The sequence below is a fragment of the Streptomyces sp. NPDC017979 genome (assembly GCF_044328175.1).
GTDB lineage: Bacteria > Actinomycetota > Actinomycetes > Streptomycetales > Streptomycetaceae > Streptomyces.
In genome coordinates, this window is record NZ_JBIRGU010000005.1 from 1 (window position 1) to 56354 (window position 56354).

Consider the following 56354-nt stretch of genomic DNA (forward strand, 5'->3'; position numbering starts at 1 on the left):
TTCGGACCGAGGAGGGCGAACACCGACCCCGCCGGGATGGCCAGATCGATCCCGTCGAGCACGGACTTGTCCCCGTACGACTTGCGCAAACCGGTGGCGGAGATGGCGAGGGGCGCGGGCGAACCGCCTCGCTGGCTGGACGTGGGCATGACAGAAGAAGGCATGGAGCCCTCCGTTCGAAGGCCGAAGTTAAAGGGGTGGGGGCGGTGCTGACTGCTGATGGCGCTCAAGCGCTGATGCGCGAGCGGGGGGGCGGGTCGTGCGGGGCCCGCGGGGCTGCGGGGGCGGTGGGGCGGTCAGGCGCTGGCGCGGAGGATGTCGATGTTGCCGTACCGGGTCCGGGCGCGGACCTCGACGGTCTCCTCGGTCTGCTTCGGGCTCTCGGACGCCGTGAGCGTGTTCCGGACCTGCCCGGAGTCCGAGGTGACGTCGAGCCAGGCGGCCGTTCCCTCGCGGACGCCCACCTCGATGGAGCCGTACGAGGTCTCCAACTGGACGGTGCCGCGGGCCACGTCGGCGACGCGCACGGTGCCGTGCGCGGTGGTCGCGGCCACCGAGCCCTCGGCGCGCGCCACGTCGATGTCGCCGTTGGCGCCGCTCACCCGCAGGTCGCCGGCGACGGTGCCGACGATCGTGGTGCCGTGCGAGTTCTTCAGCACGCCGGTGCCGTCGATGCTGCCGACCCGCAGGCTGCCGGTGCTGGTGGAGACCTCGGCCGGGCCCTCGACGCGGTCCACGGTGATCGAGCCGTGCGACGCGGCCAGGTGCAGCGGGCCGGTCGTGTCGAGCCGGACGTCGCCGGACGAGGTCTTCACCCGGACCTCGCCGAGCCGGCCCTCGCCGAAGACCTGGGTCCAGGCGCCGGTCAGCTCGATGCGCGAACCGGTGGGCAGTTCGACCGTCACGTCGACGGTGCCGGTGCGCCCGATCAGGTAGCGCTGCTTCGGCGTCCGGATCGTCAGGGTGCCGTTCGCGAAGGAGACCTCGGTCTGCTCGGCGGCCCGCGCGTCCAGGTCCTTCTTCGGGTCGCGGGGCGCCACGGCGACGACGGTGTCGGGGCGGTCGCCGGCGGCGAACCGGATGGAGCCGGCCTCGACGTGGGCGACGGCGGAGATCGGTTCGGGGGTGTCGAAAGAAGGCATGGCTGTCCCGTCCTCTTGGCTCTCTGGGGCGTCCCCGCTGGTGGGACGTGGTGTGGATGAAGTGGTGCGGGTACGGCGCGGCGCGTGCCGGATCAGCGCGCGGTCGGTCTCAGCGGACCCAACCCGTGATGCTCTGTCCGAAGCTCTGGGTCCGTCGGGGCGCGCGCGGCTGGGCTTGCGCGGCGCCGCCGTCGACCGCGGCGGACACGGCCCGCACCAGCCACGCGTTGACCGACAGGCCCTCGCGGCTCGCGGCCTCCTCGGCGCGCGCCTTGAGGTGCGCCGGCAGCCGCAGGTTGATCCGGGCGGTGCCGCCCTCGTCGCCGTCGGCCGGGGCCGCGGGCCTGAGCGGTTCGGCGGGCGCGGCGGCGGCCTCCGCCGGGGCGCCGGCGGGCGGCAGCGACACGACGAAGTCGGGGTCGAGTCCGCGCAGCCGTACGTCGACCGAGCCGGGGGCGAGTTCGCGGGTGATCTCGTCCATCGCGGCGGAGAGCACCTGCAGCATGGTCAGTCGGGTCGCGGACTCCAGGGGAGCGGTGAGCCGCTCGGCCAGCTCGCGGGCTTCGCCCCCACCGGCTTCGGCGGCCACCGCGAGTTCGCGGCGGAGGTTGTCGACATACGGGGTGAGGTCCATGGCGTCATCATGGCACCACTCTTGGTGCCACTGCAAGCCCTGTTTGGCCTCACTTGATGAATGTGCAGGTCAGGGGCGATATTTTTGATGGTGCCAACGGTGCCGCTGGGCGGTTTTCGGGGTGTGGTGGCGCCAGATGGCATCGCTTGGCGCCATGTGGCAGCACCGTGCGCCACGACTGGCGCGAGCTGGCACCCGGTGACGCCTGACGCGCCCGCGGTTTCGCCGTGCGGCGGGCCGTGTCGCCGCGTCTGTGTCTTGTCGCCGCAGTTCTGCCCCCGACGCCCAGGGGCATCGGGGGGATCCCCAGCGTCCCTGCCCTCCGCCGTAGCGCTGTCCCTGCGACAAGCCACAGGCGGCTCGCAGACGCTGAACAAGATCTTCTGGCACGGCGCGGGCGCGTGCAGTTGAGGGCGCTGGGGTCACCCGGCCGCACACGCCGATGCGCCCGCAGGGGCATCGGCGGCGCTTCCGGGCAGGGCCTAGTCCTCCAGGGGCGTCAGGTCGATGGTGGACAGGCGGGCGGGGCCGGCGAGGGAGGCCATTTCGACGATCCTTCCGTCCGTGATGGTGAAGGCCATGACCGAGAACGGCGTCCCGTCCTTGGCGTACGAGACGAAGCCCGCCGCCCCGTTGACGAGCACCGGTCGCGTCGAGCCCGCCAGCCGGGTGTACGTGATGGCGTTGCCGGCGACCGTGTCGGCGCCCCGCACCACTTCGCCCGGCCGCAGCGCGCCCCAGTCCGTGCGCACCACCACGTTCGGGTCCAAGATCGCCAGCAGCCCTTCGAAGTCCCCGCCGCGCGCCGCGGTGAGGAAGGCGTCCACGACCGCCCGCTGTCGCGCGAGGTCGGCATCGGGCGCCGGGGTGCCCTGCACCCGCCGCCGCGCCCGGCTGGCGAGCTGACGGGTCGCCGCCGGCGTGCGCCCCACGATCGGCGCGATCTCGTCGAACGGCACCGCGAACAGGTCGTGCAGGACGAAGGCCAGCCGCTCGGCCGGCGCCAGCGCCTCCAGGACGACCAGCAGCGCGAGTCCGACCGAGTCCGCGAGCACCGCCTCGTCCGCGGGGTCCTGCGGCTCCACCGGGCTGATCACGGGGTCCGGGAGGTGGACGCCGAGCGGCTGCTCGGCCCGCTGGCCGCGCGAGCGCAGCATGTTCAGGCAGACCCGCCCCACGATCGTGGTCAGCCAGCCGCCCAGGTTCTCCACGTCGTCGGCGCCGTGCCGGGCGACCCGCAGCCACGCCTCCTGGACGGCGTCGTCGGCCTCGCTGACCGAGCCGAGCATCCGGTAGGCGACCGCGTGCAGGTGCCCGCGGTGCGCCTCGAAGCGGTCGGCCAGGAAGTCCTTCTCGTCCATCGGTCGCACTCCTCCTCGTGTCGTGTCAGTGAGGTGACCCGTCGAGCGCGATCGATGTGACACCCGGTGCAGATCCTGCACGCACGGACGAAGAGCGCGGCACGGTAACCCCTCCGACCCGGTTCCGAGACCCGGAGAGGGCCGAACGGGTGGTGTTCATCGGAAGAACCGCTTAGCAGCTGCGTCGGTCCCCCGCAACCCGAGATGCGTACACATCATGAGAAAGGTATGTAGATCGCTCAACCCGAAAGTGCGTCACCCAACCCGAAAGCGAGGGGTCATGGCCGCCCTGAAGGTCAGAAACCTGTGGACCGCGTTCCTCACCGCGCTGGTCGCACTGTTCGCGTCGCTGGGGCTCACCAGCGCCGCCGCGGCGAGCGGCGCCCGCCCGGCCGCCGCTCCCACCCCGGAAGAGCCCGCCCGCCCGGCGCAGGACACCGCGTCCGCCACCGGTGACGCGGCAACAGGGGACACCGGAGACGCCGGAGGCACAGGGGACGCAGCCGTCCACGCCGAACCGGGCGCCTCCGCCACCGGTTCGTCGCGCCGCGACCGCGAACGGGAGCGCGAACGCGAGCGTGCACAGCAGGCGGAGCGCGCCCGTGCCGTACGGTCCCTGCTGCCGCTGCTGCTGCCCGCACAGCACTCGCCCTGGCACGCCGAGGCGCGCGAGCGGTCCCTGCCGCCCACGATCAAGCAGCGCATCCGCGCCGAGGCGCACGGCTCGTCCCCGTCCGTCCGCAAGCTGTCCGTGTACGACACCGGCGCCGAACCGGTGGCCCCGGAAGCGGCGGCGGTCGCCGACCGGTCCCTGCACGCGGGCGACGCCGTCACCACCGACCGGACGGCGGTTCCCGCAGCCCGGTCCTCCTTCACGACCGCAGCATGAAGCGCCGGGAGCCGCGTTCGCAGCATCCCGGCGCCCCTGAAGACGTACGTCGTACGGCGCGCACCGCGCCCCTAGCCGTCGTACACAGCCACAGCCACAGCCGTAGCCACAACCGTGGTCGCAGTCAGCGGCCCGGACCGCCCTCGTCGCGGTCAGCGGCGTCCGCATCGGCCTGCTTGGCCCGCACATCCGGGTCCAGCGCCTCCGGACTCCCGTCGACGGACGACAGCGGATCGCGGCCCGGCACCTCGGTCGCCGCGGGCGGCTCCACCAGCCAGTCGGGATTGGCCTGCCGGTCCCACCACTTCCACGCGGCGAAGGCGCCGACGGCCACCACCCCCACGATCGCCAGACCCTTGACGGCCCGGCCGGCCCTCGCCCGCCGCTCGTGCTTGCGCACCAGACGCTGAATCTCCTTGGCCGTCACCCCGCCGCGCAGTGCGGCGAGAGCGGCGCTTGACCTCACCGCGGCTTCCTCCCGCACGGGCTGGGCCGCGGACACCACGTGCTCGATGCGCGGCTTGCCGTAGTCCACCGCCTGACGAGCGGCCTTCCGGGCCTGCCCCGCCGCCTTGTGCGCGGCCTCGTCCACCTTGGGCGGCACGTGCGGCGCCACATGGGCGTCGTATTGGACCCGGGCCTGCGCGGCTGCCTGCTGAGCGGCCTTCGAGACCTTGGGCGCGATCCGCACGCGGGCTTCGTGTGCGTAATGAGCGGCCTGGTCCCGGGCCGTACCGGCGTATGGCGCCACCACGTCCGCGGCGTGCAGCACGCTGCCCTTGGCCGTTTCGGTCGCGGCGCGCACGCTCTCCATGCGGGTCACGGAAACCTCCTCATCGGTGGCGTTCTCCTGGGTCCGGCCGCACGATCCGCCCGACCCCAGTTCGGTGCATTTCGCCTTTCCGCCTGCGGGGAAATCATGCCTCCCGGCGCTTGCCTCGGCATGCGGTGCGGGCATCCGGGTCATACGCCCCGCCGACGGACGGTACGTCCGCGTCCGTCCCCGGCCGGTTTTGTCCCCCGCCCCTGCTTCCGTGCGAGGATCGGTGGCGTTCCGAGACGACTGATGACCTACCGGAAGGCAGGACCGTGGCTGAGCAGCTTTACGCCACCCTCAAGACCAACCAAGGCGACATCGAGATCCGGCTGCTGCCGAACCACGCGCCGAAGACGGTGAAGAACTTCGTCGAGCTCGCCCAGGGCGAGCGCCAGTGGACCAACCCGCAGACGGGCCAGCCGTCCACGGACCGGCTGTACGACGGCACGGTCTTCCACCGGGTGATCAGCGGCTTCATGATCCAGGGCGGCGACCCGCTGGGCAACGGCACCGGCGGCCCGGGCTACAAGTTCGGCGACGAGTTCCACCCGGAGCTGGCCTTCAACAAGCCGTACCTGCTGGCCATGGCGAACGCCGGCCCGGGCACCAACGGCTCGCAGTTCTTCATCACGGTGGCCCCCACCGCCTGGCTGACCGGCAAGCACACCATCTTCGGCGAGGTCAGCAACGACGCCAGCAAGAAGGTCGTGGACGTGATCGCGGGCGCCCAGACCAACCCGCGCACCGACCGTCCGGTGCAGGACGTGGTGATCGAGTCCGTGGTGATCGAGACCCGCGAGGGCTGATCCCCGCTCCGGCGCCCCCGCTGGCGTCGCCCGCCGGCGCCCGTCGCCGGCCCTCCCCTCGGCCCGCGGGCGGCACGGGAACGAGCACGGGAACAAATGCGCCCCGCCCATCCGTCTGGTGGATGGGCGGGGCGGTGTGTTCTGCCCCGGCTGCCGGGGCAGACGGTGCGAAGACGGTTGTGGGACGGACTGCGGAGACGGGCGCGCGGATCCGGCCGGCAGCGTGGGAAGCAGCGGGAAGCAGAGACCCAGGATGTCGAGGGAATTCATGGACCAGGCGCCAGACAGTCCGCGCGAGTCAGCGGGCTCGCACGGCCTGCCCAGCTGCTACCGCCACCCCGGCCGTGAGACGGGCATAAGCTGCACGCGCTGCGAGCGCCCCATCTGTCCCGAGTGCATGGTCAGCGCATCCGTGGGCTTCCAGTGTCCCGAGTGCGTGCGCACCGGCTCCGGCACGGGCCACGGCCCCGCGGCCAACCGGCCCCGGACGATCGCCGGCGGCACCGTCGTCGACGACTCCTTCCTGGTGACGAAGGTCCTGATCGGGATCAACCTCGCCGTGTTCGTCGCCGTGCTGGCCCTCGGCGACCGGTTCGTCGACGAGCTGAGCCTGATCGGCTACGCGTACAACCCCCAGCTCGGGGAGGTCGTCGGCCTCGCCGACGGCGAGTGGTACCGCCTGGTGACCTCGATGTTCCTGCACCAGGAGCTGTCCCACATCGCGTTCAACATGCTGGCGCTGTGGTTCCTGGGCCGGATGGTGGAGCCGGCGCTCGGCCGCGGGCGCTTCCTCGCGCTCTATCTGCTGTCGGGGCTCGGCGGCGACGTCTTCGTCTATCTGCTGAACGCCCCGAACCAAGCCACGATCGGCGCCTCCGGGGCCATTTTCGGACTCGTCGGAGCCTTCGCCGTGCTGCTGCGGCGGATGAAGCTCGACATGGGCCCGGTCGTCCTGATCATCCTCTTCAGCGTGGTGCTGACCTTCGTGCGGCCGGGGGAGATCTCCTGGCAGGCGCACCTCGGCGGGCTGCTGACGGGCGGGCTGCTCGCCCTGGGGATGGTGTACGCGCCGCGCGAGCGCCGGACGCTGGTGCAGGCGGTGGTCGTGGCGGCGGTGACGGTCGCGATCGTGGCCGCGTTGATCGCCCGCACCGCGTACCTCACGTAGGGCCGCACCGAGCACGTCCGAGCACGTGGAGGGCCTGTGGACCTGGGGATCCGCAGGCCCTCACCCATGGTTGTCCACAGCGAGTGGCGGATCCTGTGCACGTCGTGGGGAAAAGGTGCGCCCCTCGTCCCCGACACCGGTCGAACAGCTGTCGACCCAGTGGGGACAAGGGGCGTGGATGGTCTTCGCGCAGGTCACCAGGGTGGCGCAGCGGCAGTCATCCAGTCACACCAGCGTCAACATCCTGAAGGTTATCCACAGATCGTCTGACCTTTTCCCCACTGTGGACAACCTTGTGGACAACGCTGTGGACCACTACTTCCACTGGGTGGAGACACCGAAGCCGGCGGCGATGAAACCGAAGCCCACGACGATGTTCCAGTTGCTGAGGCTCTCGATCGGCAGGTCCCCGTCGGTCACGTAGAAGAGGACGATCCAGACCAGCCCGATCAAGAACAGGGCCAGCATGACCGGAGCCACCCAGCTACGGTTCGTCAGCTTGATGCTCGTCGCCTGCTTGCTGTTCGGCGGGGTGTAGTCGGCCTTCTTGCGGATCCGTGACTTCGGCACGAGGGACTCTCCTGTCGATGCGCTGCGTGACCGCGCAGGGAACTTGGCTGGGCTGGCGCCGAGGGCCGGAGCGACGGGGACCACTGCCTCCCTCGGGGCGTCCGTTAGCGTAGTGCTTCCGCGGCGCCTGGTGAGATAAGGGTACGCTGAGCAATTCTGCCGAGGCAGGGGGTGGGGAGCGCGATGACGGCCGGCCGCCGCATCACGGGCAGGGCGCTGACCGCCTCGGTCTTCGCCCTCGCCGGCGTGATCTTCGTGACGAGCTTCAACACGGCGAAGGGCACCGACCTCCGCACGGACGACTCCCTGCTGAAGCTCTCCGACCTGATCCAGCAGCGCAGCGACCGCAACGGCGAGCTGGACGAGTCCACCGGCAAGCTCCGGGACGACGTCGAAGCCCTCGCCCGGCGCGACGACGGATACACCCGCGCGGAGAACGAGAAGTTCGACGCCCTCCAGAAGGCGTCCGGCACCGAGCGGATCAGCGGCGACGCCCTGACCGTCACCCTCAACGACGCCCCGCCCAACGCCCGGGCCGCGCCCGGCTACCCCGAGCCGCAGGCCAACGACCTGGTGATCCACCAGCAGGACCTCCAGGCCGTGGTGAACGCGCTGTGGGCCGGCGGCGCCCGCGGCATCCAGGTCATGGACCAACGGCTGATCTCCACCAGTGCGGTGCGCTGCGTGGGCAACACCCTGATCCTCCAGGGCCGCGTCTACTCGCCGCCGTACAAGATCACCGCCGTGGGGGACCGGAAGCGGCTGCGGGCCGCCCTGGACCGCTCGACCGCGATCCAGAACTACCAGCTGTACGTCCAGGCGTACGGCCTCGGCTGGAAAGTGGACCAGCGCGAGGCAGTGACTCTGCCGGGGTACTCGGGCACAGTGGATCTCCATCACGCGAAGCCCGTTACGTAGCAGGGCGCAGCCGGCACGGCGGAGGCGCCCACACCCTGGGGGCCCGGTGTCGGTGCGTCTGGTCGTCCGCAGCCTCAGCGAGCTGTGCATCACCGTCGGCACGGTGACGGTGCTGTTCGTGGTGTACGTCCTGTACTGGACGGGGGTGAAGGCCGCGGACGCGGCGGACGGAGAGCTCGCCCGGCTCCAGGAGCAGTGGTCGCAAGGTGCGCTCACCCGGCCCACCGCCCCGCCGCCGACCACCGCCCCGCCACCGGTTGCCGACCCGCCCGCCGCCGGACCCGGACCGCAGGCACCGCCGCCCGCCCCCGCGTACCGCCCCGGCAAGCCCTTCGCCGTGATGTACGTCCCCCGGTTCGGCGCGGACTGGGACTGGCCGGTGCTCGAAGGCACCGCGGTCGACACCCTCAAGAAGGGACTCGGCCACTACGCCGGCACCGCCGCCCCCGGCTCGCTCGGCAACTTCTCCGTCGCCGGCCACCGCCGCACCTACGGCGACCCCTTCAAGGACTTCCCGCGGCTGCGCCCCGGCGACCCGGTCGTGGTCACGGACGGCACGACCTGGTTCACGTACCGCATCGTCAGAAAGCCCTTCAAGACGGTCCCGACCGACGTCGGAGTGGTCGATCCCGTTCCGAAGAAGTCACCTTTCGAACAACCCGGGCGCTATCTGACCCTGACGACGTGTGATCCGGAGTGGGGCAGCAGCCACCGGCTGATCGCCTGGGCCCGGCTGGCGGCCACCCAGCCTGTGACGCAGGGCAAACCGGAAGCTCTCCGAGGCTGACCCGGCGGACCCCGCCGCCCCGTAGTCTGGAGCGGTACCGAGAAACGGAAAGGGACGGCAATGTACGGCTGGATCTGGCGGCATCTGCCGGGCAACGCGTGGGTGCGTGCCCTCATCTCGCTCGTCCTGGTCCTCGGGATCGTCTACCTGCTGTTCCAGTACGTCTTTCCGTGGGCGGAGCCGCTGCTTCCGTTCAACGACGTGACGGTCGACGGAGCTGGCGGCGACACCGGAACCGGTGCCGACACCGACACGGGCTCCGGCTCCGGCGCCGACCCCGAGGAAGGGATCCGATGAGCGAGCCGAGCGCCCGCATCCTGGTCGTCGACAACTACGACAGCTTCGTCTTCAACCTGGTCCAGTACCTGTACCAGCTCGGGGCGGAGTGCGAGGTCGTGCGGAACGACGAGGTCGCGCTCTCCCACGCGCAGGACGGCTTCCACGGCGTCCTGCTCTCCCCCGGCCCCGGCACCCCCGAGGAGGCCGGCGTCTGCGTCGACATGGTCCGCCACTGCGCCGCCACCGGCGTGCCCGTCTTCGGCGTCTGCCTGGGGATGCAGTCGATGGCGGTGGCGTACGGCGGAGTGGTCGACCGCGCCCCCGAGCTGCTGCACGGCAAGACGTCGCCGGTCACCCACGAGGGCAAGGGCGTCTTCGCCGGGCTGCCCTCCCCCTTCACCGCCACCCGCTACCACTCGCTGGCCGCGGAGCCCGCCGACCTGCCGGACGTCCTGGAGGTCACCGCGCGCACCGCGGACGGCACCATCATGGGGCTGCGCCACCGCGAGCTGGCCGTGGAGGGCGTGCAGTTCCACCCCGAGTCCGTCCTCACCGAGCACGGTCACCTGATGCTGGCCAACTGGCTGGCGCAGTGCGGTGACACCGGTGCGGTCGAGCGTTCGGCGGGCCTGGCGCCGGTGGTGGGCAAGGCCGTGGCGTGACCGGGCGGGAGCCCGGGCCCGATGCGGGTGCCGAGGCGTCTCCCTGGTTCAGGGAGCACGCCCCCCGCCCGGGCGGCCGCCGCCGCCCCGGACCCGACGGCCACGGACCGACGCCGGAGCCCGGGCCCGTACCGCCGCCGGGACCGGGGCCCGTACCGCCGGCGCCGTACGACTCCGGCCGTACGCAGGACGGGTACGGGGCGCCGATGCGGGCGGGTCGCCACGCCCGCCCGCCCGCCGCGCCGGAGCCCGTACTCGACGGCGTGCCGACCCAGCCGACCCCGCCGCTGCCCGCGGCCGGCGCGGAGACCCACGTCCTGCCGGTCTTCGACGGTTCGACCGGGTCCGTCGGCGCCGGCCCGGACGCGGGTGGCGGTGGGGACACCCACCTCCTGCCCGTCTTCGACGGCACGGACGGCGGGCCCGGGGCCGGTGGCGCTGCCGGGCCGATGGGCCCGGGGCGGGCCGAGCGGCGCAAGGCGGCGGCAGCCGCTGCCGCCTCCTCGCCCGCTGACACCTCCCCGCCGGACGCCTCCGTCCCCCCGCCCGGCCCCGGGCGCGCCGAGCGCCGCAAGGCCGCAGCCGCCGCGGCCAAGGGGCGGAGCGGGCGCAGGAAGCCCCGGCCGGCCGCCGCCGACGCCACGGCCGGCGAAACGGCCGGCGACGCCCCCGCCCGCCCCCTGACCCGCGTCGAGGCCCGGCGCGCCGCCCGCGCGGCCAAGGACAGCCCGGCCGTGATCGCCAGCCGCGCCATGGGCGAACTCTTCATCACCTGCGGCGTGTTGATGCTGCTCTTCGTGACGTACCAGCTCTGGTGGACCAACGTCCGCGCCGGCATGGAGGTCAGCAAGGAGAAGGACCGCATAGCGCAGAGCTTCAAGGACAAGGAGCGGGCCCCGGGCGCCTTCAAGCCGGGCGAGGGCTTCGCCCTCATGTACATCCCCAAGCTGGACGTCGTCGTGCCGGTGGCCGAGTCCATAAACAAGGAGAAGGTCCTCGACCGGGGGATGGTCGGGCACTACGCCGAGGGCAAGTTGAAGACCGCGATGCCCTCGGACGCCACGGGCAACTTCGCCGTCGCGGGCCACCGCAACACCCACGGCGAACCGTTCCGCTACATCAACCGCCTCAAGCCCGGCGACCCGATCGTGATCGAGACCCGCGACGCGTACTACACGTACGAGATGGCCAGCATCCTGCCGCAGACCGCGCCGTCCAACATCGCCGTGCTCGACCCGGTGCCCCGCGGCTCCGGGTTCACCGGCCCCGGCCGGTACCTCACCATGACCACCTGCACCCCCGAGTTCACGAGTACCTATCGGATGATCGTGTGGGGCAAGATGGTGGAAGAACGGCCGCGCAGCAAGGGCAAACCCGACGCGCTCGTGGGCTGAGACGGGCGGGACGGACCGGGAATCCAGAGCCGGACGACCGGACCACTTCGAGACGGGAACGGTGCAGTGACACGTGCACGCAGCCGGATCGCCGGCGCCATCAGCGTCTTCGGCGAACTGCTGATCACGGCAGGCGTGGTGCTGGGGCTCTTCGTCGTCTACTCGCTGTGGTGGACCAACGTCCTCGCCGACCGCGAGGCCGCCCGCCAGGGCAACGAGGTCCGGGACGGCTGGAAGGACCGCGCCGTGCCGCCCGGCATCGACACCAAGGACGGCATCGGCTTCCTCCACGTGCCCGCCATGGGCAACGGCGAGGTGCTGGTGAAGCGGGGCACCGACCCCGAGGAGCTGAACGACGGCATCGCCGGCTACTACACCAAGCCGGTCAAGTCGGCGCTGCCCTGGGACGCCAAGGGGAACTTCTCGCTCGCGGCGCACCGCGACGGCCACGGCGCCAAGTTCCACAACATCCACAAGATCGAGACGGGTGACCCGATCGTCTTCGAGACCCGGGACACCTGGTACGTCTACAAGGTCTACAAGACGCTCCCGAAGACGTCCAAGTACAACGTCGACGTGCTCGACGCGGTGCCGAAGGAGTCCGGGAAGAAGCAGCCGGGGCGCTTCATCACGCTGACGACCTGCACGCCCATCCTCACCTCCGACTACCGCTACATCGTCTGGGGCGAGTTGGTGCGCGAGGTGAAGGTCGACAAGGACCGCACGAAGCCGGCGGAGCTGCGGCCGTAGGGGCGTGTCCGGAAAGTCCCCCGCACGTCTCTGTGCCTCTGGACGTAGCCTTCGCATGGGCGCCAAGGGGAGCGAATCAGGGGCGCGGGGAACTGCGCGACAAGCCCATCACCGGGCCGCAGAGACCGACGCTCCCGCAGGGAGACGGCGGCTACGTCCAGAGGCGCACGGTAGCGCGCGGGACTTTCCGGACACGGCCTGGAACGCGGAGTCCGGACGCGAAGGGGCCCCGACACCTTGAAGGGTGTCGGGGCCTCCTTGCGTCACCAGCGCCCCCACGGGGCGGTGCGGGTCAGTCGTTGTCCCGCCCGTTGCCGTTCCCGTTGTCCCCGCCGAGTCCGCCCTGCGTACGGACGTTGATCCGGTCGCCCCGCTTGGCCTGCGCGCCCAGCTTCGGGTTCTGGTCGACGATGATCGCGTTGTCGTCGCGCGGGCCGTCGATGTCGCCGAGTTCGAGCCCCTGCTGCGCCAGGGCGGCCCTGGCCTGCCCCACCGTCTGCATGAACAGCATCGGCACCTGGACCGGCTGCTCCGTCTGCTGCGGGCCCTTGGAGACCTTCAGCTTGACGGTCGAGTTCGCCGCCGCCTTGCCGCCGTTCGGGGTCTGCTCCACGACCTGGTTCGCCGGCTGCTCCGAGTCCACCATCTCCGTGGACACCTGGAAGCCCGCGGCCGTGAGCTGCTGTTGCGCGAGCGCGAGTTGGCGGCCGACCACGGGCGGCACGTCCATCTGGGCCTGGCGCGCCACCGTGATGGTGACGGTGGAGCTCTGCTCGGCCTCGGTGTTGCCCTTCGGGCTCTGCGAGATGACCTTCCCGGACTCGACCTCGGACGACTCCTCCGTCTTCACCTCGACCTTGAAGCCCTTGCGGGTCAGCGCGTCCTTGGCGTTGTCCTCGGACTTCTCCGTGACGTCCGGGACCTCGACCTTCGGCGCGCCCTCGGAGACCACGGCCTGGATCGTGTCGTCCTTCTTCATCTTCCCGGAGTCGGGCGTCTGTGAGCAGATCTGCCCCTTGGGCTGGTCGCAGCGCTCCGTACCGGACTGCACGACCTTCACCCCGGCGTTGGCCACCGAATCCTGCGCCTGCTCCATCGTCTGGCCGACCAGGACGGGTACGGTCACCTCGCCCTGGGAACCGTCCTTGCCGTCGAAGAAGTACTTGCCGATCAGGATCGCGCCCACGAGCACCAACACCGCGGCGACCACGAGCAGGATCGTCGAGGTGTGCGACTTCTTCTGCTGACGGCGCCGGTCGGGCCGGTCGTCGTAGCCGTAGCCGCCGTCGTCCGGGTTCATCGGCGGCAGCATGGAGGTCTGGGCCGCGGCCGGGTCGGCCTGCCGCAGCGCCGTCGTCGGCTGGTCCTGCGGGCCGTACCCGCCGCCGTAGCCGACCGCGCCGAGCGCCGCCGTGGCCGCCACCGGCTGTCCGTCGAGGCACGCCTCGATGTCCGCGCGCATCTCGTCGGCGGACTGGTAGCGGTAGTCGGGGTCCTTGACCAGGGCCCGCAGGACGATGGCGTCCATCTCGGGCGTGATCTCGGGGTCGAAGTTCGAGGGGGGCTGCGGCTCCTCCCGGACGTGCTGGTACGCCACTGCCACCGGCGAGTCACCGATGAACGGCGGGCGCACGGTCAGCAGTTCGTACAGCAGACAGCCCGTGGAGTACAGGTCGGAACGGGCGTCGACCTGCTCGCCCTTGGCCTGCTCGGGGGAGAGGTACTGCGCGGTGCCGATGACGGCGGCGGTCTGGGTCATCGTCATGCCCGCGTCGCCCATGGCGCGCGCGATGCCGAAGTCCATCACCTTGACCTGACCGGTGCGCGTCAGCATGACGTTCGCCGGCTTGATGTCGCGGTGGACGATGCCGTTGCGGTGCGAGTACTCCAGCGCCTGGAGGATGCCGGTGGTCATCTCCAGGGTGCGCTCGGGCAGCAGTCTGCGCCCGGAGTGCAGCAACTCCCTGAGCGTGGAGCCGTCGACGTACTCCATCACGATGTACGGGATCGAGACCCCGTCGACGTAGTCCTCGCCGGTGTCGTACACCGCGACGATCGCCGGATGGTTGAGCGAGGCGGCCGACTGGGCCTCCCGGCGGAACCGGGCCTGGAAGGACGGATCACGGGCGAGATCGGCCCGCAGCGTCTTCACGGCGACGGTGCGACCGAGCCGGTTGTCGTGGGCGAGGTAGACCTCCGCCATGCCACCGCGGCCGATCACCGAGCCCAGTTCGTACCGGCCGCCGAGGCGACGCGGCTCTTCCATAACTGTTCCAGCCCTCTCCGTCACTCCCCGCCGCACCCGTGTCTGGTCGGCGGTGTGCTGCTCGCGCCTACGCTACCGGGCCCCCACCACCCGATCGGCCCGCGACGGCCACCTGATATCCGACCGGTATACCGATGTGCGGGTTCCATGGACGGGGGTGATCTGCGTCACGCCCCGTGGTCGCGGGGGCCGGCCGGTCATCGCTTGCTGTCCACGACCGCCTTCATCACGGCCTTGGCGATCGGTGCGGCGAGGCCGCCGCCCGAGATGTTCTCGCGCTCGGCACCGCTGTCCTCGACGACCACGGCGACCGCGACGGGGGAGCCGTCGCCCGTCTTGGCGTACGAGATGAACCACGCGTACGGGTTCTTGGCGTTGTTCTCACCGTGCTGGGCGGTACCGGTCTTGCCGCCGACCTTGACGCCGCCGCCGAGCGCCGCCTTCTTGCCGCCGCCGTTCTCGACGACGTTCTCCATCATGTCCTGGAGGAGCTGGGCGTTCTCGCCGGAGAGCGGGCGGCTCATCTCCTGCGGCTTGGTCTTGGAGATCACGTCGAGATTGGGTGCCACGAGCTGGTCGACCATGTACGGCTTCATCAGCTTGCCGTCGTTGGCGATCGCGGCGGCCACCATCGCCATCTGGAGCGGGGTCGTGGCGGTGTCGAACTGGCCGATGGACGACAGGGCGTTGCCCGGCCGGTCCATGGTCTCGTTGTAGCGGGACTTCGCCGCGCGCACCGGGACGTCCAACTCGGCCTCGTTGAAGCCGAACTTCTCCGCCGTCTCCAGCATCTTGTCCCGGCCGACGTCGTCACCGAGCTTGGCGAAGACGGAGTTGCAGGAGACCTGGAGCGCGTACTTCAGCGTCGCGTTCTCGCAGCCGCCCGACATGTTCTTCATCGGCGTGCGGGTGTTCGGCAGGATGTACGGCTCGGGGGTGTCGGTCTCGTCGTTGACGTCCTTGACCTTGCCGTGCTCCAGCGCGGCAGCCGCGGTGACCACCTTGAAGGTGGAGCCGGGCGGGTAGACCTCGCGCAGCGCCCGGTTCAGCATGGGCTTGTCCTTGTTGTCCTTGGAGGACAGCGTGGCCCACGCCTTCTCGTCCTCCTTGGCGCTGCCGGCGAAGGTTCCGGGGTCGTACGAAGGAGTGGAGGCGAGCGCGAGGATCTTCCCGGTCTTGGGGTCCATCGCGGCGACCGCGCCCTTCTTGGAACCCAGGCCCTCGAAGGCGGCCTTCTGGGCGGCGCCGCTCAGGGTCGTGACGACGTTGCCGCCCTTCTTCTCGTCGCCGGTGAACATCGACATCGTGCGGTCGAAGAAGAGCTGGTCGGAGTTGCCGCTGAGGATGCCGTCCTCAAGCTTCTCGATCTGGTTGGCGCCGAACACCTGGGAGGCGTAGCCAGTCACCGGGGACCACATGGGGCCGTTGACGTAGGTCCGCTTGTACGCGAAGTCGTTGTGGTCCGTCTTCACCGAGCCGGTGATCGGCTTGCCGTCCACGATGATGTTGCCGCGCTCGTGGGCGTACCGGTCGATCAGCACGCGGCGGTTGCGGTCGTTGGCGTTCAGCTCTTCGGCGTCCACGTACTGGAGCCAGTTGGCGCGCACCAGCAGGGCGAGCACGAGCAAGCCGCAGAAGATCGCGATCCGGCGCAGTGGCTTGTTCACGGTCGGACCACCTGGGTCATCTCGGCGTCGGGGGACGGGGCGGGCGCGGGGGCCGGGCGGCGCGCGGTGTCGCTGATCCGGATCAGGATGGCGATCAGGGCCCAGTTGGCGATCACGGACGAGCCGCCGGCCGCGACGAACGGCATCGTCATGCCGGTCAGCGGGATCAGGCCCATCACACCGCCCGCGACCACGAAGACCTGGATGGCGAAGGCACCGGAGAGGCCGATCGCGAGCAGCTTGCCGAAGGGGTCGCGGGCGGCCAGCGCGGTGCGCACGCCGCGCTCCACGATCAGCCCGTAGAGCATCAGGAAGGCCATCATGCCGGCGAGGCCCAACTCCTCGCCGAAGCTGGAGAGGATGAAGTCGGAGTTGGCCGCGAACATGATCAGGTCCGAGTTGCCCTGGCCCCAGCCGGTGCCCAGGGTGCCGCCGGCGCCGAAGGACATCAGGGACTGGCCGACCTGGTCGCTCTGCGCCCAGACGGTGTCGGAGAAGGGGTTGAGCCAGGCGTCGACGCGCTGCTGGACGTGGGTGGCGAAGGTGGCGACGCCGACCGCGCCCGCCGCGGACATCAGCAGGCCGAAGACGATCCAGCTGGTCCGCTCCGTGGCCACGTACAGCATGATCACGAACATGCCGAAGAACAGCAGCGAGGTGCCGAGGTCGGTCTCGAAGACCAGGATCAGGATCGACATCGCCCAGACCACCAGGATCGGGCCGAGGTCACGGCCGCGCGGCAGGTAGAGGCCGAGGAAGCGCCGGCTGGCCAGCGCAAGGGCGTCCCGCTTCACCATCAGGTAGCCGGAGAAGAAGACCGCGATGATGATCTTCGCGAACTCGCCGGGCTGGATGTTGATCGGGCCGAGGCTGACCCAGATCCGGGCGCCGTTGCGGGCCGGGAAGAACATCGGCAGCACCAGCAGCACCAGCGCCACCGCCATGGAGATGTAGGTGTAGCGCTGGAGGATGCGGTGGTCCTTCAGCAGCAGCAGGACGCCGACGAAGAGCGCGATGCCGATCGCCGAGTACATCATCTGCTTCGGCGCGTCGGGCGAGAACGAGCCCCAGGCGGCTTCGGCGCGGGCGATCAGGCGGGGCGACTGGTCGAGGCGCCAGATCATCACCAGCCCGAGGCCGTTCAGCAGCACCGCGAGCGGGAGCAGCAGGGGGTCCGCGTACTTGGCGAACTTCCGCACCACCAGGTGGGCGACGGCGGCGAGCAGCGTGATCCCGAGTCCGTAGCCGAAGACGCCGGCGGGCAGCTTGCCGTCGAGGGCGAGTCCCACGTTGACGTAGGCGAACACCGCGATGGCGACCGCGAGGCCGAGCAGCATCAACTCGGTGTTGCGGCGGCTGGGTGCGTCGATCGCGCCGATCGTGGTGGTGTTGGTGACAACGCTCATGGTCGAGAAGGCCCCCTACGGCTGACTACTGCTTTCCGCAGTTCGAGGCGAGCTTCTGCTCCTCTTCCGAAAGCGTGGGGCCCGGGGAGGGAGAAGGCGTGGACGGCTTGTCGTTCTTGTCGTTCTTGCCGGCGGCGTTCTCGTCGGCCTTCGCACGGTCCTGGGCGGCGATGACCTCGGCCGCCACGCGGCGCTCCTCGACCTTCTTGCACGCCGTGGCCTGTGCGGACAGCTCGGTGATCTTCGCGCGCGCCCGGTCCAGGCTGTCCTGGGTGATGGTGCCCTCGACCTGCTTGCGCTGGTAGTCCGGTAGGTACTTGAGTTCGATCTCGGGGTGGTCCTTCTCCACCTTCGAGAGCGAGACCCACGCCAGGTCCTGGCTGATGCCCCGGTAGAGCGCGACGTGGTCGTCGTTGGTGCCGACGTAGTACTGCGTCTGAGTCCAGCGGTAGCCGCCGTAGAGGCCGGCGCCGACCACGGCCAGTGCCAGCACGGTGAAGATCGAGCCCTTCAGCCAGGCGCGGCCGGCGGAGCGGGGCTTGGTGAACGCGTCGTCGCCGTCGGTGGCGTCTGCGTACGCGTCGTAGCCGGTGTCCGGCCCCGGGCCGTCGTAGCCGCCGCCGTCCCCGCTGCCGGGCGGGCCGAAGCCGCCCTGCTGGGGGGCCGGGCGGCCGAGGCCGGACGCGCGGCCGGCGGGCGTCTGCATGGCCCCGCCGTCGTTCAGGGGGTACTGGTGTTCGGCGACGGCGCCGACCACCACCGGGGTGTCGCTGACCTGTCCGGCCAGTCCGTCGTTGGACTCGGCGTCGAGCACGTCGGCGACGATGCAGGTGATGTTGTCCGGACCGCCGCCGCGCAGCGCGAGCTGGATCAGGTTCTGGACGGTGTCCTGCGGGCCCTGGTAGCTGGCGAGGGTCTCCTCCATCGTCTGGTGGGAGACGACGCCGGACAGGCCGTCGGAGCAGACCAGGTAGCGGTCGCCGGCGCGGACCTCGCGGATGGAGAGGTCCGGCTCCACGTGGTCGCCGCTGCCGAGCGCACGCATCAGCAGCGAGCGCTGCGGATGGGTGGTGGCCTCCTCCTCGGTGATCCGGCCCTCGTCTACCAGCCGCTGCACCCAGGTGTGGTCCTGGGTGATCTGGGTGAGCACCCCGTCGCGCAGCAGATAGGCGCGGGAGTCGCCGACGTGGACGAGTCCGAGCCGCTGCCCGGTCCACAGCAGGGCGGTGAGCGTGGTGCCCATGCCTTCGAGCTGGGGGTCCTCCTCGACCATCAGCCGCAGCTGCTCGTTGGCGCGCTGCACGGCCGTGCCGAGGGAGGTGAGGATGTCGGAGCCGGGGACGTCGTCGTCGAGCGTGACGAGGGCGGAGATCACCTCGGACGAGGCGACCTCGCCCGCGGCCTGGCCCCCCATGCCGTCGGCGATCGCGAGCAGTCGGGGCCCGGCGTAGCCGGAGTCCTCGTTGCCCTCGCGGATCATGCCCTTGTGCGATCCGGCGGCGAACCGCAGGGACAGACTCATGTGCACCTGCCCCGTTTGGTGTGCGTCGGGGTACACCCGGTCTCGTGGAGCCACACTGCCCACCCTCCGGTCGGGAGCCCCCACCGGTCCGCTGTCGGAACCGCCTCGGCTCGCTCGCTCCGCTCGCGCGCTGTCATTTGTCCTACTACTTCCGCAGCTCGATGACGGTCTTGCCGATGCGGATCGGCGCGCCCAGCGGAATCGGGGTCGGGGTGGTGAGTCGGGTCCGGTCGAGATACGTACCGTTGGTGGACCCGAGGTCCTCGACGATCCACTGGCCGTCACGGTCCGGGTAGATCCTGGCATGCCGGCTGGACGCGTAGTCGTCGTCCAGCACGATCGTGGAGTCGTGGGCGCGGCCCAGCGTGATCGTCTGGCCCTGGAGCGCCACCGTGGTGCCGGTGAGGGTCCCCTCCGAGACGATCAGCTTGGTGGGCGCCCCGCGCCGCTGGCGGCCGCCCGACTGCTGCTGCCGCTGCTGTTGGCGCTGCGGCGGCGGCGTGGCGGCCTGCTGGCGCGGCTGCGGACGCGTGTCGCCGCCGCGGCGCGAACCGCGTTGCGTGACGCGCGTCCCGAACAGGTCGCTGCGGATGACCTGGACGGCCACGATGACGAACAGCCACAGAACGGCCAGGAAACCCAGCCGCATGACCGTCAGGGTCAGCTCTGACATTGCCCCCGCTTCACCCTTCGGCTTGCCGGTAAACGATGGTGGTGCTGCCCACGACGATCCGCGAGCCGTCGCGGAGCGTAGCGCGGGTGGTGTGCTGCCCGTCCACCACGATGCCGTTCGTGGACCCGAGATCCTGGATCGTGGGGGGCGTTCCGGTCCGGATCTCGCAGTGCCGGCGGGAGACGCCGGGGTCGTCGATCCGCACGTCCGCGTCGGTGCTGCGACCGAGCACCAGGGTCGGACGGGAGATCTGGTGGCGGGTGCCGTTGATCTCGATCCAGCGGCGCACTTGGGCGCCGGGCAGCGGTCCGGGGCTGGCGCCCGGTCGCTGGGTGCCGCCGACGGCGGCGAGGCCGGGGCGGGCGCCCGGCGGCGGTGAGGAGGGCATGGGGGGCGCGCCGGCGGGCGGCCCGCCGGCGGCGCCGCGGGACGGCTGGCCGTAGCCGCCGGGCCCGCCCGGGCCGCCGGGCCCACCGGATCCGCCCGGTCCACCGGGTCCGCCGGGCGTCTGCGACGTGCTCGACGCGAGGGTGCGGCTGCGCACCCGGTACAGCCCGGTGTCGAGGTCGTCCGCCTTCTCCAGGTGGACCTTGATCGGACCCATGAACGTGTAGCGCTGCTGCTTGGCGTAGTCCCGCACCAGCCCGGCGAGCTCGTCGCCGAGCTGCCCCGAGTAGGGGCTCAGCCGCTCGAAGTCGGGCGTGCTCAGCTCGACGATGAAGTCGTTGGGGACGACGGTCCGGTCGCGGTTCCAGATCGTCGCGTTGTTGTCGCACTCGCGCTGGAGAGCGCCGGCGATCTCGACGGGCTGGACCTCGGACTTGAACACCTTGGCGAAGGTGCCGTTGACCAGACCTTCGAGACGCTGCTCGAAACGCTTCAGTACTCCCATCGGGCACCTCCTCCGTGGCTGCCGTCCTGATACTGCTTACTGATCGTATCCACGCGTCGGGAAATCGGCTGGTTCCCCTTGTCTTCCCCGTCGATGAGTGTCACCTCTCACACGGATCGTAGAGGCGGCTCCGTGCCAGTGTCCCGCACCCCGGGGGGACCGGTGCGGAACGGGGACGAACGCCGTCCGGGCGGACGTCCGCGGGCCCGTCGCCACCTGTCCGGGCACCTGCCCGGAGCCGGCTGTCCGATACGTGCCCGTAAGCCGTGCCTGCGTATCCGCTTCCGCTTTCTGATCCGCTTCCGGGGTGGTGGGGCGGTGCGGCGGGCGTCCGCCGGGGCGGCGCGCTGCGTCTCCGAGCCCCCCGCCGCCTCGGACGCCGTCGTCTGTACGGTCCCGTCCCCGGCCCTCGTCCCGGCCTCGCCTCCGCCCCCGTCTCCGCCCTCGTCAAGCGATGTGAATCCACCCTGCGCAGCGTGCTAATCTTCTCGATGTCGCCAGGCAAACGCACCAAACGGTGGGAGAGCCCAGCAACGACACCCAATGCGCGGGTGGCGGAATAGGCAGACGCGCTGGATTCAGGTTCCAGTGCCCGAAAGGGCGTGGGGGTTCAACTCCCCCCTCGCGCACCATACGAAACGAGCGGATCGCTTCAAGCGATCCGCTCGTTTCGTTGTGTCCGGCCTCGGCTCCCGCTCCCGCCCCGCCCCCTTGTGCACTCCGCTGCGGAGGCCCGGTGGTGGACGCGGGTGGGGGGTGTGACGAGTGTCTCAAGCGGCGTGCTCTTGCCTCCACCGGCCGGTGGGGGCCAACGCTCCCGCAGGAAACGGCGGCTTCGTCCAGGCGCGCGGGATCCGGACACGGCCTAGACGATCGTCTCGGTCGGTGGGGACGAAAGTGGGGCGAGGGCGTCGGGGCCGGGTGCCTAGGGTGCCGTTGTGAACGTGGTGATGAAGAGCGGTGCGGCGGTGCGGCGGGCCTGGGGATGGCTGATGGCGCCGGATCCGCCGTCGCCGCGGCAGGGCGCGTTGCCGCTGATGCGCCGCGGCCCGTTGCGGGAGCTGCTGTTCGCCCTGGCCCTGGGCGGGCTCGCGGGGGCGATCGGATGGGCGGCCGACGTGTGGCCGTGGCTGCTCGTGGCGGCGCCCATCGGCGTCTTCGTGCTCGCCCTGCTGCGGCGGCGGCTGCCGGTGCCCGTGCTGATGGCCATCGGCGCCCTCGCCGGGGTGATGCCCGGCTACTCCTTCGTCGTGGTGCCGCTGGCCTGGTCGGCGGGGCGGCGGATCGAGCGGTCCGGGCACGCGCTGCTCGCGTTCACCGCGTCGTACGTCGCCTACAGCGGCGCCGCCCTGCTGCAGCCGGGGAGTGCCAACGCGCCGGTGCTCGCCGTGGTGCTGTCCACGCTCACGTTCCTGCCGATCGCGGTCGTGCCCGGGCTCGCCAGCCGCTACTTCAGCCAGCGGCGGACCCTGCTGCACGCCCTCCAGGAGCGCAATGCGCAACTGCTGTGGGAGCGCCAGATGGTGGCGGACCAGGCCCGGCTGCTGGAGCGGCAGCGGATCGCCCAGGACATGCACGACAGCCTGGGGCACCAACTCGCGCTGATCGCCGTGCACACCGGTGCGCTGGAGGTGGACCCGGAGCTGACCGACCGGCAGCGGGAGGCCGTGGGGGTGCTGCGGAACGCTTCCGTGGGGGCCATGCACGAACTGCGGGAGGTCGTCGGCATCCTGCGGGACGGGGTCGAGGCGGCCGTCGCGCCGGTCGACGAGTCGGGGCGGGCCGCCCGCGGCACGGCCGGCGTCCAGGCGCTGGTGGAGACCGCCCGCAGCGCCGGCACCACGGTGGGGCTGCGGTCCACCGGGGAGCGGCGCCCGCTCGCCGCGGCGGCGGACCACGCCGCGTACCGCATCGTGCAGGAGTCGCTGACCAATGCGTACAAACACGCGCCCGGGGCGTGGATCGAGGTGGAACTGCGGTACGAACCGGACTCGCTCGTCGTGGAGATCGTCAACGGTCCCGCGGTGGAGGGCGCTGCCGGGGAGGTCGTCAGCGGCGGTCAGGGGCTGACCGGGCTGCGGGAGCGGGCGCGGCTCGTCGGCGGGATCGTGCACGCCGGCACCACCGACGGCGGCGGCTTCCGGGTGGCCGGCGTGCTGCCGTACGGAGTGGCCGAAGCGGCGCCTTTCGTCGCGGTGCCCGACGACTTTCCCCGACAGCCCGCGCCGCCGCCCCAGCCCCATGGTGTTCCGGTCATGAACTGGAACGTCGCGGGACAGGGGCCGAGGATGAACGGGATGCACGGGGCCGGCGGACAGGGCAGCCGGATCGGGGCCGTCGGGATCGGCTGCGGGATCTCGCTGGCCGCGCTGGTGCTGCTGGGCGCGCTGACCGTGGTCGGGGGGTACTTCTTCTTCACGTCGCTCGACGACTCGATGGTCACCCAGTCCGAGTACGAGGAGATAGAGATCGGCACGCCGGAGGACGAGGTCCGCGACCGGCTGCCGGACGAGGACTCCGTCTGGGCGTCCGACCTCAAGGGGGGCGAGGGGGAGCCGAAGCAGCCCGAGGGCGCCGACTGCATGGTGGTGATGTCGGAGGAGATGGGCAGCACGTGGGAGAAGGAGCCGGTGTTCCGGTTCTGCTTCAAGGACGGCAAGCTGATCGAGAAGACCTCGTACGAGGTCGTCGTCGACTTCTGAACCCCGGCCGCTGGCCCGGCTGGCCCGGCTGGCCCGGCTGCCGGGGCCTGCGCGTTGGGGATCGCGGGCCGGTGGCGGCAAACTGGTGGGCCGGACCGGACGGTTCGGATGGACACGGCGAGTGCGAGGGTGGCTATGGCGGGGGCGCGGATCCGGGTCGTCATTGCGGATGACGAGCCGTTGATCAGGGCCGGGATCCGGATGATCCTCACGTCCGACCGGGAGATCGAAGTGGTGGCCGAGGCGTCGAACGGTCGGGAGGCCGTCGATGCGGCCCGGTCCCACAAGGCCGACGTGGTGTTGCTCGACATCCAGATGCCCGTGATGGACGGGCTCACGGCCATGGGGGAGCTGCGGCAGGCGGTCCCCGCGACCAAGGTGATCATCTTGACCACCTTCGGCGAGCGGGAGAACGTGCTGCGCGCGCTGGAGTCGGGCGGCGCGGGCTTCCTGCTGAAGGACACCGCGCCGGCGGAGCTGATCGGCGCCGTACGGGCCGCGGTGTCCGGCGACGCGTACCTCTCCCCCGGCGCGACCCGGCACGTCGTCGACCAACTGGCCACCGGGCGGGCGGCGGCCCGCGGCGAGCAGGCGCGGGCGCGGATCGCGCAGCTCAGCGGGCGGGAGCAGGACGTGCTGGCGCTCCTCGGCGAGGGGCTGTCCAACGCGGACGCCGGCCGGCGGCTGCACATGAGCGAGGCCACGGTGAAGACGTACGTGAGCCGGATCCTCGCCAAGCTGGAGTGCGACAACCGGGTGCAGGCGGCGCTGCTGGCGCGGGACGCGGGGCTGGGGCCGGCCTGACCCGTGACCCGTCGGGCAGGTCCTTTTCGTCGCCGTGCGCCTGGACGGAGCGTCGTCGCACTTGCGGCTGCGTTGGTCTCCACCGGGCCGCAGGGGCAAGCACCGAGCACCACTCACCGCGGTGTCTGTTTCACGTGAAACACCGCTCGTTGGGGTGGGATGTGCCGGGCGTACCCGACGTGGCGTTTGTCGGAGTCAGGGGTACCGTCGGGGGACGGACGACACGGAGCGGGGGAGGCGGCGCGCGATGGGCGAGGTCGAGACGGAGATACCGGCGGGCGGCAGACGGATTCCGGTGGTGCCGGGGTTCGCACCGCGCAGGGGCGGACCGACGGCGGCCGGTCGGCCGGCCGACGGGCCGCTGTCGCCCAAGCAGCAGGGCAAGGCGCTGCGGGGCCGCATCCCGCGCTCCTCCCACGACTCCCTGGTCCTGGCGGTCGGCCGGCCCGACGCCGTACGGGCCGTGGAGGAGTCCAGCCGCGGCCGGGTGCCGGAGCTGACGCCGATCCGGGTGGGCCGGATGGCCGCCTCCCCCTTCGCCTTCCTGCGCGGCGCCGCCGGACTGATGGCCCACGACCTGGTCGGCACCCCGGTCACCGGCGTCGGCGCCCAGCTGTGCGGTGATGCGCACGCGGCGAACTTCGGTCTGTACGGCGACGCCCGGGGCGGGCTCGTGATCGATCTGAACGACTTCGACGAGACCGTGACGGGGCCCTGGGAGTGGGACCTCAAGCGGCTCGCCGCCTCATTGGTGCTCGCCGGCCGGGTCGGCGGCGCCGACGAACTGACCTGCCGCGCTGCCGCCTTCGACGCCGTGGGTGCCTATCGGCGCACCATGCGGCTGCTGGCGAAGCTGCCCGCGCTGGACGCCTGGAACGCGATCGCGGACGAGGAACTGGTCTCCCACACCGACGCCCGGGACCTGGCCGGCACCCTGGAGCGGGTGTCGCAGAAGGCGCGGAACAACACCAGCGCCCGCTTCGCGGCGAAGGCGACGGAGGCGGTGACGGACGCCTTGGGCGAGGCGCGGCGGTTCGTCGACGCCCCGCCGGTGCTGCGGCGGGTACCGGATGCGGAGGCCGCGGCGGTGGCCGCGTCGCTGGCGGAGTACCTGACCACGGTGGCGGAGGACCGGCTGCCGCTGCTCGCCCGGTACGCGATCCACGACGTGGCGTTCCGGGTGGTGGGGACCGGCAGCGTCGGCACCCGTTCGTACGTGGTGCTGCTGCTGGACCACCGCGGCGACCCGCTGGTGCTCCAGGTGAAGGAGGCGCGGGAGTCCGCGCTGCTCCCGCACCTGGCGGCGGCCGGCTTCCCGGCGGCACCGGTGGCGCACGAGGGCCGTCGGGTGGTGCTGGGACAGAAGCGGATGCAGGTGGTCAGCGACATCCTGCTGGGCTGGACGACCGTCGAGGGACGCCCCTTCCAGGTGCGGCAGTTCCGCAACCGCAAGGGCAGCGTGGACCCCGCCGAGCTCACCCCCGAGCAGTTCGACGACTACGGGCGGATGACGGGCGCGCTGCTGGCCCGGGCGCACTCCCACAGCGCCGACCCCCGGCTGCTCGCCGGCTACTGCGGCAGGAGCGAGGAGTTGGACGAGGCCGTGGCCGCCTTCGCGGTGCGCTACGCGGACCGTACGGAAGCCGATCACGACGATCTGCTGACGGCGATCAAGAAGGGGCGGATCTCCGCCGAGCTGGGGGTGTGACGGACGGCCCGGGTGCGCCCGTAGGCTGGGCGGGTGACCCAGGACGCACCCGGTGGAGCGATGACCCGGAACGACGAAGCGACGCCCGTCGACCAGACACAGCCGCCCGTCCACGGCGGGGAGACGCCCGTCCAGGACGGGGAAGCGCCTGTCGGGGTCGGGGAGCCGGACGCGCAGGAGCGGCCGGAGGCCCGGCTGGAGAGGGCGGTGTACGCGGCCGAGCACGCCCTGATCGAGTACGAGATCGCGCTGGAGACCTTCCGGGTGGAGGTGGAGAACTTCTCCCGGCTGCACCACCAGAAGCTCGGCCCGGTGTACGCCCGGCTGGACGAGTTGGACGCGCAGATCGCGGAGGCGCGGGCGGCGCGCACCGGTGACCCGGAGGACCTGCGCCGGGCGCAGGAGGCGCGGGCGGCGGTGATGCCGATGCCGGGCGTGGAGGAGTTGTTCCACGGCTGGATGGACTCCGACGGCATCTCGACGGAGGCCACCGCGATGCTCTCGGGCCGCTCGGTGCGCGCGCCCAAGCGGGTGCGGCCGAGCGAGGAGGCCCGTCGGCTCTACCGCGAGCTGGCCCGTAGGGCGCATCCGGACCTGGCGCAGGACGAGACGGAGCGGGCCCGGCGCGAGGAGTTCATCACCCGGGTGAACGCCGCCTACGCCCTCGGCGACGCCGAGCACCTGCGCGAGCTGTCGGCGGAGTGGGACGCCGGGCCGGTGCCGCCGGAGCACCAGTTCAGCGCGGCCGAGGAGCTGTACGCGCGGCTGGAGTGGCTGTCGCAGCGCCGGGAGGGACTCGCCGCCCTCGCCCAGGAGCTGGAGGAGAGCGCGATCGGCTCGATGCTCCGGATGGCGCCGGACGACCCGGACCGGCTGCTGGAGGAGATCGCGGAGCAGCTGTTGGCTCAGGTCGCCGAGCGGGAGCGGGAACTCGCCGGGCTCCTGGAGTAGGTTCTTCCGGTGCCGCCCGAGGGGCGGCACCGCTGTGTGGCGCGTGTGTGACGCGTGCGTGACGACGACGAACGAGACGAGAGGAAGCGTGTGCCATGAGCTTCGCCCCGTTGCCCTCGGTGGCTGCTGACCAGGTGCCGGCCGACGCCCTGGTGTTGGACGTCCGGGAGGACGACGAGTGGCGGGCCGGCCACGTGGAGGGTGCGCTGCACGTGCCGATGAGCGACTTCGTGGCCCGCTTCGGCGAGGTGACCGACGCCGTGGCGGACGGTCGGCGGACCTTCGTGATGTGCCGGGTGGGCGGCCGTTCCGCCCAGGTGACCCAGTACCTGGTGCAGCAGGGCATCGACGCGGTGAACGTCGACGGCGGCATGCTGGCCTGGGAGGGCGCGGGCCGCGCCATCGTCACGGACGACGGGAGCCCCGCGTTCGTGCTGTGAGCGCCGCGGGGAGGCCCTGACGGACGGTTCTCCTGACGGACCTCTCCTGACAGACGGTTCTCCCGGCGGACGGCTCTGGTGGTCGGCTCTCCTGGCGGCCGGCTCTGGCGCTGGGCCTGGCCTGACGGGTCGGCGTCAGGCGGGCGGGTGCGCGGCCAGCAGGTCGCCCAACGCCTCTTCGTGTTCGGCCGCGGGACCGAGGGACAGTTCGAGTTGCTTGGCCCAGGCGTGGTAGCGGTGCAGCGGGTAGTCGGTGTCGGCGCCGAACCCGCCGTGGAGGTGCTGGGCGGTCTGGACGACCCGGCGCACGCCCTCCGATGCCCAGATCTTCGCCACGGCGACGTCCGCGGCCACTGGCAGCAGCCCGTCACCGCTGCCGTCGTTGTCGTTGTCGTTGTCGTGGGCGAGGCGCCAGGCGGCCTGCCACAGCGTGGCCTCCATCGCCCGCAGGTCGATGTAGCGGTCCGCGGCCTGCACGCCGACCGCCTGGAAGGTCGCCAGGGGGAAGCCGAACTGCTCGCGCTTTCCGGTGTAGTCGGCGGTCATCGCGAGGACGCGGGTGCCGAGGCCGAGCGCGAGGGCGCACGTCCCCGTGGTCAGGAGCAGTCGCAGCCACTCCCAGGCGCCTTCGTCCTCGATGAGCCGGGGCTCCCGGACGCGTACCGCGTCGAGGGTCACCTCCGCGTACCGCTCGCCGTTGGTGGAGAACTGCTCGGCGAGGGTGACGCCGTCCTGGTCCGGCGCCACCAGGGCCAGCACGGTCCGCCCGTCGTCGGTGTGCGCGGGCACGGCGATCAGATCGGCCGAGTGCGCCCAGGGCACGGCCGTGTGCACGCCTTCCAACAGCCAGTGCACCGGGTCGGGGCCGTCGGCGTTGGCGTCGGCGCCGTACGGGCGGGCGAGTACGGCGAGTTCGGCCGGGTCGTGGCCGGTGCGGCCGTGGGCCCCGACGGTGAGCACCGACTCGCCGCGGACGACGCGGGGCAGTACGTCCCGGGCCAACTCGGCGCTGCCGTAGCGCTCCACGGCCATGGCGACCGCGCTGGTCTCCAGCAGCGGCACGCGGGCGAGCACCGCGGCGGACTCCCGCAGCGCCAGGCAGAGCGCGACGGGGTCGAGCCCGGCCCCGTCGTACGCGGGGGAGACCACCAGGCCCAGCAGGTCGCTCGCGGCGAGCTTGGCCCACAGGGGGCGGTCGAAGGTGTCCGCCACCGCACCGGGGGTGAGCGCGGGACTCGGTACGCCGTCGGGCGCGACGTCGGAGAAGACCGCCCTGGCCGCTTCGACGACCGCCTGCTGTTCCTCGCTGAAGGTGAAGTCCACAGCCCGTCCTCCCTGCCGTCCCTGCCCACCCTGATCTGACGGACCGTCAAGATAGAGCAGGCGCCCGCAAAAGAACACAGCGAGGCACGGTGGACGAGCGGCGGGCGCCGGAAGTCGGAAGTGGGGGGAGGGGGTGCGGCTCAGCGGTCGAAGTCCAACTCCACCTCCGAGGTCGTCGGGTGGGACTGGCACGCCAGGACGTACCCCGCTTCGGTCTCCTCGGGCTCCAACGCGAAGTTCCGGTCCATGTGGACCTCGCCCGAGACCAGGAACGCCCGACAGGTGCCGCACACCCCGCCCTTGCAGGCGTACGGCGCGTCCGAACGACCCCGCAACACGGTCTCCAGCAGGGACTCGCCCTCCCGCACCGGCCAGCTTCCGGAGCGGCCGTCCAGCGTCGCCGTGAGCGAGGCGTGCGCGGGCGCGGCGGCGCGGACCGGCGGCCGCCCGGGCGCCGAGCCGTCGTCCACGTGGAAGACCTCCTGGTGGATGCGGCTGCGGTCCACGCCGAGCCCGCGCAGCGCCCGGTCCGCGGCCACCACCAGCCCGAGCGGCCCGCACAGGAACCAGCCGTCGACCTCCGACACCGGAAGCAACGACGGCAGCAGCCCGGTCAGCCGTGCGCGGTCCAGCCGCCCGGACGGCAGCCCCGACGCCTGCTCCTCCCGCGACAGCGCCGTCACCAACTGGAACCGGTCCGGATGGCGGTCCTTCAGCTCCGCGACCTCGTCGAGGAACATCGTGGACGCCACGGTCCGGTCGCTGCGGATCAGGCAGAACCGGGCCGAAGGCTCACGGGCCAGCAGCGAAGCCGCCATCGACAGCACCGGGGTGATCCCGCTGCCGCCGACGACCGCGGCGAAGTACCCCGGGCGCGGCGCGAGCCGGAAGCGGCCCATCGGGGGCATGACCTCGACCACGTCGCCGACGGCCAACTCCTTCAGCGCGTACGTCGAGAACTCGCCGCCCTCGACGAACCGGATGCCCACCCGCAACTCGGGCTGCGCTCCGACGGAGGCGGCCGGGGTGCAGATCGAGTACGTACGCCGGATCTCCTCGCCGCCCACCACCCGGCGCAGGGCCAGGTGCTGCCCGGGGGTGTACCGGAAGGCTTCCCACAGTTCGGCCGGCACCTCGAAGCTGACGGCGACCGAGTCGTCCGTGAGCCGGTCGACCGCGCTGACCCGGAGCGGATGGAACATCTACAACTCCTTGAAGTGGTCGAACGGTTCACGGCAGCGGACGCAGCGGCGCAGCGCCTTGCAGGCCGTGGAGGAGAACCTGCTCAGCAACTCCGTTTCGGTGGAGCCGCAGTGCGGACAGCGCACCGAGAGGGCGACCGGCACCGGACCCGCGGGCCGGGGCCCGCCCGCCGTCGCGTCCGACGGGTCGGGCACTCCGTGCGGCCGGGGCGGGGCTATGCCGGACTCGGCCAGCTTGCGGCGCCCTTCGGCGGTGATGTCGTCCGTCGACCAGGCGGGGGAGAGGACCCTGACGACGGAGACCTCCGCCATGCCGTGCTCCATCAGGGCGCGCTCGATGTCCGCGGACATCGTCTCCACGGCGGGACAGCCGGTGTACGTGGGAGTGAGGGACACCTCGACGCGGCCCGGGCCGAGCACCTCGACGCCGCGCAGCACGCCCAGTTCCGCCAGCGTCAGCACTGGCAGCTCCGGATCAGGCACGGCTCCCGCGATCCGCCGCAGCTCGGCTTCCAGCGGGGTGTCGGTCGGCCGGGTTCCGGTCGGTCGGGTTCCGGTCGGTCGGGTTCCGGTCACCATGACGCCCCCGGGTGGCTGCGGTGCAGGTGCTGCATCTCGGCGAGCAGCCGGCCGAAGGGCTCGGTGTGCACGCCCTGGCGGCCCTTGCCCGCCGTCCAGCCGTCGGCTCGCGGGCCGACGGGCACGGTCAGCGTCGCCCGCTTCAGCACCGAGGTCACCGACTCCAACCAGTCGGCCTCCAGGGCGGACGGGTCGACCCCGGTCGGCCCTTCGAGTCCTTCGACGGGCTGGAACAACTCGCCGGTGTACCGCCAGAGGGCGTCGCACGCCGTCTGCATCCGCCGACGGCTCTCCGCCGTGCCGTCGCCGAGCCGGAGCGTCCACTGCTCGGCGTGGTCCCGGTGGTACGCGACTTCCTTGACGGCCTTGGCGGCGAGCGCGGTGAACTCGCTCTCGGAGCGGGCCAACCGCCCGTACAGCAAGTGCTGGTAGGTGGAGAAGTACAGCTGGCGGACGACGGTGTGGGCGAAGTCGCCGTTCGGCTGCTCGACCAACTGGGCGTTGCGGAAGGAGCGCTCCTCGCGCAGATACGCCAATTCGTCCTCGTCGCCCACCAGGGAGAGCAGCACCCGGGCCTGGCCGAGCAGGTCCAGGGCGATGTTGGCGAGGGCGACCTCTTCCTCCAGCACGGGCGCGTGGCCCGCCCACTCCCCCAGCCGGTGCGAGAGCACCAGCGCGTCGTCGCCGAGGGCGAGTGCCGCGGCGGTGGCGGTGGTCGTCACAGGTGCTTCACCCCTTCCGGGATCTCGTAGAACGTCGGATGGCGGTAGGGCTTGTCGGCGGCGGGTTCGAAGAAGGGGTCCTTCTCGTCCGGCGAGGAGGCGGTGACGGCGGTCGAGGGCACGACCCAGATGGACACGCCCTCATTGCGCCGGGTGTACAGGTCCCGCGCGTTGCGCAGGGCCATCTGGGCGTCCGGGGCGTGCAGGCTGCCGGCGTGGGTGTGGGACAGGCCGCGTCGCGAGCGGACGAAGACCTCCCACATAGGCCAGTCCTTCGCCCCGCCCGAAGCGCCGCCCGCAGTGGCGTCCGGGGTGGCGTCCGGCGTGACTCCCGTGCCCTCGGAACTGCTCATGCCGTGGCCTCCCGCACCTCGTCGGTCTGCGTCCGCGGTCCGTTCGCCGGCGGCTCGTTCGGCTGCGTGCGCGCTTGCTTGGCGGCGTGCGCCGCGGCGGCTTCGCGGACCCAGGCGCCCTCCTCGTGGGCCCGGCGGCGCTGGGTGATCCGCTGCTCGTTGCACGGCCCGTTGCCCTTGAGGACGGCCTGGAACTCCGACCAGTCGATCGCGCCGAAGTCATGGTGGCCACGCTCTTCGTTCCACCGCAGGTCGGGGTCGGGGAGGGTGAGGCCCAGGGCCTCGGCCTGCGGGACGCAGATGTCCACGAAGCGCTGGCGCAACTCGTCATTGGAGTGACGCTTGATCTTCCAGGCCATGGACTGCGCCGAGTGCGCCGACTCGTCGTCGGGCGGGCCGAACATCATCAGCGACGGCCACCACCAGCGGTCCACCGCGTCCTGCGCCATCTCGTGCTGCGCGGGGGTGCCCCGGGAGAGGGCCAGCAGCAGCTCGTACCCCTGGCGCTGGTGGAAGGACTCCTCCTTGCAGATGCGGACCATCGCGCGGGCGTACGGGCCGTAGGAACAGCGGCAGAGCGGCACCTGGTTCGTAATCGCGGCGCCGTCCACGAGCCAGCCGATCGCGCCGACGTCCGCCCAGGTCAGCGTCGGGTAGTTGAAGATCGAGGAATACCGCTGGCGGCCGGAGTGGAGCTTGTCGAGCAGCTCTTCGCGGCTGACGCCCAAGGTCTCCGCCGCGCTGTACAGATACAGGCCGTGGCCGGCTTCGTCCTGGACCTTCGCCATCAGGATCGCCTTGCGCCGCAGCGAGGGCGCCCGGCTGATCCAATTCGCCTCGGGCTGCATGCCGATGATCTCGGAATGGGCGTGCTGCGCCATCTGCCGGATCAGGGTCGCCCGGTAGGCGTCCGGCATCCAGTCGCGCGGCTCGATGCGCTCGTCCGCGGCCACGGCCGCGTCGAACACCGCTTCGTACCTCTCCGCGGCATCTGTCGTCACCGCCGGCACCGTCGTCATCCGAACCCCCTACCGACCGATCGTTCGGTTCATTGACTTCAATGGTGAGTCGACGGCCCTTAAGGTGTCAACCCTGTGGATAACCGAGGCTGGTCGGACTGGATCGGGGCGGGATGAACTCCTACGAGGACCGTGTCGAGGGCGAGAGCGAGGACGCGGACGATGCGTCCACCCGGGTGACCGGTCCACAGCCCCCGCCGGCAGAAGGGGCGGCCGAGGCCGATGGGGCCACTGAGGCGCCCGAGCCGACCGCCGCCGCACCGGCACCCGAGCCCGCAGCCGTGCCAGAGCCAGGGCCCGAGTCAGGGCCCGATCCCGCAGCCGTGCCAGAGGCAGGGTCAGGGCCAGGGACCGAGCCCGCTGTCGGGCCGGATGCCGCCGCACCCGAGGCCGCCGCGGAGGCCGAAGCCCCGCCCGCCGCCGGCATCGCCGCGCTCACGCTCCCGTACCAGATCGCCGCCGCCGTGGCCCTCGGCCTCGTCGCGCTCGCCGCCTGCGTCCACCTCGCCGTGACGTTCCTGCACGTCGCGCCCTCCAACACGGTGACGAAGGAGTACGGCAAGCAGATCGACGCCTGGATCTACCCCGAGTTCGAGCAGAACTGGAAGCTCTTCGCCCCCAATCCGCTTCAGCAGAACATCGGCGTCCAGGTGAAGGCCGAGGTCAAGACGGCCGACGGCGAGCTGCGGACCACCGAGTGGATCGACCTCGCCGCCGAGGACGCCGAGGCGATCCGCGGCAACCTCCTCCCCAGCCACACCGAGCAGAACATGTTGCGCCGGAGCTGGGACTTCTATCAGAACACGCACGACGCCCAGAACCGCTCCACCGAGACCCGCGGCCCCCTCGCCGAGAACTACCTGCGGCGGCTCGTGATGCTCCGCCTCGCGGACCGCGACCTCGGGGGTGCGGTGGAGCGGATACAGATCCGGTCGTCGGCGGCCTTCGTGAAGCCGCCGCCCTGGACCGACGAGAAGGTCGACACGACACCCGTCCATCGCGTCCTGCCGTGGTGGAACGTCACCCCCGCCGACCTGCCGCCGGACGCCCGCGACGACGCGGCCGCCGGGGCCCGGACCCGGGGCACGCAAGGCGAGGAGGGGGCGGAATGACCGCGTCGACGTCCAAAGAGCCCGCACCGAACGGGACGGCGTCCAACGGGACGACACCGAACGGGACGACACCGAACGGGACGACACCGAACGAGACGGTGGCCGGCGAAACTGCGGCCGGCGGAATGGCGGCCGGCGAAACTGCGGCCAAGGCCGCCCGACCCCCGGCCAACCCCGGCAAGGCCGCCGAACTGCTCCAGCGGATCACCGCCGCGCCCCTCGGCCCGTACCAGAGCGCCGTCATCCGGATCGGCTTCTCCGCGACCTGGCTGCTCTTCCTGCTCTGGGAACTCCCCAACCGGCACGAGATGTACGGCCCGGACGGACCGTGGAGCTGGTCGATCGGCCGTGAGTTCACCGAGGGCAACGACGCCTTCACCGCGCTCCTGTGGTCGAACAGCACCGTCTGGTTCGAGATCGTCTACTTCGGCGCGATGCTCTCCGCCCTGCTGCTCTGCCTGGGGTGGCGCACCCGGACCATGTCCGCGGTCTTCATGGTCGGCGTGCTCTCGCTCCAGAACCGCTCCATCTTCGTGGGCGACGGCGGCGACAACGTCATCCACATCATGGCGATCTACCTGCTGGTGACGCGGTGCGCCCGCGTCTGGTCGCTGGACGCCCGCCGGGAGGCGCGCACCGAGCCGGACGCGCCCGACCGGGTGGGCCCGGTGCTCTGGGTCGTCACCGGCACCGCCCTGCTCTTCGCCACCCTCCTCAACCGCACCGGGGTCCCCGTCCTGGTCGCCCTGTGGGTGATGTGGCTGGTGTTGGCCCTGTGGTGGTTGGTGAACCACTACGGGCCGCGCAGCCAGGGCCGCATCCTGCTGGACGCCGTCGCCAACCTCGCCCACAACGCCGGTCTCGTCGTGATCATGGCCGAGGTCTGTCTGATCTACGCCACCGCCGGTTGGTACAAGGTGCAGGGCTCGCGCTGGCAGGACGGCACGGCGCTGTACTACCCGCTGAAGCTGGACTACTTCACGCCCTTCCCGGCCCTGTCGGACCTGCTGGCCTCGCACGGCGTGATGGTGATGGTGCTGACGTACGGCACGGTGATCGTGCAGGTCGCGTTCCCCTTCACGCTCTTCAACCGGCGGGTGAAGAACGTCCTGCTCGCCGTGATGATGCTGGAGCACGCCGCCATCGCCGTGGTCCTGGGGCTGCCGTTCTTCTCGCTGGCGATGATCGCCGCGGACGCGGTGTTCCTGCCCACGGCCTTCCTGCTCTGGCTGGGCGTACGGGCGGGGCGCGGCCGGGACCGCGTGCGCGCCCTGTTCCCCTCCCGGTCGGCTGCCACCGCACCCGCCGGAGCCGCGGCAGCGGGGCAGGCCGGCCCGGGCACCGTCCCCGAGCAGCGGCGGGACGGCTCCGAGCAGCCCCGTACGCTCGTGGGGTGAGCACCTACCCAGGCACCAGCCCCGCCAGCGCGCCGTCCGTGGCACCGTCCCCGGCGCCGACCGCGGACGAGCCGGTGCAGTACGACGACGGGTACGGCCCCGAGGTCGGCGTGGGGCCGCACCCGCTGCCCTGGCCCGAGGGCGAGCGGTACGACCGCGAGCTGCTGGCCGGCGGCGACCGCCGCAACGTGGTCGACGAGTACCGCTACTGGACGCGGGAGGCGATCGTCGCCGACCTGGACACCCGGCGGCACGACTTCCACGTGGCCGTGGAGAACTGGGGCCACGACTTCAACATCGGCTCGGTGGTGCGCACCGCGAACGCCTTCCTGGCCCGGGAGGTCCACATCGTGGGCCGGCGCCGCTGGAACCGGCGCGGCGCCATGGTGACCGACCGCTACCAGCACGTGCGGCACCACCCGGACACCGAGTCCCTGACCGCCTGGGCGGCGGCCGAGGACCTGCCGATCATCGGGATCGACAACCTGCCGGGGGCGGTCCCGCTGGAGCGGACCGTGCTGCCGCGCCGCTGCGTGCTGCTCTTCGGCCAGGAGGGGCCGGGGCTGACGGAGGAGGCCAGGACGCACGCGTCGACGGTCTGCTCCATCGCCCAGTTCGGCTCGACCCGCTCGATCAACGCAGGGGCCGCAGCGGCGATCGCCATGCACTCCTGGGTGCAGCGGTATGCCGACGTCCCGGCGCCCTCCTGACCGCCGCGCCCCGACCGACCCCACGCCGCCGACGCGGCCCCGACCGACCCCACCGCGCCGCCGAGGCCCCGACCGGCCCTTGAAAGCCCGCCGCGGCCCCGCCGGGCCCGGCTCTCACGCCTGTCGACGCACCTCCACCACCCGGAAGCGGTTGGACACGAACGCGCCGTCACACAGCGCCGCGTTCGCCGCGGGATTGCCGCCGGAGCCGTGGAAGTCCGAGAACGCCGCCGTCTGGTTCACGTACACCCCGCCCGTCAGATTCAGCGAGAGCTGGGCGGACTCCGTGAGGCACACCTCCTCGATCGCCCGCTCCGTCTCCTGCGAGGTCGTGTACGCCCCGACGGTCATCGCGCCCTGGTCGCGCACGGTGCGCCGAAGCAACTCGACCGCGTCCGCCGTGGAGTCCACCGCGACCGCGAAGGAGACCGGGCCGAAGCACTCGGAGAGGTATGCCGCCGCGTCGTCCGGCTTGGCGCCGTCGAGCTTGACGATCACCGGGGTGCGCACCACGGCGTCGGGGAAGTCCGGGTGGGTGACCTCGCGGGAGGCCAGCGCCACTTCGCCGAGCCCGGCCGCGTCCGCCAGCCGGCCCTTCACCTCGGGGTTGACCAGGGCGCCCAGCAGGGCGTTCGCCCGGGCGTCGTCGCCGAGCAGGCCGCCGACCGCGGACGCGAGGTCGGCCACCACCTCGTCGTACGACTTGTGGCCGGCGTCCGTGGCGATGCCGTCGCGCGGGATCAGCAGGTTCTGCGGGGTGGTGCACATCTGGCCGCTGTAGAGGGAGAGGGAGAACGCCAGGTTCGACAGCATGCCCTTGTAGTCGTCGGTGGAGTCGATGACGACGGTGTTGACGCCGGCCTTCTCCGTGTAGACCTGGGCCTGGCGGGCGTTCGCCTCCAGCCAGTCGCCGAAGGCGGTCGAGCCCGTGTAGTCGATGATCTTGACCTCGGGGCGTACGGCCAGGGCCTTGGCGATGCCCTCGCCGGGACGATCGACGGCCAGGCACACCAGATTGGGGTCGAAACCGGCCTCCGCGAGCACCTCGCGGGCCACCCGTACGGTCAGCGCCAGCGGCAGCACCGCCCGCGGGTGCGGCTTGACCAGCACCGGATTGCCGGTGGCGAGGGAGGCGAAGAGGCCGGGGTAGCCGTTCCACGTGGGGAAGGTGTTGCAGCCGATGACCAGGGCGATGCCGCGGCCCGCGCTGGTGAACGTCTTGCGCAGCTCCAGCGGGTCCCGCTTGCCCTGCGGCTTGGACCAGTCGGCGCTGGCGGGGGTGCGCGTCTGCTCCTGGTAGGCGTACGCCACGGCCTCCAAGCCGCGGTCCTGGGCGTGCGGCCCGCCGGCCTGGAACGCCATCATGAACGCCTGACCGCTGGTGTGCATCACGGCCTGGGCGAACTCGTGGGTGCGGGCGCTGATGCGGGCCAGGATCTCCAGGCAGACCAGGGCCCGCTGTTCGGGCCCGGCCGCCCGCCACGCGGGCACGGCGGCGCTCATCGCCGGCAGCAACACGTCCGGATCCACGTGCGGATACTCGATGCGCAACTCCGGCCCGTACGGCGAGACCTCGGCGCCCGTCCAGCCGTCGGTGCCCGGCTGGTCCAGCTCGAAGCGGGTGCCCTGGAGCGCTTGGAAGGCGGCGAGGCCGTCGGCGGGCGCGCTCTCGCCGTACGCCTTCGGGTGCTCGGGGTGGGGGGACCAGTAGGCGCGGGTGCGGATGGCTTCGAGGGCTTGGTCGAGCGTCGCTCGGTGGCCACTCAGCCGGGTCTCGGTCAGCGTCATGACGGACCAACTCCTCGTCGAGCCGGGCGGGAACAGGCGGACAGGGTTAGAGTAACCGAACGATCGGTCGGTACAAGGGGGCCTGTCGAAGCTGTGGATAACTCATCGGGGAGGATCACCTCCATGACCGCCATCGAGCACGGGGCCGCCGCCGAGCCGGACCCCGTCGACCGGAGCCGGACCGTGGCCGTGGTCGGCGCCGGCACCATGGGCCAGGGCATAGCCCAGGTGGCCCTTGCCGCGGGTCATCCCGTACTCCTCTTCGACGCCGTCGAGGGCAGGGCCGCCGAAGCCGTCGCCGCCGTCGCGGCCCGATTGGACCGACTCGTCGAGAAGGGCCGGACGTCCGCCGCCGAGCGGGACGCCGCCCGCGCCCGGCTCCGCCCCGTCGACGACCTCTCCCAGCTCGCCGACGCGGCCCTCGTCGTCGAAGCCGTCGTCGAGCGCCTCTCCGTCAAGCAGGAGCTGTTCACCGCGCTTGAGCAGGTCGTGGCGGAGGACTGCCTGCTCGCGACGAACACCTCCTCGCTCTCCGTCACCGCCGTCGCCGGCCCCCTCAAGCGCCCCGGCCGGCTGGTGGGACTGCACTTCTTCAACCCCGCCCCCCTGCTCCCGCTGGTCGAGGTCGTCAGCGGCTTCGCCACCCAGGAGGAGTGCGCGGCGCGCGCGTGGGCGACGGCCGCGGCCTGGGGCAAGACCCCGGTGCACTGCGCGGACACCCCCGGCTTCGTCGTCAACCGGGTCGCCCGGCCCTTCTACGCGGAGGCGTTCGCCCTCCACGAGGAGCGGGCGGCCGACCCGGCGACGATCGACGCGGTGCTGCGCGAGTGCGGCGGCTTCCCCATGGGCCCGTTCGAGCTGACCGACCTGATCGGGCAGGACGTGAACGAGGCCGTCACCCGCTCCGTATGGGAGTCCTTCTTCCACAGCCCCAAGTTCACGCCGTCGCTGGCACAGCGACGGCTGGTGGAAGCGGGCCTGTTGGGCCGCAAGTCGGGCCGCGGCTGGTACGACCACGCCCCGGGCGCCGAGCGGCCGCAGCCGCACACCGCACCGCCCGCGGACCCGCCCCCGTACGTCGTCGTGCACGGCGCCGACGGGCTCACGGCCGAACTCCTGGAGCTGATCGCGGACGCCGGGATCTCCGTACGCCAGCCGGCCGACCCACGGGCCGGCGACGGCCTGAAGCCGTCCGACGACCTCGAACCGTCCGGCGGTCTGGAGCCGTCCGACGGCCCGGGACTGCCCGACGGCCTGGAGCTGCCCGGTGGCGGCCGGCTGGCGCCCGTCGACGGGGCCTTCGCCGGGGCCACGGGCGCCGACGTCGTACGGTTCGACCTCGCGCTCGACTACCGGACCGCCACCCGGATCGCCCTCGCCCCCGCCGCGGCCGCCCGCGAAGGCACCCTCCGGGAGGCGATCGGGCTCTTCCAGGCGCTCGGCAAGGAGGTCAGCGTGATCGACGACGCACCGGGCATGATCGTGGCCCGTACGGTCGCGATGCTGATCGACGTCGCCGCCGACGCGGTCGCCCGGGGCGTGGCCACCGAGGGCGACGTGGACACCGCCATGAGGCTCGGGGTCAACCACCCCCTGGGGCCCTTCGAATGGGACCGCCGGCTGCCCGGGACGTGGGCGCACGACCTGCTGACCGAACTGCACGGCGCCGTCCCCACGGGGCGCTACGCGCCGGGCCCGGCGCTCGGCCGACGGACTTTCGATGGTGTCGACGGTGAGGGAGCCGACGCATGACCACCGCCAAGCGGGACACGTACACGCCGGAGACATTGCTCTCCGTCGCCGTGCGGATCTTCAACGAGCGCGGCTACGACGGCACCTCCATGGAGCACCTGTCGAAGGCCGCCGGCATCTCCAAGTCGTCGATCTACCACCACGTGGCCGGCAAGGAAGAGCTGCTGCGGCGGGCCGTGAGCCGGGCGCTGGACGGGCTCTTCGGCATCCTCGAAGAGCCGGGGGCCCAGCGCGGCCGGGCGATCGAACGCGTCGAGTACGTGGTGCGCCGCACCGTGGAAGTGCTGGTGGCCGACCTGCCCTACGTGACGCTGCTGCTGCGGGTGCGGGGCAACACCAAGACCGAGCGGTGGGCGATGGAGCGCCGCAGGGAGTTCGACCAGCGGGTGGTGGACCTCCTGAAGGCGGCCGCGGCCGACGGCGACCTGCGCGCCGACGTGGACACCCGGCTGGCCACCAGGCTGCTGTTCGGCATGGTGAACTCGCTGGTGGAGTGGTACCGCCCGCACCCCGGCGGCGGGTACGAGGGCGACCAGGTGGCCGAGACGGTCGTACGGATCGCCTTCGACGGGCTGCGGAAGGACGCCGGGCCGGCCTGAGGCCGGCCCGGGCCCGCTGCGTCAGTCGGGGTCGACCGTCGCCTCCTCGGCCGCCGCGTCCGCGCTCCCGTCGAGGTCGGTCTCCTCGAAGACCAGCAGGGTGCGCGTGGACAGCACCTCCGGGATGGACTGGAGCCGGGTGAGGACCAGCTCGCGCAGGCTCCGGTTGTCCGGTGCGTGGACCAGCAGCAGAACGTCGAAGTCGCCGCTGACCAGCGCGATGTGGGCGGCCCCCGGCAGCGCCCGGAGCTGCTCGCGCACGGTCCGCCAGGAGTTCTGGACGATCTTGAGCGTGATGTAGGCGGACGCGCCCTGCCCCGCGCGTTCCTGGTCGACGCGCGCGCTGAATCCGCGGATCACGCCGTCCTCGACGAGCCGGTTGATCCGGGAGTACGCATTGGCGCGCGAGACGTGCACCCGCTCGGCCACCGACCGTATCGACGCCCGTCCGTCGGCCCGCAGGATGCGCAGGATGTCCTGGTCAATGGGGTCGAGCGGGCGGGGCGGCAGCGGCTCGCCGGAGCCCCTCCCGGCCGCGCCGTCGGCCATTTGTTCAGCTGGCATGTCCCCCTGCCTTCCCGGTGTGGACGACCTGTGCACATCACAAGTTGTGGAGAACCGTTTGTCCACAGGCTGGGGCCGCCTGTAGCCAAAATGCGCCGACGACCGAACAATCGGTAGGTGAGGCGGACCACAGCCGGCCGCTTCCTTCGTCGCTCCCACGAGGAGGTGTTCGCGTTGCGCAAGAGCAGCAGCATGACCGTGCAGGAGCTGCCCGACTCCCCCGCCTACCGGCCCACCCCGCCCCCGGCCTGGAAGCCGCGCACCGACCCAGCGCCCCTGCTCCCCGACCCCGAGCCCTTGCGGGTGCTCGGCACGGACGCGGCGGCCGACGCCGACCCCGAGCTGCTGCTGACGCTGTACGCGCAGCTCGTCCGCGGTCGGAGGTACAACGTCCAGGCGACCGCCCTCACCAAGCAGGGCCGCCTCGCCGTCTACCCGTCCAGCACCGGCCAGGAGGCGTGCGAGGTCGCCGCCGCCCTGGTGCTGGAGGAACGGGACTGGCTCTTCCCCAGCTATCGGGACACCCTCGCCGCCGTGGCCCGCGGGCTGGACCCCGTGCAGGCGCTCACCCTCCTGCGCGGCGACTGGCACACCGGCTACGACCCCTACGAACACCGCATCGCCCCCCTGTGCACCCCCCTCGCCACCCAACTCCCGCACGCGGTGGGCCTGGCGCACGCGGCCCGCCTCAAGGGCGACGACGTGGTGGCCCTCGCCATGGTCGGCGACGGCGGCACCAGCGAGGGCGACTTCCACGAGGCGCTGAACTTCGCCGCGGTCTGGCGCGCCCCCGTCGTCTTCCTCGTGCAGAACAACGGCTTCGCCATCTCCGTGCCGCTCGCCAAGCAGACCGCCGCCCCCTCCCTGGCCCACAAGGCCGTGGGGTACGGCATGCCCGGCCGCCTCGTCGACGGCAACGACGCGCCCGCGGTGCACCAGGTCCTCGCCCAGGCCGTGGCGCGCGCCCGCGCCGGCGAAGGGCCGACCCTGATCGAGGCGGTGACCTACCGCGTCGAAGCCCACACGAACGCGGACGACGCCACGCGTTACCGCGCCGCCGACGAGATCGACCCCTGGCGGGACCACGACCCGATCCTGCTGATGGAGCGGGAGCTGACCGACCGCGGCCTGCTGGACGACGAGCGCCGGCGGGCCGTGGCCGACGAGGCCGAGGAGATGGCGGCCCGGCTGCGGCAGCACATGAACGCCGATCCGGCGCTCGACCCGGCGGACCTGTTCGCCGACGTCTTCGCGGAGCCCACCGGCCAACTGCGCGAGCAGGAAGCCCGGCTGCGCGCCGAGCTGGCCGCCGAGGCGGCCGACGCCGACGGGGGGAGCGCGCGATGACGACGGCGACCGGCCCGGCCGGGCGGACGTCCGCGGTGAAGCCGGCCACCATGGCGCAGGCCCTCCAGCGCGCCATGCGGGACGCCATGGCCGAGGACCCCTCGGTGCACGTGCTCGGCGAGGACGTCGGCACGCTCGGCGGCGTCTTCCGCGTCACCGACGGACTCGCCGCGGAGTTCGGCGACGACCGCTGCACGGACACCCCGCTCGCCGAGGCCGGCATCCTCGGCACCGCCGTGGGCATGGCGATGTACGGGCTGCGGCCGGTGGTCGAGATGCAGTTCGACGCCTTCGCCTACCCGGCCTTCGAGCAGTTGGTCAGCCACGTCGCCCGGATGCGCAACCGCACGCGCGGGGCGATGCCGCTGCCCATCACGGTCCGCGTGCCCTACGGCGGCGGGATCGGCGGCGTCGAGCACCACAGCGACTCCTCCGAGGCGTACTACATGGCCACCCCCGGGCTGCACGTGGTCACCCCCGCCACGGTGGCGGACGCGTACGGGCTGCTCAGGGCGTCCATCGCGTCGGACGACCCGGTGGTGTTCCTGGAGCCCAAGCGGTTGTACTGGTCGAAGTCCACCTGGTCGCCGCAGTCGCCGGCGCCGGTCGAGCCGCTCGGCCGGGCCGTGGTCCGCCGCCCGGGGCGCAGCGCCAGCCTGATCACGTACGGACCTTCGGTCCCGGTGTGCCTGGAGGCGGCGGAGGCCGCGGTCGAGGAGGGCTGGGACCTGGAGGTGGTCGATCTGCGGACCCTGGTGCCGTTCGACGACGAGACGGTCTGCGCGTCCGTCCGGCGCACCGGTCGCGCGGTCGTCGTCCACGAGTCCACGGGCTTCGGCGGCCCGGGCGGGGAGATCGCGGCGCGGGTCACCGAGCGCTGCTTCCACCACCTGGAGGCGCCGGTGCTGCGGGTGGCCGGTTTCGACATCCCGTATCCACCGCCCATGCTGGAGCGGCACCATCTGCCCGGAGTGGACCGGGTGCTGGACGCGGTGGCGCGGTTGCAGTGGGAGGCGGAGAGCTGACATGGCCCAGGTGCTGGAATTCAGGCTGCCCGATCTCGGGGAGGGGCTGACGGAGGCGGAGATCGTGCGCTGGCTGGTCTCCGTGGGCGACGTGGTCGCCGTCGACCAGCCCGTGGTCGAGGTGGAGACGGCCAAGGCGATGGTGGAGGTGCCCTGTCCCTACGGGGGCGTGGTCACCGCGCGCTTCGGCGAGGAGGGCACGGAACTGCCCGTGGGAGCGCCTCTGCTGACGGTCGCGGTGGGTGCGGCGGCCGACGGCACGGCCGGCGCGGCTCCGGCACCGGCGGCGGCGGAAGCAGCCGAACCGGCCGGGACTGCTGGAACGGCCGGGACGGTCGAGGGCGCCGAGAAGGCACCCGGTAAGTCCGGGGAGTCGGCCGCGAAGCCTGCTGGGGAGTCGTCGTCCGGCAATGTGCTCGTCGGGTACGGGACGGGGGCGCCCGTGGCCCGGCGTCGTAGGGTCAGGCCCGATTCCGCGGCGGCGTCGGCTGCCGGCCCCGCTGCTTCGGCGCAGACCGCACAGGCCGTGCCGAGCATGCAGACCATGCAGACCGCGCAGGCCGGTCCGGTGCCGGTGATCTCCCCGCTGGTGCGTCGGCTGGCCAGGGAGAACGGCCTCGACCTCCAACGGATGACGGGCTCCGGTCCGGACGGGCTGATCATGCGCTCCGACGTGGAGCACGCGGTGCAGGCCGCCGCCACGGAAGCCCGGCCCGTGCCGACGGCCGCTGCTTCCGGGCCGGTGGGAGAGCGCGTGCCGCTGCGCGGGGTGCGCGGGGCCGTGGCCGACAAGCTGTCCCGCAGCCGTACGGAGATCCCCGACGCCACCTGCTGGGTCGACGCGGACGCGACGGAGCTGATGGCCGCGCGGGCCGCGATGAACGCCGCGGGAGGCCCGAAGGTCTCCCTGATCGCCCTGCTCGCCCGGATCTGCACGGCCGCGCTCGCCCGCCATCCGGAGCTGAACTCCACGGTCGACACGGCCGCCCGGGAGATAGTGCGGCTCCCCTCGGTGCACCTCGGCTTCGCCGCGCAGACCGAACGCGGGCTGGTCGTGCCCGTGATTCGCGACGCCCACGCCCGGTCGGTCGAGTCGCTGACCGAGGAGTTCGCCCGGCTGACGGAGGCGGCGCGGCGCTCGGCGCTGACGCCCGCCGAGCTGACGGGCGGCACCTTCACCCTGAACAACTACGGGGTGTTCGGCGTCGACGGGTCCACCCCGATCATCAACCACCCGGAGGCGGCCATGCTCGGCGTCGGCCGGATCGTCCCCAAGCCGTGGGTGCACCAGGGCGAGTTGGCCGTCCGTCAGGTCGTCCAGCTCTCCCTCACCTTCGACCACCGGGTCTGTGACGGCGGCACGGCCGGCGGCTTCCTGCGCTACGTCGCCGACTGCGTGGAACACCCCGCGGTGCTGCTGCGCACGCTGTGACGGCGGCCGTGCGCACGTTCCGACGGCGCACGGCGGCCGGGCCCCGCCCACGACCCGACGGCGGCCGGGGCCGGGGCGGGCCCCGCGCGGAGAGCGAGCGGAACCATACTCATGGCATGACCGCAGGACTCACGGCATGACCGCGGGCACGACCGCGACCCCCGGCGATCCCGAGTCGCCCCCCGCCACCGGCCATGACGTCACCAGCCACGACGCCACCGGCCATGACGTCACCGGCCACGACGTCGTCGTCCTGGCCGGCGGAGGTGCGCGACGGCTCGGCGGGGCGGACAAGCCCGCGTTGAGCGTGGGCGGGCGCCCCCTGCTCGACCGGGTGCTCGGCGCCTGCCGGGGCGCCGTCCGCACCGTGGTCGTCGGCGGGCGTCGGCCCACCGCGCGGCCCGTGCTCTGGGCCCGGGAGGACCCGCCGGGCGGCGGCCCGCTCGCCGCACTCGACGCCGGGATGCGCCGACTCGCGCAGGGGCCCGCTCCCGTGCCCGGGCCCGAGCCGGACGTCGTGCTGGTGCTCTCCGCCGACCTGCCGTTCCTCGGCGGGGCTACCGTACGGGGGCTGGTGGCCGCCCTCGACCGGAGCGGGCGCGAGGGCGTGCTGCTGGTCGACGCCGACGGGCGGGACCAACCGCTGGTGGCCGCCTACCGGCCGGAACCGCTCCGCCGCGAGCTCGCCCTGCTCGCCACCGAGTACGGCACACTGGCCGGGCTGCCGCTTCGGCTGCTCACCCACGAGTTGGACCTGGCCAGGACCGGAGCCGACCCGCTGGCGTCCTTCGACTGCGACACCTGGGCGGACATCACCGCGGCCAGGTCCCTGATCAGGGAGCATGGCAACGTGCTGGACGAATGGATCACCGCAGTCAAGGACGAACTCGGCATCGAGCTCGACGTCGACACCAAGGCCCTGCTGGACCTGGCGCGGGACGCCGCACACGGCGTCGCCCGCCCCGCCGCACCGCTCACCACCTTCCTGGTCGGGTACGCCGCGGCGGCGTCGTCGGCAGGCGGGGGCGGCCCCGAGGCAGTGGCGGAAGCCACCCGCAAGGCCACCGCGCTCGCCCTGCGCTGGGCGGCGGAGGCCGAAGAGGCCGCCGACGGCGAACGGGCCGACGAGGGATGAGCGCGTCCGGCGGGGAGGGCACGAAGCACGGGCGGGGGCCGTACAGGGAGTCCGACGGAGTCAAGGACGGCGTCAACGGCGGCATCGGCCACGGCATCGACGACGCCGTCGACGACGGCGTTGAGGAAGCCCTCGCGCTGGTCGGCCGGCAGGCGCGCGGGCCGCAGACGCCCCACCGGGACCCCGAGCGGGGCGGGCGACCGGGCCCGGAGGCGGCCGGGCGGCAGTCCCGCCCGGCGATGCCCTGGCCGCAGGCGCGCCGGCGCGCCGCGCGCACCGGCCGAGAGGCGGGAGCCCGCCGTACGACCGGCTCTTCGCCGGCCGAGGGCCCCACCGGTGTCGACGGCATGCGACGGGTGCCGTTGGCGCAGGCCGTCGGACTGGTGCTGGCCGAGGAGCTCACGGCGCTCTGCGACCTGCCGTCCTTCGACACCTCCGCGATGGACGGCTGGGCCGTCGCCGGGCCGGGCCCCTGGACCGTCGACCGGGAAGCCCCCGTACTCGCCGGGCTCGGTGACGCCCCCGCGCTCCCCGACGGTGCGGCCGTACGCATCGCCACCGGCGCCCGGATCCCGCCCGAGACCACCGCGGTGCTCCGCAGCGAGCACGCCCGGACCGACCCCGACCAGCGCCAACTCTCCGCCGACCGGCGCGTCGTGCCCGGGCAGGACATCAGGCCGCGCGGCCAGGAGTGCCGCTCCGGCGACCGGCTGCTGCCCGTCGGGACCGTGGTGACGCCCGTCGTGCTGGGGCTCGCCGCGGCGGCCGGCTACGACGAGGTGGCCGTGGTCTCCCGCCCCCGCGTCGAGGTGCTGGTCCTCGGCGACGAACTCCTCGGCGAAGGGCTGCCGCACGACGGGCTGATCCGGGACGCCCTCGGGCCGCTGCTCGCGCCGTGGCTCCGGCTCGTCGGAGCCGAGGTCATCGCCACCCGTCGGCTCGGGGACGACGCCGGTGCGCTGCACCGCGCCGTGACCGGCTCCAAGGCGGATCTGCTGCTCACCACAGGCGGCACCGCGGCCGGCCCGGTCGACCACGTCCACCAGGTGCTGGCGCGGGCCGGCGCCGAACTGCTGGTGGACTCCGTCGCCGTACGGCCGGGACACCCGATGCTCCTCGCTGAGTTGCCGCCAAAGGGCAAGGGCGGCGCCCGCCATCTGGTGGGGCTGCCGGGCAACCCCCTCGCGGCGGTCTCCGGGCTGCTCACGCTCGCCGGGCCGATGCTCCGCGGGCTCGCCGGCCTGCCGGAACCCGATCCGTACACCGCACCCGTACGGGACGAGGTCCCCGGCCACCCGCACGACACCCGGCTCGTGCCGATCGTGCACCACGACGAACTCCTGGTGCCGCTGCGCTTCAGCGGTCCGGCGATGCTCCGCGGCGTGGCGGCGGCCGACGGGCTCGCGGTCGTACCCCCGGGCGGTGCCCGGCCGGGGGACGAACTGGAGGTGCTGGACCTGCCGTGGAGCCCTTGCTGAGTGAGGGTGTTTCACGTGAAACACCCTCAGTGACCGAGCCCGGTGATCCGGCCCAGTGATCCGGCCCGGTGACCCGGTTCGGTCCCCGGGCGATCGGGCTCAGTACTCGGTCTGCTCCCGGCTGATGGTGATCAGTCGATCGCCGAACTGGAGGGCGGCGACCTCCGGGTCCGCGTAGTCCATCATCTTCTTCCGCCGCACGACGGCCACGACGAGGTCCACGCACTCGCGCGGCGACTTGCCGACCTCGTCCTTGCCGACGGACCGCTCCGCGAGGCTCAGCCCGGTGCCGTGGCTCATCAGGTCCTCCAGCGTGTCCGCGACGTGCGGACTGGCCGTGGAGACGCCGAGCAGCCGACCGGCTGAGCTGGAGCTGGTGACCACGGTGTCCGCCCCGCTCTGCTTGAGCAGCGGGACGTTCTCGTCCTCCCGCACGGCGACGACGATGGTGGCGCGGCGGTTGAGCTGCCGGGCGGTGAGGGTGACCAGGGTCGCGGTGTCGTCCCGCTGCGGGGCGATGATGACCCGGGCGGCCGACTGGAGTTCGGCCTTGAGGAGCGTACGGGAGCGGGTGGCGTCGCCCTGGACGGCGACCAGGCCGTCGATGCTCGCCGCGTCGACCGACTTCTGCTGCGGGTCGACCACGACGATCTTCTCCTTGGGAATGCCCTGGCCGACCAGCGTCTTGATGGCGTGCCGCCCCTTGGTGCCGTAGCCCACGACCACCACGTGGTCCTGCATCCGGGCCCGCCAGCGGTGCACCCGGACCTGCTGGCGGGTGCGCTCGGTGAGGACTTCCAGGGTGGTGCCGACCAGGATGATCAGGAACACCACGCGCAGCGGCGTGATGATGAAGATGTTCGTCAGCCGGGCCGCGTCGCTGACCGGGGCGATGTCGCCGTAGCCGGTCGTCGAGAGGGTGACCGTGGTGTAGTACGCGGCGTCCAGGAAGTCGACCTTGCCGTCGGCGTTGTCGTTGTAGCCGTCGCGGTCGAGCCAGACCAGCAGGGTGGTGACGGCCAGCACCAGCAGGGCCATCGCGAGCCGGCGCAGCACCTGCTGGAGCGGCGGCACGACGGACTGCGCCGGCATGGTGATGGAGCGGCCGGCTTCGGCGTCGTCCCTCGCCTCCTTGCGGGAGCGGGCCCAGACGGAGCGCAGGATCGAGATCTTTCCCGCCGTGGAAGGGGGATGGTCGTCGTCCTTCATCGGGTCTCTCCTGTGGCGTTGGCCTCGTCGCGGGACATGGGTGACCATGGTCCCGGATCTCTCCGGGTAAGTCTCGCCGGATCCGACCGTTGGAGGCTTGGCTTGCGCGACCACACGATCATCGTCGGCTTCGGCACTAAGGGCCGTTCCGCGATCCACACGTTGACGGCGACCGGGCTGCCGAAGGAGCAGATCGTCGTCATCGACCCCAGCGGCAAGGTCATCGACGCGGCAGGCGGCGAGGGGTTCGCCGGGGTGGTCGGCGACGCGACGCGCAGCGGCGTGCTGATGCGGGCCGAGGTGCAGAAGGCGCGACAGATCGTGATCGCGACCCAGCGCGACGACACGGCGGTGCTGGTCACCCTGACGGCGCGACAGCTCAACCCGGAGGCGAAGATCGTCGCCGCCGTGCGGGAGGAGGAGAACGCCCCGCTGCTGCGCCAGTCCGGCGCGGACGCGGTGATCACCAGCGCGAGCGCGGCGGGACGGCTGCTCGGCCTGTCGGTCCTCAGCCCCAGCGCGGGCGCGGTGATGGAGGACCTGATCCAGCAGGGCAGCGGGCTCGACCTGGTGGAACGCCCGGTGATAAAGGCCGAGGTGGGGCGGAACGTCCGGGACACCGACGACCTGGTGGTGAGCGTGCTGAGGGGGCACCGGCTGATCGGGTACGACGATCCGGCGGCGAGCCCGTTGCAGCTCACGGACCGCCTGATCACGATCGTCCGGGCGAGCGAAGGCGCTTCCGACGGCGTGTGACGGCGTGCCCGACGGCGCGGCCCGCCGCTCCGACGACGGGCGGGCGGCCCGGCACGGGGTCCGCTGCGCTCGGCCGGCGCTCGATACGTTGAGGTCATGAAGGCAATCACGATTCCGCAGCCGGGTGGGCCGGACGTACTCACCTGGACCACCGTGCCGGACCCGGAGCCGGGACCGGGCGAGGTCCTCGTCGACGTCGCGGCGAGCGCCGTGAACCGGGCCGACCTGCTCCAGCGGCAGGGCCACTACGACCCGCCGCCCGGCGCCAGCCAGTACCCGGGCCTGGAGTGTTCGGGGCGCATCGCGGCGTTGGGGCCCGGGGTCGGCGGCTGGGAGGTGGGCAGTCCGGTGTGCGCCCTGTTGGCCGGCGGCGGTTACGCGGAACGGGTGGTGGTGCCCACGGGCCAGCTCCTGCCCGTGCCGGAGGGGCTGTCGCTGCGGGACGCCGCGGCGCTGCCGGAGGTCACCGCGACCGTTTGGTCCAACCTGTTCATGATCTCCCACCTCCGCCCGGGTGAGACGGTGCTGATCCACGGCGGCGCGAGCGGGATCGGCACGATGGCCATCCAACTGGCGAAGGCCGTCGGGGCGAAGGTCGCCGTCACCGCCGGCAGCCCGCAGAAGCTGGCGCGCTGCGCGGAACTGGGCGCGGACGTCCTGATCGACTACCGGCAGCAGGACTTCGTGGAGGAGCTGCGGAAGGCGACGGACGGGGACGGCGCCGACGTGATCCTCGACATCGTCGGCGCCAAGTACCTGGACCGCAACGTGCGGGCGCTCGCGGTGAACGGACGGCTGTCGGTCATCGGGCTCCAGGGCGGCGTCAAGGGCGAGTTGAACCTCGCGACGCTGCTGGGGAAGCGGGCGGCCGTGACGGCGACGTCGCTGCGGGGGCGTCCGCTCGCGGAGAAGACGGCGATCGTCGCGGCGGTGCGGGAGCACGTGTGGCCCCTGGTCGAAGCGGGCCGGGTGCGACCGGTGATCGACCGGACCTTCCCGCTGAAGGACGCCTCGCTGGCGCACCAGGCACTGGAGTCCGGCACTCCCGTGGGCAAGGTCCTCCTCACCGTGGAGTGAGATCCGTGCCCCCGGCGGTAGAAGGCCGACGGGGCCGAGGAGTCCGAAGGAGGACCCGAGAAAAGCCGCTGCGGGCCCGTCCGGTGCATCCGGCGGGCCCGCAGGGACGTGCGCGGTCCTCAAAGCGCGTACGGCCTACGAACGCGAGCCGCGACGAGCGCGTACGGCCCACGCGTGCGTACGGGCCGACGGATACGTACGGCCCATGCGTGCGTACGGGCTTCCTACGGCTACGGGCTACAGGTACGGGCCGGAGCGCAGCGCGCCGCCGGCCGGCTGGTCCTCGTGGGAGGCGCCGGGCGGCAGGGCGCGGCGCATCTGCTCCAACTGCGCGCGGGCCGCCATCTGCTGGGCGAACAGCGCGGTCTGGATGCCGTGGAACAGCCCTTCCAGCCAGCCCACGAGCTGGGCCTGGGCGATGCGCAGCTCGGCTTCCGAGGGGACCGCCTCGTCCGTGAAGGGCAGCGAGAGCCGCTCCAGCTCCTCCACCAGCTCCGGCGCGAGCCCGTCCTCCAGCTCCTTCACGGAGCTGGCGTGGATCTCCTTGAGGCGGACCCGGCTCGCCTCGTCGAGAGGAGCGGCGCGGACCTCCTCCAGCAGCTGCTTGATCATGCTGCCGATACGCATGACCTTGGCCGGCTGCTCGACCATCTCCGTCACCGGGATCTCGCGCGACTCGTCGTCGCCGCTGCCCCCGCCGAGAGCCATGCCGTCCTGCCCCACGACGAGAACGTGGGGATTCTCCTGCGAGCTTTCATTCCTCGGCATTTCCATGCCGCCATTCTCTCGCACGGACGCGTCAATACGCGGCGTGCCCCCGTACGGGAGTGATCACTCCCGTACGGGGGCACGGCCCCGGGCACAAAACCGCTGGTGGTCGATCTCCGCTGCGGTGCCGGCCCGGTGCGACCGGCGCTACCGGGCTCCGGCGCTACCGGCCCGCGGCGCCACCGGTCGGACGCCGCGGCGCCACGACCCGGGTCACGACGCCTCGCGACGGGCCAGCGCACCGCGCGAGCGGGTCAGCAGGGCCGCCAGCAGCGCGGCGCCCAGCGGGACCGCGATGATCAGCGCGCCCAGGGTCCCCCACGGCAGGACGAGCGGGATGTAGGGCTCCGGACCCGGGGAGTAACCGGAGTCCAGCGCCTGCTGGTACCACTTCATCTCGTCGCGGCGCTCGGTGAGCAGCAGCCCGATCGCCGGCAGCACGCCCGCCGCCGACCCCAGGACCACGCCCATCGTGGACACCACCCCGCACTGGAACCCGCTGAGCGTACGGCGCACCCGCGGCGGGGCGCCCACGGCCGACAGCGTCTTCAGGTCCGCCTCGGCATCCGCCTGGGCGAGGCCGGTGGCGATGCCCGCGGCACCGATGGTGATCAGCCCGGCGAAGACGGCCAGCGCCAGCAGGACGATGTTGGCCTCGGACTCGTACCCCTTCTCGATGTGCAGGGCGATGTCCGTGCCGATCTTGGACAGCGCGTCGTCGACGCCCTGCTCCTCCTTGCTGGTGGGCAGCCGGTCGGTCGAGAAGTAGGTGCCGAACGGGACGGCCTTGAGGCCGGCGGCGCTCACGGCCGAGGGCGGCAGCACCGTCGTGATGCCGTAGCTGTTCACCGACTCGGGCGCCTGGTGGACGGCGAAGGACTTGATCTCGCCCGGAGGCTCCTTGCCCGCCTCGTACGCCTTGTCGGCGGCCTTCGAGTCGGTGATGATCCGGAGGGCGAGCTTGCCGGCGGAGTCGATGTTCTGCTTCTCGAACGACACGACCCTGCCCTCCTTGAGGGCCTTCACCGTCGCCTCGTCCTTGATCCCGAGCACCGTCAGCAGCTTCTCGTCGGCCACGACGACGTCGGTGCCGTAGAAGGAGCCGTTGCCCAGGTCGCAGCGCCAGTCCTTGGCGAGCTTGCGCCGCTCGGCGACCGTGAACTTGGACGCCGGGTCCTCGTTGTTCGGACCGGTGGCGTGCAGCGGGCACTGGTTGGCCTTGGGGACGACGATCTCGTACCGGCCGCAGCCGTCCTCGCCGCCGTACTGGGTGCAGCGGTCCTTGCCGACCGCGATCCGGGACAGGTCGGCCCGGACGTCCACCGGGAACCCGCGGTGCGCGGCGTCGCGGATCGCGGGCACGTCCCGCGGGTTCTCCTCGTCCACGACGGCGATCACACCGCTCGGCATCGTGGGCGTGTACCGGGCGCGCTGCTGGGCGTCGCTGCTCGCGGTGTACGTGGCGACGGCGACCGTGCCGGCGACCGCGGCGAGCACCGCGGCCACCGCCGGGGCCGTGCGCCCCCGGTTGCGCACCGCGTCCCGCAGGGCGAGCCGCGGCGACAGCGGCAGGAACCGACCGAGCCGGCCGAACAGCCCGACCAGCGCCGGGGTCAGCGCGACCACGCCCAGCTCGGCGACGCCGGCGCCGAGGCCGACGATGGCGAAGCTGTCGAACAGCAGCGAGCCCGCGAGTGCGACCGCGGTGCCGAGGGCCACCCCGATCAGCCCGAGGACCGGCAGCACGCGGCCCGTCTTGCGGACGCCGCGGCGCCCGGTGAGCGAGGTCAGCACGGACTGGCGGGAGGCGGTGACGGCGGGGACGAGCGCGGCCATCGTGCCCGTGAACACCGCCAGCAGCGCGATGCCCAGCAGCTCCAGCGGCCGTACGTCGAAGCTGCCGAACCGCTCGCCCATCTGGCCTTCCAGCACCGGCTGGAGCAGCACGGCGAGGATGGTGCCGGCCACGGTGCCGACCACGGCGGCGGCCGCACCGATCACCAGACCGCCGGCGAGCACGATGGCCCGGATGTGGCTGCGGGCACCGCCGTTGGCGCCGACGAGGCCGAGCTGACGGCGCGAGCGCCGGGCGCCGACCGCGAAGGCGGGGCCGGCCAGCAGACAGATCTCCAGCAGGGCGAGGCCGACGACGGTGGCGATCGCCGCCAGCGCCGCGGCGTCCGCGCCACGGCTCGACTCGTACGAGGCGTACGGGGACTTCTTGTAGTACGGGACGTCCGAGCGGGCCGGCGGGTCCATGGCCACCTGGCGGGACTCGACCAGGACGCCCTTGGCGTTGGCCTCCTTGACCATGTTCCACGTGAAACCGCCCTTGACGGCGACCAGATAGGTCGTGTCCAGGTGGCTCTCGGGCAGGTCGGCCTTCTCCAGCGCCTTGTTGAGCGGCCCGAGCAGGGCGCCGGGGAGCGCGTTGACCTGGTCCGTCTTCAGCGCGCTGGGCAGCTCGTACGCACCGACGATCCGGTACTCCCGGTCGAAGTTGCGCATCGTGAGCTTGTCGCCGACGGAGAGGCCGCTCTTCTTCAGGAAGGAGGTGGTGGCGGCGACTTCCTCGGCGCGCTCCGGGAACCGGCCCTTCTCCAGGGCTGCGATCCCCTTCGCCATCGGGTCCGCCGTCTTCAGCTCGCGGACCTCGGTGTTCATCAGACCGTGCTCGGTGTTGACCTTCGCCCGGCCCACGGTGTCCGTCAGGGTCTTCGCCCCTGCGGGCAGGCCCTTGGTGACATCGCCCTTGCCGTCCGGCCAGGGCTTGTTCTCGAAGTTCTCGACCGTGTCGTACATGTCGCCCGCAGGATCCTGCAGGATCGGCACGCCGCCCATGCTGGGGTCGCTGAGGACGGCGTCGGCGGCGCCGAGTTGGCGCGCCATCTTCTCCGTGGTGGAGAGTTCGGCGCTGCGCAGGGTCAGGTCGGCAGCGCTCACGCCCATGATGGGCAGGGCGATCATGGCGAGGACGAGGAAGCTGCGTCCCTTGGCGCGCCAGGCGTCGCGGCGGGCGATCCGCAGGGCGGCCCGCCAGGAGTGGAGCCAGGTCTTCACAGCTCGGCCGCCTGGCCGGTGAGGAGGGAGTCGGCCTCGGAGCGCACGGTCTGGTCGACGACCGCGCCGTCCCGCAGGAAGACGACCCGGTCCGCCCAGGCCGCGAAGCGCGGCTCGTGGGTGACGAGGACGCCGGCGGCACCCGCGTTGCAGCGGGCCCGCAGCAGCGCGAGCACGGACTCGCCGGTCTCGGAGTCCAGCGCGCCGGTCGGCTCGTCGGCGAGCACCAGTCGCCGGTCGCCGACCAGCGCGCGGGCTATCGCCACCCGCTGCTGCTGGCCGCCGGACATCTCGTCCGGGAACCGGTCGGCGAGGTGGTCGAGCTCCATCTCCGCCAGCGCGGCCAGCGCTTCCACCTTGGCCTTGCGGGCGGAGACGCCGTCCAGCTCGCGCGGCAGGGAGATGTTCTCCGCGGCGGTCAGCGCCGGGATGAGGTTGTAGTCCTGGAAGACGTAGCCGATGCTGCGGCGGCGCAGCGCGGCGAGCGTCTTGCGGTTGGCGGTGGTGATGTCCGTGCCCTCGACGATGACCCGGCCCGAGCTGGGCATGTCGAGCCCGCCCGCGATGGTCAGCAGCGTGGACTTGCCGGAGCCGGACGGGCCCATCACGGCGACGAGTTCACCGGGGAAGACGTCGAGGTTGATGCCGCGCAGCGCGTGCACCTCGGTGGCCCCGCTGCCGTGCACCCGGGCCAACTGCTGGAGCTGGAGCACCGGACTCGGTGAGCCCTGGGACGGCTGTGACTCCTGTGGCTGTTGTGACTGCTGAGGGCTGGTTTGGGACATGGGTTGGGTATCCCCCTTGAGCGGACGGTTCTGAGCGGCTGGCCCGGCGCGTGTTCGGCGGGAACGGGGAAGGTTCCGGTCCGAGCGGGCGGTACGGGTGTTCCGTACGGCCTGGCGGGACGGTCGGGGCCGCTGGCGGGACGGACCGGGGCGAGGGGCCGAGGTCCGGGTGGGACGGGACGGTCGGTGGTGCGGGTGGCGCAGGTGGTGCGGGTCGTGCGTGCGGGTGGTGCAGGTAGTGCAGGTGGTGCGTGCAGGTGGTGCGTGCGTGCGGGTGGTGCGGGTGTGGTGCGGTCAGCCGCGGCGGGCGCGGCCGGTGGGCCCGGCGGGGCCGGTGGTCTGGGAAGACGAGCCGACTTCGGAGCGGCCGGTGGCCTGGACGGGCGCGGTGGCCTGGGCGGGTGCGTGCGCTCTCCGATCGGCCGTGGCGGAGAGCCGGATCAGCCGGGACTCGCAGTGGTCGAGCCAGCGCGCCTCGGCTTCGGTCTGGAAGATCAACTGCTCCAGGACCAGGAGCCAGGCCACGTCGTTCCGCTCCCGACCGGACCCCCCGCCCTCCAGCGCGGCCAGCGCCTGCGCCTTGAGGCGGGTGTAGTCCTGCATGGCCTTCACGGTGTGGTGGCGCTGGGCCTGGATCACCGCGCGGATGTCGACACCGGGCGCCCCGATCGCCATCGCCAGCTTGATGGACAGCTCGTCGCGCGGCGGACTGGTGCGGTCCACCGGCGCCTCGAACCAGCTCATCAGCTCACGGCGCCCCGTGTCGGTGATGACGTACAGGTCGTGGCCCGCTTCGTCCGCGCCGTCCTGGGTGACCATGCCGTCGCGTTCGAGGCGGTTGAGCGTGGTGTACACCTGGCCGACGTTCAACGGCCAGGTCGCCCCCGTACGCGCCTCGAACTCCGTACGGAGCTGAGACCCGTACCGAGGCCCGTGTTCTAGCAGGGCAAGCAGCCCGTGGCGGATCGACATACTGAGTATGTATACCCGGTATGGAGCTGCTCGGCCAACCGCCGCCAGACGGACGTTGGACGTCCGACTCAAGGGGGAGGGACGGAGTACGTACGGGGGAGCGCGCGGCGCCGGGCCCCTCGTCCGAGGGATCCCGCAGCGCTCAGCGCCGCCTCAGGCGCACGCCGAGGAAGCCGATGCCGAGCCCCATCAGGGCCATGCCCACGCCCAAGGAGACGGGGGAAACCTGCTGTTCGGCCGCGGTGCCCACGGGCTGGGCGGGCCGTTGGCGGGCGGCGGTGGGCGCGTTGGCGGTCAGTTCGGGCCGCGGGTCGGCGCCGGGGTCCGACCGTGCGTCCGGGTCGGCGTTCGGCTCCCGTTCGGCCGCGCCGTCGCCGTACGCCTCCTCGTCCGGGGCGTCCGCGGCGGCGTCCGGGTCACTGGGACGGGACTGTGACACGGACGCGTCACCGCCTCCGTCCGCGTCCCGGTCCGCACCCCCCTCCGTCCCCGCGCCGGCGGTACGGTCCGGCGCCCACGGCTCGACGGGCTCCGGCTCGACGGGCTGCGGTGCGGCCGGCTGGAACGGGTCGGGGTCCGCGGGGCGCGGAGGCCGACCCGGCCGGGGGCGCCCCTCGCCCGCGAGCCGCCCCGCGAAGGAGGCCGTGGGGTCGGGAGCGGGCGCGGTGGCCGCGGCCGGCACGGCGGCGGGCGGGCTCCCGGGGGCCGCAGCGCCGGGCCCGAGGTCGTTCGCGTGGGCGAGCGGGGAGGCCAGCACCAGCAGCGAGCCGACGGTGATCGCGCAACGCTTGCGGAGTGTGGGAATCACCGGGGTGAAGCCCCTCCCGTGCGGGCCGCGCGGTGGCGGCGGACGGCCGTGATCACGGACTCAGGTTCACACGCCGCCGTCTTTCCGGCATCTCGGGAGGAATTGCCGACTCTCGGGCAGACGGAGACCGGGCCGAGACCCAACTCGGCAACGGCCCCGCGCGACAGCCCCCGA

At 72.3% G+C, this 56354-nt stretch carries 50 protein-coding genes, 1 tRNA gene and 2 pseudogenes; 27 read left to right on the forward strand and 26 right to left on the reverse strand.

The window, feature by feature from the left end; all coding sequences use genetic code 11:
* The 4 genes and pseudogenes from ACH4E8_RS15590 to ACH4E8_RS15605 form a co-directional block, all read right to left on the reverse strand.
* Window positions 1-164 (reverse strand): annotated as a pseudogene (locus ACH4E8_RS15590) (ABC transporter); the annotation flags it as partial.
* A gap of 132 nt (window positions 165-296) precedes the next feature.
* On the reverse strand, window positions 297-1142 hold the full coding sequence (locus tag ACH4E8_RS15595; protein WP_398448337.1) for a DUF4097 family beta strand repeat-containing protein: 846 nt from the start codon (window positions 1140-1142) through the stop codon (window positions 297-299).
* A 109-nt stretch (window positions 1143-1251) separates the two neighbouring features.
* Window positions 1252-1776 carry a toxin-antitoxin system HicB family antitoxin gene (locus tag ACH4E8_RS15600; RefSeq protein WP_398448339.1) on the reverse strand — a complete coding sequence of 175 codons (525 nt, stop codon included), beginning with the start codon at window positions 1774-1776 and terminating at the stop codon, window positions 1252-1254.
* A 482-nt stretch (window positions 1777-2258) separates the two neighbouring features.
* The gene (locus ACH4E8_RS15605) at window positions 2259-3137 is read right to left on the reverse strand and encodes a sigma-70 family RNA polymerase sigma factor (protein WP_398448341.1); all 879 of its coding nucleotides are present in this window, start codon (window positions 3135-3137) and stop codon (window positions 2259-2261) included.
* A 280-nt stretch (window positions 3138-3417) separates the two neighbouring features.
* On the opposite strand from ACH4E8_RS15605, the gene ACH4E8_RS15610 reads away from it, so the two are divergent.
* The gene (locus ACH4E8_RS15610) at window positions 3418-4026 is read left to right on the forward strand and encodes a DUF6344 domain-containing protein (protein ID WP_398448343.1); all 609 of its coding nucleotides are present in this window, start codon (window positions 3418-3420) and stop codon (window positions 4024-4026) included.
* A gap of 124 nt (window positions 4027-4150) precedes the next feature.
* Here the strand turns inward: ACH4E8_RS15610 and ACH4E8_RS15615 are convergent, their stop codons facing one another.
* A complete protein-coding gene (locus tag ACH4E8_RS15615; RefSeq protein WP_398448345.1) occupies window positions 4151-4849 on the reverse strand; it encodes a DUF5324 family protein in 699 nt (232 codons plus the stop codon).
* A gap of 266 nt (window positions 4850-5115) precedes the next feature.
* On the opposite strand from ACH4E8_RS15615, the gene ACH4E8_RS15620 reads away from it, so the two are divergent.
* On the forward strand, window positions 5116-5649 hold the full coding sequence (locus ACH4E8_RS15620) for a peptidylprolyl isomerase (RefSeq protein ID WP_398448347.1): 534 nt from the start codon (window positions 5116-5118) through the stop codon (window positions 5647-5649).
* A 268-nt stretch (window positions 5650-5917) separates the two neighbouring features.
* On the forward strand, window positions 5918-6817 hold the full coding sequence (locus ACH4E8_RS15625) for a rhomboid family intramembrane serine protease (protein ID WP_398448349.1): 900 nt from the start codon (window positions 5918-5920) through the stop codon (window positions 6815-6817).
* A gap of 315 nt (window positions 6818-7132) precedes the next feature.
* Here the strand turns inward: ACH4E8_RS15625 and crgA are convergent, their stop codons facing one another.
* Window positions 7133-7387: a cell division protein CrgA gene (gene crgA, locus ACH4E8_RS15630; RefSeq protein WP_398448351.1), complete on the reverse strand. Its 255-nt coding sequence runs from the start codon at window positions 7385-7387 to the stop codon at window positions 7133-7135.
* A gap of 183 nt (window positions 7388-7570) precedes the next feature.
* On the opposite strand from crgA, the gene ACH4E8_RS15635 reads away from it, so the two are divergent.
* From ACH4E8_RS15635 to ACH4E8_RS15660, 6 genes are all read left to right on the forward strand, one after another.
* Window positions 7571-8305 (forward strand): DUF881 domain-containing protein, encoded by a 735-nt coding sequence (locus ACH4E8_RS15635; RefSeq protein WP_398448353.1) that lies wholly within the window; start codon window positions 7571-7573, stop codon window positions 8303-8305.
* A 46-nt stretch (window positions 8306-8351) separates the two neighbouring features.
* A complete protein-coding gene (locus tag ACH4E8_RS15640; RefSeq protein ID WP_398448355.1) occupies window positions 8352-9092 on the forward strand; it encodes a class E sortase in 741 nt (246 codons plus the stop codon).
* A 60-nt stretch (window positions 9093-9152) separates the two neighbouring features.
* Entirely contained in the window at window positions 9153-9389 is a 237-nt protein-coding gene (locus tag ACH4E8_RS15645; RefSeq protein ID WP_398448357.1) for a hypothetical protein, read from the forward strand.
* Complete coding sequence (locus ACH4E8_RS15650; protein ID WP_398448359.1) at window positions 9386-10033, forward strand: aminodeoxychorismate/anthranilate synthase component II; 648 nt, start codon at window positions 9386-9388, stop codon at window positions 10031-10033. The genes ACH4E8_RS15645 and ACH4E8_RS15650 overlap by 4 nt, the downstream gene beginning before the upstream one ends.
* Entirely contained in the window at window positions 10030-11427 is a 1398-nt protein-coding gene (locus ACH4E8_RS15655; RefSeq protein WP_398448361.1) for a class E sortase, read from the forward strand. Before ACH4E8_RS15650 ends, ACH4E8_RS15655 begins: the two co-directional genes overlap by 4 nt.
* Before the next feature lie 66 nt (window positions 11428-11493).
* Window positions 11494-12177: a class E sortase gene (locus ACH4E8_RS15660; RefSeq protein WP_398448363.1), complete on the forward strand. Its 684-nt coding sequence runs from the start codon at window positions 11494-11496 to the stop codon at window positions 12175-12177.
* A 292-nt stretch (window positions 12178-12469) separates the two neighbouring features.
* Here the strand turns inward: ACH4E8_RS15660 and pknB are convergent, their stop codons facing one another.
* The 6 genes from pknB to ACH4E8_RS15690 all read right to left on the reverse strand — a co-directional run bounded on the left by pknB (window position 12470) and on the right by ACH4E8_RS15690 (window position 20603).
* Window positions 12470-14443 carry a Stk1 family PASTA domain-containing Ser/Thr kinase gene (gene pknB / locus ACH4E8_RS15665; protein WP_398448365.1) on the reverse strand — a complete coding sequence of 658 codons (1974 nt, stop codon included), beginning with the start codon at window positions 14441-14443 and terminating at the stop codon, window positions 12470-12472.
* 197 nt (window positions 14444-14640) lie between these two features.
* The gene (locus tag ACH4E8_RS15670) at window positions 14641-16110 is read right to left on the reverse strand and encodes a penicillin-binding transpeptidase domain-containing protein (protein ID WP_398448367.1); all 1470 of its coding nucleotides are present in this window, start codon (window positions 16108-16110) and stop codon (window positions 14641-14643) included.
* Window positions 16107-17516 carry an FtsW/RodA/SpoVE family cell cycle protein gene (locus tag ACH4E8_RS15675; RefSeq protein ID WP_361967101.1) on the reverse strand — a complete coding sequence of 470 codons (1410 nt, stop codon included), beginning with the start codon at window positions 17514-17516 and terminating at the stop codon, window positions 16107-16109. Before ACH4E8_RS15675 ends, ACH4E8_RS15670 begins: the two co-directional genes overlap by 4 nt.
* A 25-nt stretch (window positions 17517-17541) precedes the next feature.
* Complete coding sequence (locus ACH4E8_RS15680; RefSeq protein WP_398448369.1) at window positions 17542-19038, reverse strand: PP2C family protein-serine/threonine phosphatase; 1497 nt, start codon at window positions 19036-19038, stop codon at window positions 17542-17544.
* Window positions 19039-19183: 145 nt separating this feature from the next.
* Window positions 19184-19711: an FHA domain-containing protein gene (locus ACH4E8_RS15685; protein WP_398448371.1), complete on the reverse strand. Its 528-nt coding sequence runs from the start codon at window positions 19709-19711 to the stop codon at window positions 19184-19186.
* Window positions 19712-19721: 10 nt separating this feature from the next.
* Window positions 19722-20603, reverse strand: coding sequence for an FhaA domain-containing protein (locus tag ACH4E8_RS15690; protein WP_398448373.1), 882 nt, complete (start codon window positions 20601-20603; stop codon window positions 19722-19724).
* Between the two features lie 545 nt (window positions 20604-21148).
* Here ACH4E8_RS15690 and ACH4E8_RS15695 point away from each other — a divergent pair.
* From ACH4E8_RS15695 to ACH4E8_RS15720, 6 genes are all read left to right on the forward strand, one after another.
* Window positions 21149-21235 (forward strand) — tRNA-Leu (locus ACH4E8_RS15695).
* Between the two features lie 306 nt (window positions 21236-21541).
* Window positions 21542-23305, forward strand: a complete 1764-nt coding sequence (locus ACH4E8_RS15700) for a sensor histidine kinase (RefSeq protein WP_398448375.1) — start codon at window positions 21542-21544, stop codon at window positions 23303-23305.
* A gap of 135 nt (window positions 23306-23440) precedes the next feature.
* A complete protein-coding gene (locus tag ACH4E8_RS15705; protein WP_398448377.1) occupies window positions 23441-24109 on the forward strand; it encodes a response regulator in 669 nt (222 codons plus the stop codon).
* Window positions 24110-24356: 247 nt separating this feature from the next.
* On the forward strand, window positions 24357-25817 hold the full coding sequence (locus ACH4E8_RS15710) for a DUF2252 domain-containing protein (RefSeq protein ID WP_398448379.1): 1461 nt from the start codon (window positions 24357-24359) through the stop codon (window positions 25815-25817).
* 33 nt (window positions 25818-25850) lie between these two features.
* Window positions 25851-26768, forward strand: coding sequence for a J domain-containing protein (locus ACH4E8_RS15715; RefSeq protein ID WP_398448381.1), 918 nt, complete (start codon window positions 25851-25853; stop codon window positions 26766-26768).
* A 95-nt stretch (window positions 26769-26863) separates the two neighbouring features.
* A complete protein-coding gene (locus ACH4E8_RS15720) occupies window positions 26864-27208 on the forward strand; it encodes a rhodanese-like domain-containing protein (RefSeq protein WP_398448383.1) in 345 nt (114 codons plus the stop codon).
* A gap of 135 nt (window positions 27209-27343) precedes the next feature.
* On the opposite strand, the gene ACH4E8_RS15725 is transcribed toward ACH4E8_RS15720, so the two are convergent.
* The 6 genes from ACH4E8_RS15725 to paaA form a co-directional block, all read right to left on the reverse strand.
* Entirely contained in the window at window positions 27344-28531 is a 1188-nt protein-coding gene (locus ACH4E8_RS15725) for an acyl-CoA dehydrogenase family protein (RefSeq protein ID WP_398448385.1), read from the reverse strand.
* A 140-nt stretch (window positions 28532-28671) separates the two neighbouring features.
* The gene (locus tag ACH4E8_RS15730; RefSeq protein ID WP_398448387.1) at window positions 28672-29733 is read right to left on the reverse strand and encodes a 2Fe-2S iron-sulfur cluster-binding protein; all 1062 of its coding nucleotides are present in this window, start codon (window positions 29731-29733) and stop codon (window positions 28672-28674) included.
* Entirely contained in the window at window positions 29734-30312 is a 579-nt protein-coding gene (gene paaD / locus ACH4E8_RS15735; protein WP_398448389.1) for a 1,2-phenylacetyl-CoA epoxidase subunit PaaD, read from the reverse strand. It abuts the gene before it with no gap.
* On the reverse strand, window positions 30306-31034 hold the full coding sequence (gene paaC, locus ACH4E8_RS15740; RefSeq protein ID WP_398448390.1) for a 1,2-phenylacetyl-CoA epoxidase subunit PaaC: 729 nt from the start codon (window positions 31032-31034) through the stop codon (window positions 30306-30308). The genes paaD and paaC overlap by 7 nt, the downstream gene beginning before the upstream one ends.
* Window positions 31031-31297 carry a 1,2-phenylacetyl-CoA epoxidase subunit PaaB gene (paaB, locus tag ACH4E8_RS15745; protein ID WP_398449193.1) on the reverse strand — a complete coding sequence of 89 codons (267 nt, stop codon included), beginning with the start codon at window positions 31295-31297 and terminating at the stop codon, window positions 31031-31033. The genes paaC and paaB overlap by 4 nt, the downstream gene beginning before the upstream one ends.
* Before the next feature lie 86 nt (window positions 31298-31383).
* Window positions 31384-32406 (reverse strand): 1,2-phenylacetyl-CoA epoxidase subunit PaaA, encoded by a 1023-nt coding sequence (paaA, locus tag ACH4E8_RS15750; RefSeq protein WP_398448392.1) that lies wholly within the window; start codon window positions 32404-32406, stop codon window positions 31384-31386.
* 323 nt (window positions 32407-32729) lie between these two features.
* On the opposite strand from paaA, the gene ACH4E8_RS15755 reads away from it, so the two are divergent.
* The 3 genes from ACH4E8_RS15755 to ACH4E8_RS15765 are packed head-to-tail and all read left to right on the forward strand — an operon-like array spanning window position 32730 to window position 35625.
* The gene (locus ACH4E8_RS15755; protein ID WP_398448394.1) at window positions 32730-33518 is read left to right on the forward strand and encodes a DUF5819 family protein; all 789 of its coding nucleotides are present in this window, start codon (window positions 32730-32732) and stop codon (window positions 33516-33518) included.
* Window positions 33515-34915 carry an HTTM domain-containing protein gene (locus ACH4E8_RS15760; RefSeq protein ID WP_398448396.1) on the forward strand — a complete coding sequence of 467 codons (1401 nt, stop codon included), beginning with the start codon at window positions 33515-33517 and terminating at the stop codon, window positions 34913-34915. Before ACH4E8_RS15755 ends, ACH4E8_RS15760 begins: the two co-directional genes overlap by 4 nt.
* 38 nt (window positions 34916-34953) lie before the next feature.
* Window positions 34954-35625 (forward strand): TrmH family RNA methyltransferase, encoded by a 672-nt coding sequence (locus ACH4E8_RS15765; RefSeq protein ID WP_398449195.1) that lies wholly within the window; start codon window positions 34954-34956, stop codon window positions 35623-35625.
* A gap of 114 nt (window positions 35626-35739) precedes the next feature.
* On the opposite strand, the gene paaN is transcribed toward ACH4E8_RS15765, so the two are convergent.
* A complete protein-coding gene (gene paaN, locus ACH4E8_RS15770; RefSeq protein ID WP_398448398.1) occupies window positions 35740-37413 on the reverse strand; it encodes a phenylacetic acid degradation protein PaaN in 1674 nt (557 codons plus the stop codon).
* A 123-nt stretch (window positions 37414-37536) separates the two neighbouring features.
* On the opposite strand from paaN, the gene ACH4E8_RS15775 reads away from it, so the two are divergent.
* Complete coding sequence (locus ACH4E8_RS15775; RefSeq protein ID WP_398448400.1) at window positions 37537-39165, forward strand: 3-hydroxyacyl-CoA dehydrogenase; 1629 nt, start codon at window positions 37537-37539, stop codon at window positions 39163-39165.
* Window positions 39162-39764, forward strand: coding sequence for a TetR/AcrR family transcriptional regulator (locus ACH4E8_RS15780; protein WP_398448402.1), 603 nt, complete (start codon window positions 39162-39164; stop codon window positions 39762-39764). The genes ACH4E8_RS15775 and ACH4E8_RS15780 overlap by 4 nt, the downstream gene beginning before the upstream one ends.
* Before the next feature lie 21 nt (window positions 39765-39785).
* Here ACH4E8_RS15780 and ACH4E8_RS15785 read toward each other — a convergent pair whose 3' ends face one another.
* Entirely contained in the window at window positions 39786-40328 is a 543-nt protein-coding gene (locus ACH4E8_RS15785) for an Lrp/AsnC family transcriptional regulator (RefSeq protein WP_398448404.1), read from the reverse strand.
* A 192-nt stretch (window positions 40329-40520) separates the two neighbouring features.
* On the opposite strand from ACH4E8_RS15785, the gene pdhA reads away from it, so the two are divergent.
* The 5 genes from pdhA to ACH4E8_RS15810 all read left to right on the forward strand — a co-directional run bounded on the left by pdhA (window position 40521) and on the right by ACH4E8_RS15810 (window position 46745).
* On the forward strand, window positions 40521-41675 hold the full coding sequence (gene pdhA, locus ACH4E8_RS15790; protein WP_398449197.1) for a pyruvate dehydrogenase (acetyl-transferring) E1 component subunit alpha: 1155 nt from the start codon (window positions 40521-40523) through the stop codon (window positions 41673-41675).
* Window positions 41672-42700: an alpha-ketoacid dehydrogenase subunit beta gene (locus ACH4E8_RS15795; protein ID WP_398448406.1), complete on the forward strand. Its 1029-nt coding sequence runs from the start codon at window positions 41672-41674 to the stop codon at window positions 42698-42700. Before pdhA ends, ACH4E8_RS15795 begins: the two co-directional genes overlap by 4 nt.
* A 1-nt stretch (window position 42701) precedes the next feature.
* Window positions 42702-44132 (forward strand): dihydrolipoamide acetyltransferase family protein, encoded by a 1431-nt coding sequence (locus tag ACH4E8_RS15800; protein WP_398448408.1) that lies wholly within the window; start codon window positions 42702-42704, stop codon window positions 44130-44132.
* A 136-nt stretch (window positions 44133-44268) separates the two neighbouring features.
* Window positions 44269-45267 (forward strand): NTP transferase domain-containing protein, encoded by a 999-nt coding sequence (locus tag ACH4E8_RS15805; protein WP_398448410.1) that lies wholly within the window; start codon window positions 44269-44271, stop codon window positions 45265-45267.
* Window positions 45264-46745 carry a molybdopterin molybdotransferase MoeA gene (locus ACH4E8_RS15810; RefSeq protein ID WP_398448412.1) on the forward strand — a complete coding sequence of 494 codons (1482 nt, stop codon included), beginning with the start codon at window positions 45264-45266 and terminating at the stop codon, window positions 46743-46745. The genes ACH4E8_RS15805 and ACH4E8_RS15810 overlap by 4 nt, the downstream gene beginning before the upstream one ends.
* A 99-nt stretch (window positions 46746-46844) precedes the next feature.
* Here the strand turns inward: ACH4E8_RS15810 and ACH4E8_RS15815 are convergent, their stop codons facing one another.
* Window positions 46845-47954 (reverse strand): potassium channel family protein, encoded by a 1110-nt coding sequence (locus ACH4E8_RS15815; protein ID WP_398448414.1) that lies wholly within the window; start codon window positions 47952-47954, stop codon window positions 46845-46847.
* A gap of 87 nt (window positions 47955-48041) precedes the next feature.
* On the opposite strand from ACH4E8_RS15815, the pseudogene ACH4E8_RS15820 reads away from it, so the two are divergent.
* Window positions 48042-48710, forward strand: a pseudogene (locus ACH4E8_RS15820) (potassium channel family protein); the annotation flags it as partial.
* A 96-nt stretch (window positions 48711-48806) separates the two neighbouring features.
* On the forward strand, window positions 48807-49787 hold the full coding sequence (locus ACH4E8_RS15825; protein ID WP_398448416.1) for an NAD(P)H-quinone oxidoreductase: 981 nt from the start codon (window positions 48807-48809) through the stop codon (window positions 49785-49787).
* 237 nt (window positions 49788-50024) lie between these two features.
* On the opposite strand, the gene ACH4E8_RS15830 is transcribed toward ACH4E8_RS15825, so the two are convergent.
* The 5 genes from ACH4E8_RS15830 to ACH4E8_RS15850 form a co-directional block, all read right to left on the reverse strand.
* Window positions 50025-50561: a bacterial proteasome activator family protein gene (locus ACH4E8_RS15830; RefSeq protein WP_398448418.1), complete on the reverse strand. Its 537-nt coding sequence runs from the start codon at window positions 50559-50561 to the stop codon at window positions 50025-50027.
* 207 nt (window positions 50562-50768) lie between these two features.
* Window positions 50769-53615, reverse strand: a complete 2847-nt coding sequence (locus ACH4E8_RS15835; RefSeq protein WP_398448420.1) for an FtsX-like permease family protein — start codon at window positions 53613-53615, stop codon at window positions 50769-50771.
* Window positions 53612-54400, reverse strand: coding sequence for an ABC transporter ATP-binding protein (locus ACH4E8_RS15840; protein ID WP_398448422.1), 789 nt, complete (start codon window positions 54398-54400; stop codon window positions 53612-53614). Before ACH4E8_RS15840 ends, ACH4E8_RS15835 begins: the two co-directional genes overlap by 4 nt.
* 294 nt (window positions 54401-54694) lie before the next feature.
* Window positions 54695-55372: a PadR family transcriptional regulator gene (locus ACH4E8_RS15845; RefSeq protein WP_398448424.1), complete on the reverse strand. Its 678-nt coding sequence runs from the start codon at window positions 55370-55372 to the stop codon at window positions 54695-54697.
* A 142-nt stretch (window positions 55373-55514) separates the two neighbouring features.
* Window positions 55515-56180 carry a hypothetical protein gene (locus tag ACH4E8_RS15850; RefSeq protein WP_398448426.1) on the reverse strand — a complete coding sequence of 222 codons (666 nt, stop codon included), beginning with the start codon at window positions 56178-56180 and terminating at the stop codon, window positions 55515-55517.
* Between the last annotated feature and the right edge of the window lie 174 nt (window positions 56181-56354).

Excerpts from the sequence above, each read along its gene's own strand:
- ACH4E8_RS15595 (WP_398448337.1), bottom strand. The coding sequence starts at position 1,142 with ATGCCTTCTTTCGACACCCCCGAACCGATCTCCGCCGTCGCCCACGTC.
- ACH4E8_RS15600 (WP_398448339.1), bottom strand. The coding sequence starts at position 1,776 with ATGGACCTCACCCCGTATGTCGACAACCTCCGCCGCGAACTCGCGGTG.
- ACH4E8_RS15605 (WP_398448341.1), bottom strand. The coding sequence starts at position 3,137 with ATGGACGAGAAGGACTTCCTGGCCGACCGCTTCGAGGCGCACCGCGGG.
- ACH4E8_RS15610 (WP_398448343.1), top strand. The coding sequence starts at position 3,418 with ATGGCCGCCCTGAAGGTCAGAAACCTGTGGACCGCGTTCCTCACCGCG.
- ACH4E8_RS15625 (WP_398448349.1), top strand. The coding sequence starts at position 5,918 with ATGGACCAGGCGCCAGACAGTCCGCGCGAGTCAGCGGGCTCGCACGGC.
- ACH4E8_RS15635 (WP_398448353.1), top strand. The coding sequence starts at position 7,571 with ATGACGGCCGGCCGCCGCATCACGGGCAGGGCGCTGACCGCCTCGGTC.
- ACH4E8_RS15645 (WP_398448357.1), top strand. The coding sequence starts at position 9,153 with ATGTACGGCTGGATCTGGCGGCATCTGCCGGGCAACGCGTGGGTGCGT.
- ACH4E8_RS15650 (WP_398448359.1), top strand. The coding sequence starts at position 9,386 with ATGAGCGAGCCGAGCGCCCGCATCCTGGTCGTCGACAACTACGACAGC.
- pknB (WP_398448365.1), bottom strand. The coding sequence starts at position 14,443 with ATGGAAGAGCCGCGTCGCCTCGGCGGCCGGTACGAACTGGGCTCGGTG.
- ACH4E8_RS15675 (WP_361967101.1), bottom strand. The coding sequence starts at position 17,516 with ATGAGCGTTGTCACCAACACCACCACGATCGGCGCGATCGACGCACCC.
- ACH4E8_RS15680 (WP_398448369.1), bottom strand. The coding sequence starts at position 19,038 with ATGAGTCTGTCCCTGCGGTTCGCCGCCGGATCGCACAAGGGCATGATC.
- ACH4E8_RS15685 (WP_398448371.1), bottom strand. The coding sequence starts at position 19,711 with ATGTCAGAGCTGACCCTGACGGTCATGCGGCTGGGTTTCCTGGCCGTT.
- ACH4E8_RS15690 (WP_398448373.1), bottom strand. The coding sequence starts at position 20,603 with ATGGGAGTACTGAAGCGTTTCGAGCAGCGTCTCGAAGGTCTGGTCAAC.
- ACH4E8_RS15705 (WP_398448377.1), top strand. The coding sequence starts at position 23,441 with ATGGCGGGGGCGCGGATCCGGGTCGTCATTGCGGATGACGAGCCGTTG.
- ACH4E8_RS15710 (WP_398448379.1), top strand. The coding sequence starts at position 24,357 with ATGGGCGAGGTCGAGACGGAGATACCGGCGGGCGGCAGACGGATTCCG.
- ACH4E8_RS15720 (WP_398448383.1), top strand. The coding sequence starts at position 26,864 with ATGAGCTTCGCCCCGTTGCCCTCGGTGGCTGCTGACCAGGTGCCGGCC.
- ACH4E8_RS15730 (WP_398448387.1), bottom strand. The coding sequence starts at position 29,733 with ATGTTCCATCCGCTCCGGGTCAGCGCGGTCGACCGGCTCACGGACGAC.
- paaD (WP_398448389.1), bottom strand. The coding sequence starts at position 30,312 with ATGGTGACCGGAACCCGACCGACCGGAACCCGACCGACCGGAACCCGG.
- paaB (WP_398449193.1), bottom strand. The coding sequence starts at position 31,297 with ATGTGGGAGGTCTTCGTCCGCTCGCGACGCGGCCTGTCCCACACCCAC.
- paaA (WP_398448392.1), bottom strand. The coding sequence starts at position 32,406 with ATGACGACGGTGCCGGCGGTGACGACAGATGCCGCGGAGAGGTACGAA.
- ACH4E8_RS15760 (WP_398448396.1), top strand. The coding sequence starts at position 33,515 with ATGACCGCGTCGACGTCCAAAGAGCCCGCACCGAACGGGACGGCGTCC.
- paaN (WP_398448398.1), bottom strand. The coding sequence starts at position 37,413 with ATGACGCTGACCGAGACCCGGCTGAGTGGCCACCGAGCGACGCTCGAC.
- ACH4E8_RS15775 (WP_398448400.1), top strand. The coding sequence starts at position 37,537 with ATGACCGCCATCGAGCACGGGGCCGCCGCCGAGCCGGACCCCGTCGAC.
- ACH4E8_RS15780 (WP_398448402.1), top strand. The coding sequence starts at position 39,162 with ATGACCACCGCCAAGCGGGACACGTACACGCCGGAGACATTGCTCTCC.
- ACH4E8_RS15785 (WP_398448404.1), bottom strand. The coding sequence starts at position 40,328 with ATGCCAGCTGAACAAATGGCCGACGGCGCGGCCGGGAGGGGCTCCGGC.
- pdhA (WP_398449197.1), top strand. The coding sequence starts at position 40,521 with ATGACCGTGCAGGAGCTGCCCGACTCCCCCGCCTACCGGCCCACCCCG.
- ACH4E8_RS15795 (WP_398448406.1), top strand. The coding sequence starts at position 41,672 with ATGACGACGGCGACCGGCCCGGCCGGGCGGACGTCCGCGGTGAAGCCG.
- ACH4E8_RS15800 (WP_398448408.1), top strand. The coding sequence starts at position 42,702 with ATGGCCCAGGTGCTGGAATTCAGGCTGCCCGATCTCGGGGAGGGGCTG.
- ACH4E8_RS15805 (WP_398448410.1), top strand. The coding sequence starts at position 44,269 with ATGACCGCGGGCACGACCGCGACCCCCGGCGATCCCGAGTCGCCCCCC.
- ACH4E8_RS15810 (WP_398448412.1), top strand. The coding sequence starts at position 45,264 with ATGAGCGCGTCCGGCGGGGAGGGCACGAAGCACGGGCGGGGGCCGTAC.
- ACH4E8_RS15815 (WP_398448414.1), bottom strand. The coding sequence starts at position 47,954 with ATGAAGGACGACGACCATCCCCCTTCCACGGCGGGAAAGATCTCGATC.
- ACH4E8_RS15825 (WP_398448416.1), top strand. The coding sequence starts at position 48,807 with ATGAAGGCAATCACGATTCCGCAGCCGGGTGGGCCGGACGTACTCACC.
- ACH4E8_RS15830 (WP_398448418.1), bottom strand. The coding sequence starts at position 50,561 with ATGGAAATGCCGAGGAATGAAAGCTCGCAGGAGAATCCCCACGTTCTC.
- ACH4E8_RS15840 (WP_398448422.1), bottom strand. The coding sequence starts at position 54,400 with ATGTCCCAAACCAGCCCTCAGCAGTCACAACAGCCACAGGAGTCACAG.
- ACH4E8_RS15845 (WP_398448424.1), bottom strand. The coding sequence starts at position 55,372 with ATGTCGATCCGCCACGGGCTGCTTGCCCTGCTAGAACACGGGCCTCGG.